Source organism: Ruegeria sp. HKCCA5463 (assembly GCF_013034175.1).
Taxonomy (GTDB): domain Bacteria; phylum Pseudomonadota; class Alphaproteobacteria; order Rhodobacterales; family Rhodobacteraceae; genus Ruegeria.
In genome coordinates this window covers 56779-113890 of sequence record NZ_WQFL01000002.1, presented here as the reverse complement: position 1 = coordinate 113890, position 57112 = coordinate 56779, and the positions used below count along the sequence as shown (strand labels likewise).

At 58.0% G+C, this 57112-nt stretch carries 54 protein-coding genes and 1 pseudogene (2 of these 55 running past the window's edge); 22 read left to right on the top strand and 33 right to left on the bottom strand.

The features are described 5' to 3' along the window. Positions 1 to 1084: the 3' portion of a beta-1,6-N-acetylglucosaminyltransferase gene (locus tag GOW09_RS06600; protein ID WP_171116746.1), read on the top strand. 617 nt of this gene lie to the left of the window's left edge; the window shows 1084 of its 1701 coding nt (coding positions 618–1701); the start codon falls outside the window, past its left edge; it ends in the stop codon at positions 1082 to 1084. 6 nt (positions 1085 to 1090) lie between these two features. Next, positions 1091 to 2530 carry a nodulation protein NodH gene (locus GOW09_RS06595; protein ID WP_171116744.1) on the top strand — a complete coding sequence of 480 codons (1440 nt, stop codon included), beginning with the start codon at positions 1091 to 1093 and terminating at the stop codon, positions 2528 to 2530. On the opposite strand, the gene GOW09_RS06590 is transcribed toward GOW09_RS06595, so the two are convergent. The 8 genes from GOW09_RS06590 to GOW09_RS06555 all read right to left on the bottom strand — a co-directional run bounded on the left by GOW09_RS06590 (position 2527) and on the right by GOW09_RS06555 (position 11766). Next, positions 2527 to 3045 (bottom strand): murein L,D-transpeptidase family protein, encoded by a 519-nt coding sequence (locus GOW09_RS06590; RefSeq protein WP_171116742.1) that lies wholly within the window; start codon positions 3043 to 3045, stop codon positions 2527 to 2529. The two genes, GOW09_RS06595 and GOW09_RS06590, sit on opposite strands and share 4 nt — an antisense overlap. Positions 3046 to 3104: 59 nt before the next feature. Further along, entirely contained in the window at positions 3105 to 3890 is a 786-nt protein-coding gene (locus GOW09_RS06585; protein ID WP_171116739.1) for an ion transporter, read from the bottom strand. 21 nt (positions 3891 to 3911) lie between these two features. After that, the gene (locus GOW09_RS06580; RefSeq protein WP_171116736.1) at positions 3912 to 5141 is read right to left on the bottom strand and encodes a class I SAM-dependent RNA methyltransferase; all 1230 of its coding nucleotides are present in this window, start codon (positions 5139 to 5141) and stop codon (positions 3912 to 3914) included. A 39-nt stretch (positions 5142 to 5180) separates the two neighbouring features. Beyond that, the gene (locus GOW09_RS06575; RefSeq protein ID WP_171116734.1) at positions 5181 to 7013 is read right to left on the bottom strand and encodes an ABC transporter ATP-binding protein; all 1833 of its coding nucleotides are present in this window, start codon (positions 7011 to 7013) and stop codon (positions 5181 to 5183) included. Continuing rightward, positions 7010 to 8848 (bottom strand): ABC transporter ATP-binding protein, encoded by a 1839-nt coding sequence (locus GOW09_RS06570; protein ID WP_171116732.1) that lies wholly within the window; start codon positions 8846 to 8848, stop codon positions 7010 to 7012. Before GOW09_RS06570 ends, GOW09_RS06575 begins: the two co-directional genes overlap by 4 nt. Before the next feature lie 191 nt (positions 8849 to 9039). Then, entirely contained in the window at positions 9040 to 10194 is a 1155-nt protein-coding gene (locus tag GOW09_RS06565) for a CCA tRNA nucleotidyltransferase (RefSeq protein WP_171116730.1), read from the bottom strand. Next, complete coding sequence (locus GOW09_RS06560) at positions 10191 to 10805, bottom strand: CoA pyrophosphatase (protein ID WP_152459591.1); 615 nt, start codon at positions 10803 to 10805, stop codon at positions 10191 to 10193. The genes GOW09_RS06565 and GOW09_RS06560 overlap by 4 nt, the downstream gene beginning before the upstream one ends. Continuing rightward, positions 10780 to 11766, bottom strand: coding sequence for an Hsp33 family molecular chaperone HslO (locus GOW09_RS06555; protein WP_152459592.1), 987 nt, complete (start codon positions 11764 to 11766; stop codon positions 10780 to 10782). Before GOW09_RS06555 ends, GOW09_RS06560 begins: the two co-directional genes overlap by 26 nt. 76 nt (positions 11767 to 11842) lie before the next feature. Between GOW09_RS06555 and GOW09_RS06550 the strand changes: the two genes are divergently transcribed. After that, a complete protein-coding gene (locus tag GOW09_RS06550) occupies positions 11843 to 12286 on the top strand; it encodes an NUDIX hydrolase (protein WP_152459593.1) in 444 nt (147 codons plus the stop codon). Here GOW09_RS06550 and GOW09_RS06545 read toward each other — a convergent pair. Further along, a complete protein-coding gene (locus tag GOW09_RS06545; protein WP_171116728.1) occupies positions 12283 to 13557 on the bottom strand; it encodes a PP2C family protein-serine/threonine phosphatase in 1275 nt (424 codons plus the stop codon). The two genes, GOW09_RS06550 and GOW09_RS06545, sit on opposite strands and share 4 nt — an antisense overlap. 163 nt (positions 13558 to 13720) lie before the next feature. Here GOW09_RS06545 and GOW09_RS06540 point away from each other — a divergent pair, with 163 nt between their 5' ends. Next, a complete protein-coding gene (locus GOW09_RS06540) occupies positions 13721 to 14050 on the top strand; it encodes an Hpt domain-containing protein (protein WP_170345824.1) in 330 nt (109 codons plus the stop codon). Here the strand turns inward: GOW09_RS06540 and ilvA are convergent. Next, a complete protein-coding gene (ilvA, locus tag GOW09_RS06535; protein ID WP_152459596.1) occupies positions 14047 to 15273 on the bottom strand; it encodes a threonine ammonia-lyase IlvA in 1227 nt (408 codons plus the stop codon). The two genes, GOW09_RS06540 and ilvA, sit on opposite strands and share 4 nt — an antisense overlap. A 58-nt stretch (positions 15274 to 15331) precedes the next feature. Beyond that, positions 15332 to 16063: a hypothetical protein gene (locus GOW09_RS06530; RefSeq protein ID WP_253284190.1), complete on the bottom strand. Its 732-nt coding sequence runs from the start codon at positions 16061 to 16063 to the stop codon at positions 15332 to 15334. A gap of 177 nt (positions 16064 to 16240) precedes the next feature. Here GOW09_RS06530 and GOW09_RS06525 point away from each other — a divergent pair, with 177 nt between their 5' ends. The 4 genes from GOW09_RS06525 (at position 16241) to msrA (ending at position 19127) form a co-directional block, all read left to right on the top strand. Next, positions 16241 to 17467, top strand: coding sequence for an argininosuccinate synthase (locus GOW09_RS06525; protein WP_152459598.1), 1227 nt, complete (start codon positions 16241 to 16243; stop codon positions 17465 to 17467). A gap of 32 nt (positions 17468 to 17499) precedes the next feature. Continuing rightward, entirely contained in the window at positions 17500 to 17904 is a 405-nt protein-coding gene (locus GOW09_RS06520; protein WP_171117259.1) for a DUF1810 domain-containing protein, read from the top strand. 79 nt (positions 17905 to 17983) lie between these two features. Beyond that, entirely contained in the window at positions 17984 to 18265 is a 282-nt protein-coding gene (locus GOW09_RS06515; RefSeq protein WP_152459599.1) for an SCP2 sterol-binding domain-containing protein, read from the top strand. Positions 18266 to 18455: 190 nt separating this feature from the next. Then, entirely contained in the window at positions 18456 to 19127 is a 672-nt protein-coding gene (gene msrA / locus GOW09_RS06510; RefSeq protein ID WP_171116724.1) for a peptide-methionine (S)-S-oxide reductase MsrA, read from the top strand. Here msrA and GOW09_RS06505 read toward each other — a convergent pair. Beyond that, complete coding sequence (locus GOW09_RS06505; RefSeq protein WP_171116723.1) at positions 19124 to 19996, bottom strand: ribokinase; 873 nt, start codon at positions 19994 to 19996, stop codon at positions 19124 to 19126. The two genes, msrA and GOW09_RS06505, sit on opposite strands and share 4 nt — an antisense overlap. 3 nt (positions 19997 to 19999) lie before the next feature. Beyond that, entirely contained in the window at positions 20000 to 22255 is a 2256-nt protein-coding gene (locus GOW09_RS06500; protein ID WP_171116721.1) for an NADP-dependent malic enzyme, read from the bottom strand. Between the two features lie 161 nt (positions 22256 to 22416). Here GOW09_RS06500 and mutS point away from each other — a divergent pair, with 161 nt between their 5' ends. Beyond that, positions 22417 to 25029 (top strand): DNA mismatch repair protein MutS, encoded by a 2613-nt coding sequence (gene mutS, locus GOW09_RS06495; RefSeq protein WP_171117257.1) that lies wholly within the window; start codon positions 22417 to 22419, stop codon positions 25027 to 25029. A 57-nt stretch (positions 25030 to 25086) separates the two neighbouring features. Here mutS and GOW09_RS06490 read toward each other — a convergent pair whose 3' ends face one another. Together GOW09_RS06490 and hrcA are read right to left on the bottom strand one after the other, a co-directional pair. After that, positions 25087 to 25650: a nucleotide exchange factor GrpE gene (locus GOW09_RS06490; protein WP_171116719.1), complete on the bottom strand. Its 564-nt coding sequence runs from the start codon at positions 25648 to 25650 to the stop codon at positions 25087 to 25089. A gap of 10 nt (positions 25651 to 25660) precedes the next feature. Continuing rightward, entirely contained in the window at positions 25661 to 26725 is a 1065-nt protein-coding gene (gene hrcA, locus GOW09_RS06485; protein ID WP_152459604.1) for a heat-inducible transcriptional repressor HrcA, read from the bottom strand. 112 nt (positions 26726 to 26837) lie between these two features. Between hrcA and rph the strand changes: the two genes are divergently transcribed. Genes rph through GOW09_RS06465 form a run of 4 tightly spaced genes read left to right on the top strand, consistent with a single transcriptional unit; the run spans position 26838 to position 29662 of the window. Beyond that, entirely contained in the window at positions 26838 to 27551 is a 714-nt protein-coding gene (gene rph / locus GOW09_RS06480) for a ribonuclease PH (protein ID WP_171116717.1), read from the top strand. Beyond that, positions 27548 to 28162: an RdgB/HAM1 family non-canonical purine NTP pyrophosphatase gene (gene rdgB / locus GOW09_RS06475; RefSeq protein WP_171116715.1), complete on the top strand. Its 615-nt coding sequence runs from the start codon at positions 27548 to 27550 to the stop codon at positions 28160 to 28162. Before rph ends, rdgB begins: the two co-directional genes overlap by 4 nt. Further along, on the top strand, positions 28152 to 29306 hold the full coding sequence (hemW, locus tag GOW09_RS06470) for a radical SAM family heme chaperone HemW (RefSeq protein WP_171116713.1): 1155 nt from the start codon (positions 28152 to 28154) through the stop codon (positions 29304 to 29306). The genes rdgB and hemW overlap by 11 nt, the downstream gene beginning before the upstream one ends. Positions 29307 to 29308: 2 nt before the next feature. Continuing rightward, entirely contained in the window at positions 29309 to 29662 is a 354-nt protein-coding gene (locus GOW09_RS06465) for a YbaN family protein (RefSeq protein ID WP_152459608.1), read from the top strand. Here GOW09_RS06465 and GOW09_RS06460 read toward each other — a convergent pair. The 7 genes from GOW09_RS06460 to GOW09_RS06430 form a co-directional block, all read right to left on the bottom strand. After that, entirely contained in the window at positions 29652 to 30548 is an 897-nt protein-coding gene (locus tag GOW09_RS06460; protein WP_171116711.1) for a ParB/RepB/Spo0J family partition protein, read from the bottom strand. The two genes, GOW09_RS06465 and GOW09_RS06460, sit on opposite strands and share 11 nt — an antisense overlap. A gap of 20 nt (positions 30549 to 30568) precedes the next feature. Beyond that, the gene (locus GOW09_RS06455) at positions 30569 to 31372 is read right to left on the bottom strand and encodes a ParA family protein (RefSeq protein WP_152459610.1); all 804 of its coding nucleotides are present in this window, start codon (positions 31370 to 31372) and stop codon (positions 30569 to 30571) included. Then, positions 31365 to 31985, bottom strand: coding sequence for a 16S rRNA (guanine(527)-N(7))-methyltransferase RsmG (rsmG, locus tag GOW09_RS06450; protein WP_171116706.1), 621 nt, complete (start codon positions 31983 to 31985; stop codon positions 31365 to 31367). The genes GOW09_RS06455 and rsmG overlap by 8 nt, the downstream gene beginning before the upstream one ends. Beyond that, positions 31982 to 33850 (bottom strand): tRNA uridine-5-carboxymethylaminomethyl(34) synthesis enzyme MnmG, encoded by a 1869-nt coding sequence (gene mnmG / locus GOW09_RS06445; RefSeq protein WP_171116704.1) that lies wholly within the window; start codon positions 33848 to 33850, stop codon positions 31982 to 31984. Before mnmG ends, rsmG begins: the two co-directional genes overlap by 4 nt. Before the next feature lie 12 nt (positions 33851 to 33862). Continuing rightward, positions 33863 to 35149: a tRNA uridine-5-carboxymethylaminomethyl(34) synthesis GTPase MnmE gene (gene mnmE / locus GOW09_RS06440; protein ID WP_171116702.1), complete on the bottom strand. Its 1287-nt coding sequence runs from the start codon at positions 35147 to 35149 to the stop codon at positions 33863 to 33865. Between the two features lie 31 nt (positions 35150 to 35180). Then, the gene (gene rho / locus GOW09_RS06435) at positions 35181 to 36452 is read right to left on the bottom strand and encodes a transcription termination factor Rho (protein ID WP_152459614.1); all 1272 of its coding nucleotides are present in this window, start codon (positions 36450 to 36452) and stop codon (positions 35181 to 35183) included. Positions 36453 to 36574: 122 nt separating this feature from the next. Next, positions 36575 to 37024: a CopD family protein gene (locus GOW09_RS06430; RefSeq protein WP_171116700.1), complete on the bottom strand. Its 450-nt coding sequence runs from the start codon at positions 37022 to 37024 to the stop codon at positions 36575 to 36577. Positions 37025 to 37428: 404 nt separating this feature from the next. Here GOW09_RS06430 and GOW09_RS06425 point away from each other — a divergent pair, with 404 nt between their 5' ends. Genes GOW09_RS06425 through dnaQ form a run of 4 tightly spaced genes read left to right on the top strand, consistent with a single transcriptional unit; the run spans position 37429 to position 40163 of the window. Continuing rightward, positions 37429 to 38028 carry a nucleoside triphosphate pyrophosphatase gene (locus GOW09_RS06425; RefSeq protein ID WP_171116698.1) on the top strand — a complete coding sequence of 200 codons (600 nt, stop codon included), beginning with the start codon at positions 37429 to 37431 and terminating at the stop codon, positions 38026 to 38028. Then, on the top strand, positions 38025 to 38858 hold the full coding sequence (locus tag GOW09_RS06420) for a shikimate dehydrogenase (protein ID WP_171116696.1): 834 nt from the start codon (positions 38025 to 38027) through the stop codon (positions 38856 to 38858). Before GOW09_RS06425 ends, GOW09_RS06420 begins: the two co-directional genes overlap by 4 nt. After that, complete coding sequence (gene coaE / locus GOW09_RS06415) at positions 38855 to 39448, top strand: dephospho-CoA kinase (protein ID WP_171116693.1); 594 nt, start codon at positions 38855 to 38857, stop codon at positions 39446 to 39448. Before GOW09_RS06420 ends, coaE begins: the two co-directional genes overlap by 4 nt. After that, entirely contained in the window at positions 39441 to 40163 is a 723-nt protein-coding gene (gene dnaQ / locus GOW09_RS06410) for a DNA polymerase III subunit epsilon (RefSeq protein ID WP_152459619.1), read from the top strand. Before coaE ends, dnaQ begins: the two co-directional genes overlap by 8 nt. 24 nt (positions 40164 to 40187) lie before the next feature. Here dnaQ and secB read toward each other — a convergent pair whose 3' ends face one another. Both secB and GOW09_RS06400 read right to left on the bottom strand, forming a co-directional pair. Further along, positions 40188 to 40688: a protein-export chaperone SecB gene (gene secB, locus GOW09_RS06405; protein ID WP_152459620.1), complete on the bottom strand. Its 501-nt coding sequence runs from the start codon at positions 40686 to 40688 to the stop codon at positions 40188 to 40190. Between the two features lie 54 nt (positions 40689 to 40742). After that, positions 40743 to 41243 (bottom strand): FxsA family protein, encoded by a 501-nt coding sequence (locus GOW09_RS06400; protein WP_171116691.1) that lies wholly within the window; start codon positions 41241 to 41243, stop codon positions 40743 to 40745. 108 nt (positions 41244 to 41351) lie between these two features. On the opposite strand from GOW09_RS06400, the gene GOW09_RS06395 reads away from it, so the two are divergent. Genes GOW09_RS06395 through GOW09_RS06385 form a run of 3 tightly spaced genes read left to right on the top strand, consistent with a single transcriptional unit; the run spans position 41352 to position 43629 of the window. Beyond that, positions 41352 to 42011 (top strand): Tim44/TimA family putative adaptor protein, encoded by a 660-nt coding sequence (locus GOW09_RS06395; RefSeq protein ID WP_152459622.1) that lies wholly within the window; start codon positions 41352 to 41354, stop codon positions 42009 to 42011. Then, positions 42008 to 43048 (top strand): murein transglycosylase A, encoded by a 1041-nt coding sequence (locus GOW09_RS06390; protein WP_171116688.1) that lies wholly within the window; start codon positions 42008 to 42010, stop codon positions 43046 to 43048. Before GOW09_RS06395 ends, GOW09_RS06390 begins: the two co-directional genes overlap by 4 nt. Beyond that, positions 43048 to 43629 (top strand): Smr/MutS family protein, encoded by a 582-nt coding sequence (locus GOW09_RS06385; protein WP_171116686.1) that lies wholly within the window; start codon positions 43048 to 43050, stop codon positions 43627 to 43629. Before GOW09_RS06390 ends, GOW09_RS06385 begins: the two co-directional genes overlap by 1 nt. On the opposite strand, the gene GOW09_RS06380 is transcribed toward GOW09_RS06385, so the two are convergent. The 3 genes from GOW09_RS06380 to hslU all read right to left on the bottom strand — a co-directional run bounded on the left by GOW09_RS06380 (position 43626) and on the right by hslU (position 47349). Continuing rightward, complete coding sequence (locus GOW09_RS06380) at positions 43626 to 44846, bottom strand: MFS transporter (protein ID WP_171116684.1); 1221 nt, start codon at positions 44844 to 44846, stop codon at positions 43626 to 43628. The two genes, GOW09_RS06385 and GOW09_RS06380, sit on opposite strands and share 4 nt — an antisense overlap. Continuing rightward, the gene (locus GOW09_RS06375; protein ID WP_371808025.1) at positions 44843 to 45973 is read right to left on the bottom strand and encodes an alpha/beta hydrolase; all 1131 of its coding nucleotides are present in this window, start codon (positions 45971 to 45973) and stop codon (positions 44843 to 44845) included. The genes GOW09_RS06380 and GOW09_RS06375 overlap by 4 nt, the downstream gene beginning before the upstream one ends. Before the next feature lie 68 nt (positions 45974 to 46041). Continuing rightward, positions 46042 to 47349: an ATP-dependent protease ATPase subunit HslU gene (gene hslU, locus GOW09_RS06370; protein ID WP_171116680.1), complete on the bottom strand. Its 1308-nt coding sequence runs from the start codon at positions 47347 to 47349 to the stop codon at positions 46042 to 46044. 192 nt (positions 47350 to 47541) lie between these two features. Here hslU and GOW09_RS06365 point away from each other — a divergent pair, with 192 nt between their 5' ends. Beyond that, positions 47542 to 48783: an MFS transporter gene (locus GOW09_RS06365; RefSeq protein WP_171116678.1), complete on the top strand. Its 1242-nt coding sequence runs from the start codon at positions 47542 to 47544 to the stop codon at positions 48781 to 48783. Here GOW09_RS06365 and hslV read toward each other — a convergent pair. Beyond that, a complete protein-coding gene (gene hslV / locus GOW09_RS06360; RefSeq protein WP_171116676.1) occupies positions 48775 to 49332 on the bottom strand; it encodes an ATP-dependent protease subunit HslV in 558 nt (185 codons plus the stop codon). The genes GOW09_RS06365 and hslV overlap by 9 nt on opposite strands. Positions 49333 to 49529: 197 nt before the next feature. Between hslV and GOW09_RS06355 the strand changes: the two genes are divergently transcribed. Next, complete coding sequence (locus GOW09_RS06355) at positions 49530 to 49724, top strand: DUF1127 domain-containing protein (RefSeq protein WP_171116674.1); 195 nt, start codon at positions 49530 to 49532, stop codon at positions 49722 to 49724. Positions 49725 to 49786: 62 nt separating this feature from the next. Here the strand turns inward: GOW09_RS06355 and GOW09_RS06350 are convergent, their stop codons facing one another. The 5 genes and pseudogenes from GOW09_RS06350 to addB all read right to left on the bottom strand — a co-directional run. After that, positions 49787 to 50149, bottom strand: coding sequence for a Lin0512 family protein (locus tag GOW09_RS06350; RefSeq protein ID WP_171116672.1), 363 nt, complete (start codon positions 50147 to 50149; stop codon positions 49787 to 49789). Next, the gene (locus tag GOW09_RS06345) at positions 50146 to 50496 is read right to left on the bottom strand and encodes a Lin0512 family protein (RefSeq protein ID WP_171116670.1); all 351 of its coding nucleotides are present in this window, start codon (positions 50494 to 50496) and stop codon (positions 50146 to 50148) included. The genes GOW09_RS06350 and GOW09_RS06345 overlap by 4 nt, the downstream gene beginning before the upstream one ends. Positions 50497 to 50570: 74 nt before the next feature. Then, positions 50571 to 50900 (bottom strand): annotated as a pseudogene (gene trxA / locus GOW09_RS06340) (thioredoxin); the annotation flags it as partial. 51 nt (positions 50901 to 50951) lie between these two features. Then, positions 50952 to 54308 carry a double-strand break repair helicase AddA gene (addA, locus tag GOW09_RS06335; protein ID WP_171116668.1) on the bottom strand — a complete coding sequence of 1119 codons (3357 nt, stop codon included), beginning with the start codon at positions 54306 to 54308 and terminating at the stop codon, positions 50952 to 50954. After that, positions 54305 to 57112 carry the 3' portion of a double-strand break repair protein AddB gene (gene addB, locus GOW09_RS06330; protein ID WP_171116666.1) on the bottom strand. 117 nt of this gene lie beyond the right edge of the window, so only the last 2808 of its 2925 coding nucleotides appear in the window; the start codon falls outside the window, past its right edge — the gene reads right to left on this strand; it ends in the stop codon at positions 54305 to 54307. The genes addA and addB overlap by 4 nt, the downstream gene beginning before the upstream one ends.

Here is a 57112-nt window from a genome sequence, read left to right as displayed (position 1 = left end):
CAAGTATTTCCGTCATGTCTGGATTCCGGATGAAAGCTATTTCCAGACGCTGGCACGCTTGTATTCCACGCATATTGAAAGCAGGTCCCTGACCCTATCCAAATTCGATTACCAGGGCCGCCCGCACATCTTCTATGACGATCATCTGCAATTGCTGCGCCGATCGGATTGTTTTGTCGCCCGAAAAATCTGGCCCCGCGCAGAGCGATTGTACCAGGCATTCCTGACAGATCAGGCCGGGGCGATGAAACCGGCGGAACCCAATCCGGGCAAGATAGATCGCGTATTTTCCAAAGCGGTGGAACGGCGAACTCGTGGGCGCGACGGGCTGTATATGCAAAGCCGTTTTCCCCGCCATGGCAGTGAAAACGGTCTGACATCGTCACAATATTCCGTATTCCAAGGTTTTTCGGAATTGTTCGAGGATTTCGAACCTTGGTTGGCCGCAACCACCGGAGCCAGAGTCCACGGGCATCTATTCGGGCCGGAACGCGCCGAATTTTCGCAAGGAGAAGCCATAACAAATGGTGCCCTCAGCGACAGTGCGGCGCTGCGGGACTATAACCCGACCGCCTTTCTGTCGAACCTGATCTGGAATACGCGCGGTGAACGCCAGTGTTTCCAGTTCAGCCCGCGGGACACTCAGGAAATCAACTGGTTTCTGGCGCGGGACAAGAACGCTCAGATTTCGGTCATCACCGGCGCTTGGGCGATCCCACTGTTCCGATCCAATATGAACTTCTCGGAAATCCGGAGTGAGGCGGCGCGCCTGCAACAAATTGAAACCAAGCAGCTGGAGGTGCTAACATCGGTCTGGACCAAGGCGCGGATGCGCAGTTGGACGCTGGCCGACTTCATTGAATCTCCGATGGATGCCTTGCAGGGTATTCTAGAAGAAATCGGCATGCAACAGACCAGCCATCTGACCGAAGTGCCAACCATGGTCGATCTGTCCGGATTCGGGAAGTTCCTGCAAAACCTCAAGAATCAGGGAATGCACCCATATCTGCTGGGTGATTTCCCGGCGGACGATGTGTTCGGCCGCCAGGAAAAACCATACCGAAAACCGTATCTGGTGCAGTGATTGCCCATGTCAGCCCATTTTGATTACTTCGTGATTCTGGCCGCCATGCGCACAGGTTCGAACCTGCTTGAGGCCAACCTGAACGCGCTGGAAGGGGTCACCTGTCACGGAGAGGCGTTCAATCCGCATTTTGCGGGCAGCCTGAAATCCGATCGTCTGCTTGGCCTTTCGCTGGAAGACCGGGATGCGGACCCCATGAGAATGCTCAAAGCGATCAAATCAGCACCGGGTGACATCAATGGCTTCCGATATTTCGAAGACCATGACCCACGTATCCTGAAACCCATGCTGAACGACCCGCGCTGTGCCAAGATCATTCTGACCCGCAACCCATTGGACAGTTACCTGTCGCTGAAAATAGCACAGAAAACGCAGCAGTGGCTGCTGAAGAATGTGAAACGCCGCGTCGACGCGCAGGTTGACTTCGACGCCGACGAATTTTCGGATTACCTGAACCAGCTGCAAGACCATCAGCTTATGGTGCAACGGCACCTGCAAAAGACAGGCCAAACCGGGTTCTTCATTCACTATGACGACCTGACCGAGCTGGAGGTCATAAACGGGCTGGCTGTATGGCTGGGGGTTGAGGGGCGGCTGACCCGACTGGATGATACCCTGAAACCGCAAAACCCGGCGCCGGCATTGTCGAAGGTCACCAATCCTGATGAAATGAAGCAAGCCCTGTGCGATCAGGATCGGTTCGGATTGCATCGGTCAACAAGCTTTGAGCCGCAGCGCGGCGCGGCTGTACCGCTTTATGTTGCCGCTGCAAGGTCTACTTTGATGTATTTGCCCATTCGGGGCGGAATAGAGCCTGTTATCGTGCAATGGCTCGCTGATCTGGACGGATGTCAGACCGACAAGCTGATCACGGATCGAAACCGCAAACAGGTCCGCTCATGGAAACAGGGCCATCCCGGACATCGGCAATTCACTGTTCTGCGTCACCCTCTGGCCCGGGCACATACGGCATTTTGCAGTCATATTCTGAATACGGGGCCGGGCAGCTATAAGATGGTGCGGAATTACCTTCGCAACCGGCTCAAGCTGCCGATCCCGGGGCAAGTGCGGGACAACAATTATTCTGTCGAACAACACCGCGAAGCTTTTTCGGGCTTTCTGGACTTTCTACGCCTCAACCTCAACGGGCAGACACCGGTCCGTGTGGACGGCACGTGGTGCAGCCAGTCCAGGACGTTGGAGGGAATCGCATCCTTCACGATGCCCGATCTGATTCTGAGAGAAGAGGATCTGATGACGGCCTTGCCGGATCTGGCGCGTAGCATGGGGCATTCAAACCCGCCTAAGCCTGGCTCCTGCGCACCGGATGAACCATACGCTTTGGACCAGATCTACGACGAAAACCTCAAAGCGCTGGCGGTTGAAGCCTATCAGCGCGACTATGAAGCATTCGGATTCAGTGACTGGGCGCCAGGATCGGCCTAAGGGCGCAGGGTTATCAGCGTACCTTTGTTGACCATCGCATAAATCTCTTCGATTTCGTCATTCTTGACTGCGATGCATCCAGCTGTCCAATCCCGCTTCTTTTTTGCGCGTCTCCGCTCAGAACGCAGATTGGGTTCACCGTGGATGAAGATATCCCCACCCGGATCAACGCCCGCAGCCTTGGCTTTGGCGACATCCTGCGAGTTGGGATAAGAAATGCCCAGGGATAGGTGGTACCGGCTTCTGGGGTTGCGACGGTCAATCAGATAGGTGCCCTCGGGCGTTCTGCCGTCACCGCGCTGGTTCTTTGTTCCATTCGGCGCAAACCCCAAATCGACGTCATATTCCCTGAGGATCTTTTCGTTGTGCAACAAGTAAAGTTTGCGCGTGCCCTTGTTGACCACCAAAGAGGTCACCTCGGGTCCGTTATAAGTCAGAAATCTTGGGCCGCTAGAGGCACAAGCCGAAAGGCTCAGCGTTGCCAGCGCGCCTAAACCGAATACTCGACGATCCATGTTTCACTGCCTGCTCTGCTTTTTTTCGATCATTATGCCAAAAATGGGAAAAACTGAAATCACTTTTTGATGTTTGACTGCTCGGCCAGTCGACGTTCGATGCTTTCCAGCCGTTCCAGAACCTCATCGCGATAGGCATCGGTTTTAACCTCATCCTCGGCATGATGGGCATCCTGCATCGAATTGACGATCAGACCCACCAACAGGTTCACCACCGCAAAGGTCGTGACCATGATGAAGGGAACAAAGAAGACCCAGGCATAGGGATAGACCTCCATCACCGGGCGCACGATGCCCATCGACCAGCTTTCCAACGTCATGATCTGGAACAGCGTATAAGCAGACAGGCCCAGATCGCCGAACCAATCCGGGAACGATGCCGAAAACAGCTTGGTCGAGATTACCGCACCGATATAGAACAGAATTGCCATCAGCAGAAACACGCTGGCCATGCCGGGAAGGGCCGAGATGAACCCTTCGACCACGCGACGCAGACGAGGCGCCACGGAAATCACGCGCAACACCCGCAGAATTCGCAGGGCGCGCAGCACCGACAGACCTCCGGCGCTGGGAACCAGGGCAATTCCAACGATCAGGAAATCGAATATGTTCCAGCCATTTGTGAAGAACCTGCGCCCGGTGGCAATCAGTTTCATGGAAATTTCAGCCACAAAGATCGCCAGGCAAAGCCTGTCCAGCGCCACGATCAAGGGGCCGGCCAGTTCCATCAGGGTCGGCGATGTCTCCATCCCTAAAAGAATGGCATTGAAGATGATCACGGCCGTAATGAACCGCCCGAAAACGGGCGCTTCGATAAAATTCAGCAAACGCTGTTTGGACCCCATGTGTCAGTTTCCCCGGTAAGATCAAGATGCTGCGTTCAGAACAAACCGCGCAGCAAGTTCCGTGTGTGTTGACCATCGAAATTGGTCAACGACCTGTACCCATTCAAGGGTGTAATCCGCGTTAACCAGCGTTTTCGCATCACGCGCAAAGGTGACGGGATTGCACGAGACATAGGCGATCACCGGGCGTTGCGCCTGTGCAATCTCATCTACCTGAGCTTCGGCACCGGCACGAGGCGGATCCAGAACAATGGCGTCGAAAGATTTCAGCTCGTCCGGCATCAGCGGGCGGCGGAACAGGTCACGGGCCTCGGTCGTTACGCGTTTCAGCCCTTGTGCCCTGCGCCAGCCCTGATCCAGCGCCTCGATCATGGCGGCCTCGCCTTCAACCGCGTGAACTTCGGCGCTTTCCGCCAACGGCAAAGAGAACGTTCCGCTGCCCGCAAACAGGTCAACGATACGTTTCGCACCCCGTGTAGCCTCGGAAACTGCCTTTAACAGAGCCTTTTCTCCGTCCTTTGTTGCTTGCAAGAAAGCTCCGGGGGGTGGCGTGACTCCGGCTGCTCCAAAGCGCTGAACCGGCGCATGCCGCATGGCAATAACCTCATCATCCCAACTGAGCCGGGCCAGCCCATGTTTCTCGGTCGCCTGCGCCAACGCCAGTTCCAAGGGGCCGTCTAGCGGTTTGCCACCTGTTACGGCCACATCCAGACCAGCTTCGGACAGTGTAAGCGTGACAGCCAGAACACCCTTGCGACTTGCGCCCAGGGTGGCCAACGCCTCGGCCACGGGAATGGCCGCGATCAAGGCCGGGTCAAGCAAGCGGCAAGCGGGTATCTCGGTGATCGTGCCGGATGCACGACCGTGAAACCCCGCCAACGTGCCCTTTTTCGTGCGCCTTACGGCAATCGTAGCCCGCCGACGTGACTGTTCGGGCGATGTGTGTATCGGGCGCAGTGGAGCTTTGAGATCCTGCGCCATCAGCGCCTTGCGGACGACTTGCAATTTCCAGTCGGTCACAAATGCATCGGATGCGTGCTGCAACTGGCAGCCACCGCACGCTTTGTAGTGGCGGCAAGGCGCTTTGACACGGTGTTCGGACGGTGTCTCGACCCGGATATCGGTCACTTGCTGACCGACAAGGGTGCCGCTGACGATCTCGCCGGGAAGGGTACGAGGGGCGTAAACAGGGCCATCGGCAATACCGTCGCCCTGATGTCCAAGCCGTGTGATTGTGAATTGCTGCGTCATGAGAGGCCTGATAGCCGGGCTTTCGCAGCAAAAAAACCCTTATTCCGCAGCTTCCGCCTGAATGAACCCGCCCGACTGGCGGTGCCAGAACCGCGCATACAGGCCGCCCAGGTCCAGCAGCGCCTCATGCGTTCCGGTTTCGACGATCCGGCCCTCGTCCAAAACAACAATCCGGTCCATTTCGCTGAGTGTCGACAGCCGGTGCGCGATGGCCAGCACCGTTTTGCCCTGCATCAACCGATGCAGCGCGGTCTGAATCGAAGCTTCAACCTCGGAATCCAGCGCCGATGTCGCTTCGTCGAGAACCAGAATTGGAGCATCTTTCAGAATGGCGCGCGCCAGAGCGATTCGCTGTCGTTGCCCGCCGCTGAGTTTCACGCCCCGTTCACCCAGATGAGCATCATAGCCTTTTCGACCATGAGCATCTTCAAGACTCAGGATGAAATCATGCGCTTCGGCCTTTTTTGCGGCCTCGATCATCTCGGCCTCTGAGGCGTCCGGCCGGCCATACAGAATGTTCTCACGAGCAGACCGGTTGAACATCGCCGTTTCCTGCGTGACCATTCCTATCTGTCGGCGCAGGCTGTCCTGCGTTACCTGTGACACGTCCTGGCCATCGATACAAATGGCGCCACTTTCCCTGTCATAGAGCCTGAGCAACAGTGAGACGAGCGTGGATTTCCCCGCCCCGGATGCACCGACAATGCCCAGCTTTTCGCTCGGGTTGACGGTCAGGCTCAAATCCGTGACGCCACCGATATCGCGCCCGTAAGCAAAGCTGACGCCTTCGAAGGAAATCGACCCTTCGGTCACATCAAGGTCCGTCGCCCCGCGCATATCTTCGACCCGGTCACGCTTGGTCAGCGTTTTCATCCCGTTTTCGATTTCACCGACATTGGCATACAGCCCCATCAAGGTGAAACTGACCCAACCGGTCATCTGAGCAATACGGATCGAAACCGCCCCGGCAGCCACGATATCCCCGGCGGTCGCCATGCCGCCCTTCCACAGCCACAAGGTCGCGCCCAGCAGCAAGACAGGCAGGACACCGGCCAGCGTCATAAGGATGAACCGGAAACTTGCCGACAACTTGCCGAAATCCAGCGATTTTTCACGCAGATCCACCATCGATTCACGCGCCGCCTGATCTTCGAATTCTGAGTGGGCGAACAGCTTCACGGTTTTGATGTTGGTGATCGTATCGACCACCTGCCCGGACACCATCGCCCGCGCCCCGGCCCGCGCGGCGGAACGTTTGCGGATGCGCGGCAGATACCAGCGCACCAGCATGAAATACACCGCCAGCCATGCCGCGAAGGGCAGCATCACCAAAGGATGAATAGACCCTAACAAAAACAAAGACCCCACCAGAGACGCCAGGGCAAACACAATCGCGCTGATCGTTTCCGACACGACCGAAGCCATGGCGTTCGATGTCTGCATCTGCTTTTGCGCGATCCGACCGGCAAAATCATCGTCGAAATAGGTCACCGACTGACCCAAGGTCCAACGGTTCAGCTTGGCCAGAACCAAAGGTGTGATGTTTGGCATGACAATGTAGTTGTTCGACAAGGATGACAGGCCAAACAGGATCGGGCGAAGCAACATGAAGAAGGCGGCCGCACCGAGGATCATCCACATATTTGCAGCGGTCAGAAAATTCTCGGGCCCGCTGGCGGTCGCCACATCAATCACGCGGCCCAGCATCCATGCCGTGACCGCCTCCATCGCGCCTGCAATGGCCGAGAAGAACGCCGCAACAAACAGCATCGGCCACGCCCCGGACAGGCTCCAGCGGATGAACGCCCCCAACGTCTGCGGTGGGGGCGTTTCGATGTTCCTGAACGGATAGATGAGGTCGGCAATCCTCATTCAGCAGCCTCCGGGTTCATGAAACCACCAGATTGCCGCGCCCAGAATTGGGCGTAAAGGCCACCTTGCGCCAGAAGATCGGAATGCGTGCCTTCCTCGACGATACGGCCTGCATCCATCACCAGAATGCGATCCATCTGCGCGATGGTACTGAGCCTGTGGGCAATGGCGATTACGGTTTTTCCTTGCATCATGCCGTAGAGGGTTTCCTGAATTGACGCTTCGACCTCAGAATCTAGGGCGGATGTCGCCTCATCCAACAACAAGATCGGCGCATCCTTCAAGATCACCCGCGCCAGCGTCACACGCTGCCGCTGGCCACCTGACAGCTTCACCCCCCGTTCACCGACATGCGCGTCGTACCCGGTCCGACCCTGCGGATCTTGCAAATCGAGGATGAACTCATGTGCTTCGGCCTGTTTGGCGGCGGCGATCATCTGCGCCTCGGACGCATCTGGCCGGCCATAAAGGATGTTGTCGCGGACCGAGCGATGCAGCAAGGCGCTGTCTTGTTGAACCATACCGATATGGCTGCGCAGGCTGTCCTGGGTGACATGCGCAATGTTCTGACCGTCAATATAAATCGCACCGCGTTCGACGTCGTAGAACCGCAACAGCAGCTTTACCAGGGTCGATTTGCCAGCACCGGAACGACCGATCAAACCAATCTTTTCGCCGGGCTGGACGGTCAGGTTTATATGGTCCAAACCGCCCGCCTCGCGACCATAGTGATGCGAGAGGTCGCGGATCTGGATTTCACCCTTGCCAAGTCGCAAGGGTTTCGCGTCAGGCGCATCAAGCAAATCGATGGGCTGGGCAATGGTCTCCATCCCCTCGGACACGATACCAAGTTGGCGGAAAAAGCTGGTCAGGGCCCACATGATCCATCCGGTCATGGCATTCAGGCGCAGGGTCAAGGCCGTAGCCGCCGCAACAACACCGACCGAAGCGCTGCCTTGCATCCACAAGGCAATCGCCCAGCCGACAATACCCACGATCAGCATACCGTTCAACGTGACCAGAACGGCATCCATAATAGTGAAAATCCGCATTTCGATCTGAAATGTCCGACGGGTTTCCTCGATCGCCTCGCGGGCATAGTCCAGCTCTTGCGGGCCATGGGCAAACATTTTGACCGAATGGATGTTGGTATAGCTGTCCACCACCCGCCCCGTGACCGTCGAACGCGCATCCGAGGCCGCTTTTGACGCCGGACCAACACGCTGAACGGTCCAGCGCACCAGCATGGCGTAGAATCCGAACCAGATCAGCAGCGGGATCAACAAACGCGGATCCGCCGCATACAGCAGAATCGCCGCACCGATCAAATAGGCCAACGAAAAGGAAATCGCGTCAAAAACCTGAAAGACCACTTCACCCGCCGCTGGAGGTGTCTGCATGATCCGGTTTGCAATCCGCCCGGCAAAGTCGTTTTCGAACCAGCCAACCGACTGACGCAACACGTGTTTGTGCGCACGCCAACGGATCAGCGTACCAAAGTTCGGCAAAATCGTATTGTTCAGCAGAAGTACGTCGACCAAATGCAGAAGCGGACGCAACAGCAACACAAAGGCTGCCATCAACAACAATTCCGTTCCGTGATTTTGCCAGACCTCTGCCGGCGTGCCGCCCAACAGATCCACTACGCGACCCATGTAGTAGATCAGCCCGATTTCAACACCCGCGACGATTATGGAAACCAGCGCCGCCCAGAAAAATACCCGGAAAAAGGGCCGCGAATAATCCAGCATGAAGGGCCACAACCGCGTCGGCGGTGCGTCAGCCTCACGGTAGGCAACAAAAGGGTCAACAAGGTTTTCGAAATAGCGAAACATGGAAAGTGCTCCGATTGAGCAGGAAAACAGACGTGCGAAGAAAGATGGCGCCTGAACACCACCCTTTACGGGGCAGGTGTCCCGGCTTTAGCCGAACCAGATCCCGTAATACATTCGCATTCCTCCATCCATGTGACAGGCGCAACTAAGCACAAAGGATCCGAGATGTCATCCCCTTTTGAGACTTCGCGCTAATGTGCCAACAACTCTTCGCGTGACAGCGAAAAACCGGATGCGATCCAGCGTTTTTCCAGCTCGGCCAGCTTCTTGCCCAGCGCCGGGCCGGTGAAGTTGGGGATCAGATCTCTGGCCTGGACAGGGAAACGCGCTGCTGCGCCTGCATGCAGATCGCGCCGCAAATCTTCGGACCAGGGTTGTTCCAGAAAGGCGCAGCGCAAAAGCGTCTCGTGCAATCCCCCTTCATCGCCATAGCGGTATCCCAGTTCAGCAATACTGGTTGTGGACTGTGCTTCTTCACGCATCCTGATCAGGCGTTGCAACTGCGAACGGCTCAACCGCAATGTCGCGGCATCATCGGGCGAGGCAATGGCTGCCAGACGACGCACCGGATCGGGATCGGCACCAGCCGCCTGTTCCAGCGCGATCAAAGGGGCCAAAGACCGATCGTCCGCCCCCGGCAACACCCGGGCCAAAACACCGGTACTGCGCATGGTCGCAACGGCAGGGGCCGGATCAGGCGATGCCAGCAATTTCAGCAGCTCTGCCCCGATCCGCTCGCGCGACAATGACTCCAGCCCGTCAAGATTGGCGCCGATGGCGGCCAGGGCATCGGGGTCGAAACCGCCATCCGGATCCCCGTACCAGGCGTGAAAACGGAAGTAGCGAAGCGAGCGGAGATAGTCTTCGCGAATGCGGTTCTCGGCGGTTCCAATGAACCGCACCAACCGGGCCTCGAGGTCGGGAAGACCACCCAGAGGGTCCAGCACGGTGCCATCGGGTTGGGCATAGAGCGCGTTCATGGTGAAATCCCGTCGCGCCGCGTCTTCTTCGACATGATCGGAAAATGCCACCACCGCGCGGCGGCCATCGGTTTCCACGTCACGGCGGAAGGTGGTGACCTCGTGCGGGATGCCCGCGCTGACCACCGTGATCGTACCATGCTCGATGCCGGTCGGAATGGCCCTGAGCCCGGCGGCCTGCGCCAGCTCGACGATCTGCCCGGGCCTTGCATCGGTGGCGATGTCGATATCCGACACTGGAGCACCAAGCAGCGCGTTGCGCACGCATCCACCCACGAAAAGCGCCTGAGCCCCGGATGAGGTCAGGGCCGAACAGACCTTTTGCGTCGCTGGTTCACTGATCCAAGCTTCGTCAATCAGCATCATTCATTCACCCGTGCAGCAAGCCCGCGCAATATGCGGGCGGTCGCGCCCCAAATGTAATAGGGGCCGTACGGAACTGCGTAGTATCTGCGTCTCTGGCCGCGCCATCGGCGCGACTCGACCAGATAATTCTCAGGATTCAAAAGATGGGCAAGGGGGGTCGAGAAAACTTCGTCCACTTCGCCGGGTTCAGGCACGGGTTGGAACCTGTCCCGCAAAACTGCGACAACCGGTGTTACTGTGAACGAGGTCACGGTCTCATGCGTCGGCAGAAATCCCAGGATCTCGGGCATTTCAGGGGGCAGGCCGATCTCTTCCTCAGCTTCCCGCAGAGCCGCAGCCGTAACATCAGCATCGGTTTCGTCCTGTTTGCCACCGGGAAAGGCGATCTGGCCCGGGTGATGCTTCAACGCGGATGAGCGTTTGGTCAGGATGACCTGCGGTGTGTCATCAGCCAGGGAAATGGCCACCAGAACACCGGCGGGTCGCAACCGTCGTCCGGGCGGCAGAACGGTATCCGGGTTCAAGTCAAAGTCGCTGGACCCGTGACCGGGGCGGCGCAGGGCCGCCCGGATCTTTTCAACCGGGTCATGCACCTTTGGGGTCTTCGGCATCGAATCCGACAGTTGCCGGGTCCAACACATAATGAGCCCCGCAGAACTGACAATCCGCGGTGACTTCGCCCTCGGGCGTGGTCATCTTTTCGATATCCTTGGCCGAATAGATCGACAGGCTCTGTCGCACACGATCCTCGGAACAGGTGCAGCCAAATTGCACGGACTGCGCATCATAGACACGCGGCTGTTCCTCGTGAAACAGGCGAACCAGAAGGTCGGTCGGCGCAACAGAGGGGCCGATCATCTCCAAATCCTCGACGGTATCCAGCAGGATATTGACGCGACCCCAGTTTTCACCTTCTTCGCCATCGACCAGATCGGCAGCGGTCAGGATGTCACCGGTTCCTTCACCCGACGCGGCAAAGGGCGACGCTTTGGGCATGTGTTGCAGCATGATGCCGCCTGCACGCCAATGCTCGCCCACGCCCGGCTCGGTCGATTTGCCGAAGCTCAGCGAAAACCGCGTCGGCAGCTGTTCGGATTGCGCAAAATACGACTCGGCGCAGGCGCTCAGCGATCCACCGGCCAGCGGAGTGATGCCCTGATACGGCTGCGTGCCCTCTCCCTGATCGATCATGATGGCAAAATACCCTTCGCCCACCTGATCGAAAGGCGCAGAATTGGAAAGCCGGTCCCGGTCAAAGCTGGCATAAGCCCGTATCTGGGCGGGCTGGCCCTCTTCCTGCGGCGCATAATAGTCGGTTGCGATCATGCGCACCGCCCCTTTGGACTGTACCTGCAACGACAGTTTCCAGCGCAACGCAACCGTTTGGCCGATCAACGCGGTCAGCAAGGCCATCTCGGCCACAAGCGCCTCGACCTGCTCGGGATAGTCATGCTGTTTCAGGATACCATCCAGCACGCCATCCAGACGGGCCACGCGGCCGCGCATGTCGGATGCATCAAGTTGAAAGGGCAGGACGGTATCGTCCCACGCGATTTTTGTTCCAAGAGACATGGGGTTTCCTTACACGCCACGGGTTGGCATACCGGCACCATATAGGTCGTACAGATCGGGTTGAAAGGGGCCATACATGATCAGGCGGTTCGGTGAAACCCCCGAGACGGGGCGGAAATACACCCGAAGGGTTGGCGTATATGCCCTTTTGCCACGTGGCGGCCAATTGCTGTTGACCTGTCAGACCGAACCGGGCCCGGATCTGCAATTGCCGGGTGGAGGCATCGATCCGGGCGAATCACCGATTTCGGCCTTGCATCGCGAAGTCTATGAAGAAACCGGGTGGCACGTTGCCAACCCGCGTCGGATCGGCGCTTTTCGCCGGTTCACCTATATGCCCGAATACGATCTGTGGGCCGAAAAAGTCTGCCTGATCTACCGCGCCCGTCCCGTACGCCGCAAAGGCCCGCCGAGTGAGGCATTCCACGAAGCACTGTGGATGGAAGCCGCCGATGCCGTTGAATTGCTGGGCAATGACGGTGACCGGCACTTTGCGGAAATGCATCTCAGTTCGCTTTAAGGCCCGTTATATTCAAAGAAAACGGCGGATACGTCATCCCCAATGCCATCTTTGGGCGAAATCTCCTGGGTCAATCGCCAGAACATGTCGTCCAGAAACTCCGACCCGCCCTTTTCAGAAATGCACTGCTGGGCCATCTGTCGCAAACCGTCTTCCTCCAGCAAACCGCCTTCGGCAAGCTGACATTCGGTAAATCCGTCCGAATACACCAACAGTTTGTCGCCGGGTTTCATGTGAATCTCGATTTGCTGAAAACTCGCATCTTCGATCAGCCCGATCGGCAACCCGCCATCGCCCAGAAATTCAGTGCTGCCATCCTGCCGCAGCAGAAGCGGATACGGATGCCCGGCCTGCACCATCTTGAGATGCCCGTTTCGAAGATCCACAATGGCGTAGACCATCGTGAAATATTCCTCGATCCCTTCATCCGCCATCAATCGGGAATTGAGCATGCTTGCGACGTCTTCCGGAGGCAGCAGTGCATAGAATTTGTTGAACCTCCTCTCCATTGCGACATTTTGATCGAAATGCTTGCTGGAAAGATAACCGCCCAGACGCGCCGTCATCATGGCCGAGGTGATGCCATGTCCGGATACATCGATGCTGTAGAACCCCAGCCGATTGACCCCGGGCGAAAACATGCCAACAAGGTCTCCTCCGATATGGCCACAGGGTTTCAACAACAGGCTGACCCGGGATTTTCCAAAGCTCCGCGTAAATTCCGGGACCAGCGATTCCTGGATTTTTCGGGCCTGAATGAGGTCCTTGTCGATCGCGTCATGCGCCAGCCTGAGTTCTTCCAGCGCGGATTCGATCAGGCGGTTTTTCTGTGAAAGCTCGCGCTGCATGTCCAGAATGCGCGCGCCTGCGGATATGCGCGCCCGCAATTCATCCGCCTCAAGGGGTTTGATCAGAAAATCGTCTGCCCCGGCATCCAGTCCGCGCGCAACCTCCTGCTTTTCACTTTTGGAAGTCAGAAGGATGAAATAACAATATTGATCGGTATCCAGGGCGCGAAACGCATTGCAGAACTCAAGCCCGCTCATCCCCGGCATGACCCAATCGCTGAGAACAAGATCGGGCGGATCGTCCAGACAATGCGCCAGGGCGGCATCGCCCGTATCGGCCTCAACCACCTCAAAGCCCCATTTTCTGAGCGATGCGACCAAGATGCGCCGCTGCAGACGGCTGTCATCAACCACCAGCACCTTACGGATCGCGCCGAAATCCAGATCTGATCTGGTTTCCTTAAGACTCGCCCTTGGTACCATTTACCCTCTGACCTGATGCGTTCATTCACACAGGGCGATCCTAGTAGCGACGGTTTTAACATCCGGTGAAGACCGAAGGCCGCAATCCCGCTGGGCTGTTAACCCGGTTTTTACTGGTGTTGCCTATTCCTGAAAACGCATGTTCAACGGCAGGTGACGCAGTATGATCCACTGGGGCAGAGTCCGACAATTGCGGGACGAGGTTGGCCCGGATGAGTTTGATGAGGTGGTCGACATCTTTCTGGAAGAAGTGCAGGAGGTCATCGCCCGCTTGCATCAGGATACAAGCCGGTCCGAACTGGAACAGAATCTGCATTTCCTGAAGGGCAGCGCGCTCAGTCTTGGATTCGACCAGTTCTCGAAACTCTGTCAGGACGGCGAACGGCAGGCGGCCGCGGGTCAGGGCGAGGATGTCGATCTGCCCGCTATTCTGGCCGTATTTGACAGCTCGAAACAGAAATTCGAGGCTGAGCTGCGCCAGAATCTGGATTAAATCACGAACTGCGCCAGAGTTTCGTCTTCGGTTATATCGGTGTAGGTGAACCCTGCCTCATCCAGATGCGCAAACAGACGCATGAAGTTTTCAGGCTTGCGGGTTTCAATCCCGATCAGGACCGAACCGAAATTGCGGGCCGATTTTTTCATGTATTCAAAGCGGGCGATATCGTCCTCGGGGCCGAGAATACCCAGAAACTCTTTCAACGCGCCGGGGCGCTGCGGCAGGCGCAGGATGAAATACTTCTTCACTCCGGAATAGCGTTGGGCGCGTTCTTTGACCTCGGGCAGGCGTTCGAAATCGAAATTGCCACCGGATGTCACGCAGACTACGGTCTTGCCCCGCACAAAGCTTTGAATATCGCCCACCGCTTCGATCGCCAGCGCGCCAGCGGGCTCCAGAACGATGCCTTCGACATTCAGCATCTCGATCATGGTGGTGCAGATTCGGTCCTCGGACAGAACCAGCACATCCGACAGGTGGCGAGACTTCAGCAATTCAAACGGTTTCTCGCCGATCCGTCCAACCGCAGCGCCATCGACGAAGGTATCCACATGATCCAGCGACACAGGATGCCCCGCAGCCAGTGCAGCGCGCAAACAGGCACCACCAGCCGGTTCGACAAACAGACAATGGCTGCGATCCCCGAACCATGTCGCCACGCCCGAGGACATGCCGCCGCCGCCAACCGGCAAAACGACGTGATCCGGCACACCGCCCATTTGCTCTTCGATCTCGACCGCCAGTGAGGCCTGGCCTTCAATGACATCAGCGTCATCGAAGGGTGACAGGAAATACCCGCCCTGCTGCGCGCACCATGCTTGCGCGGCGGCCAAAGTATCGTCGAAATAGTCGCCAGTCAGGTGGATCTCGATATTGTCGCCGCCGAAAATGCGGGTCTTTTGAATTTTCTGCTGCGGCGTCGTCACCGGCATGAAGATCACTCCGCGCACGTCCAGATGCTTGCACATGAACGCCACGCCCTGCGCGTGGTTGCCAGCACTGGCACAGACGAACAGGTCCTGCCCCTGCTGCTTGCGCATGGCATTGAACGCACCACGGATCTTGTAGGAGCGCACCGGGCTGAGGTCTTCGCGCTTAAGCCAGATATCGGCCCCATAACGGTCAGACAAATGGGCATTCCGTTGCAACGGTGTTGCCGGAAACACGGTGCGCATCGCCTGTTCGGCAGCGCGGGCGCAGGTCATGAAATCAGTCATGTCGATTTCCCTGCCCCATCATCGCGATAAGGGCAAGGAATACATATGTGTACGCCGCTCAGGACAGTTCGCGTTTTTCGATGAAGATTCCGTACATCGTGGTCAGGATACTGACATTGATCATCGGCAGAATGAGCGTGCCAAAGAACGCGGTCAGCAATACGCCCAGCACCGGTATTATTGCCAGAAGGGTGAAAGCCAGCTGCACCAGAATCTGGAACAGGAGGGCGACGAGTAGCAGCAACAAGATTGCACCGCTGACCCCGGACGTGTTGTTCCATGCCTCACCGATCGATATGGGATTTCCTATCGCCGCTGCGGGCAGAATAATTGACAGGCGATAGAAGCACACGACCAGAAAAACGGTGTAAACAATCACCAGAATGGTCGAAATCACCGCAAGGCTTTCACCTAGTGCAGCAGCGACCAGACCCATGGGGATATACGCGATCACCATCAAAATCCCCAACATCAGAAAACGACCGAAATAGGCAAGAATCCTGTCGAAGCGGAATGTCGGGAGTATTCCCGTGGGATACTCTTCCATCAGGATGAAGCGGTGCCATGACACCGCAATCCAGAACATCGTGACGGACATTACCGCCAGCAAAACGACCACAAAAACAAAGGCTGAACCTGCAGTTGCACCTGACGGCAACGCGCCTGCATTGTCTTCAAGCGCCTCAAGCGGAATACCAAGCGCCAAGAACACGCCCACGATGATGATCGTCGCAATAAGAGCAGGGCCAACCGTAATCTGCAGCACCTGCTTGATGTTCCCGAATACCATCCGCACAGAATGCAAGAAAATCTGCCATCCCAACATTTGAAACCGCCCCTTCAACCAATGCTTGTTTTTCTCTGCACCCGTTTCACCCCAATTCAGGTACTGCGTCAATCCTCACAACTTGCCCCCGCGCGCAAAACCCGCTAGGGGCCAATCGTTCTACGCATAAAGGGAAGTCAGATGTCCGCGCCCAAGAAAGTTGTTCTGGCCTATTCCGGTGGCCTTGATACCTCGATCATCCTAAAATGGCTGCAGACCGAGTATGGTTGTGAGGTCGTCACCTTCACCGCCGATCTGGGTCAGGGTGAAGAGCTGGAGCCCGCCCGCAAAAAGGCCGAGCTGCTGGGGATCAAGCCCGAGAACATCTATATCGAGGATATCCGCGAAGAATTCGTGCGCGACTTTGTCTTCCCGATGTTCCGCGCCAATGCGCAGTACGAAGGGCTGTACCTTCTGGGCACGTCCATCGCGCGCCCCCTGATTTCGAAACGTCTGGTCGAAATCGCCGAAGCCACCGGCGCTGACGCCGTGGCACATGGTGCGACCGGCAAGGGCAACGATCAGGTTCGGTTCGAACTGGCGGCCTATGCGCTGAACCCCGACATCAAGGTGATCGCACCCTGGCGCGAGTGGGATCTGACCAGCCGCACCAAGCTGCTGGAATTCGCCGAACAGAACCAGATCCCGATTGCCAAGGACAAGCGCGGCGAGGCCCCCTTCTCGGTCGATGCCAACCTGTTGCACACCTCGTCCGAGGGCAAGGTTCTGGAAGACCCCGCCGATATGGCGCCCGACTATGTCTATCAGCGCACCGTCCACCCCGAGGACGCGCCCGATCAGCCGGAATTCATCGAGATCGGCTTTGAAAAAGGCGACGCGGTCAGCATCAATGGCGAGGCGATGAGCCCCGCGACCATCCTGACCAAGCTGAACGAATATGGCGGCAAGCACGGCATCGGCCGTCTGGATCTGGTCGAAGGCCGGTTCGTTGGCATGAAATCGCGCGGCATCTATGAAACACCCGGCGGCACCATCCTGCTTGAGGCGCATCGCGGCATCGAATCCATCACCATGGACCGCGGCGCGATGCACTTGAAAGACCAGCTGATGCCGCAATATGCGGAACTGATCTACAACGGCTTCTGGTACTCGCCCGAACGCGAAATGCTACAAGCCGCGATCGACAAGAGCCAGGAACACGTCACCGGCACCGTCCGCGTGAAGCTGTACAAGGGTCTGGCCTCAACCGTGGGCCGCTGGTCGGATCACTCGCTGTATTCCGAAGCGCATGTGACCTTCGAAGAAGACGCGGGTGCCTATGATCAGAAAGACGCCGCGGGCTTCATCCAACTGAACGCGCTGCGGCTGAAACTGCTGGCCGCGCGCGACAAGCGGTTGTCCAAGTGACCGAAGATGACGGTCTGAACGACGAACTGGAAATGTTCATCGAAGCGCAGGACACGGTCTGGGCCGATGTCCTGCGTGAACTGGAACAGGGGCAGAAGACCAGCCACTGGATGTGGTTCGTGTTTCCGCAACTGGCCGAGCTGGGCCAGTCCCATATGGCGCAGCTTTACGGCATCGAAGATCTGGATGAAGCCACGCGCTATCTGAACCACCCGGTACTGCGCCACCGTCTGACGCAAGCGGCCTCGTTGATGTTGCTGCATCAGGGGCGCGCCGCCAGCGACATTCTGGGTGGGGTTGACGCGAAAAAGCTTCGCTCTTCGATGACATTGTTTTCCTTGGTGGCAGATGCTCCGGCCGAGTTTCAGGCAATTCTTGACGCTTTCTACGATGGCGAGCCTTGCGCGCGAACCGTTCAGAGCCTTGGCGCATCGTGATCGGAAGTTCCAGTCGGGTCAGCCTTGCCTGTTCGATACCTGACGTTTTACGCATTCGGAAACTGCGAAAGGAACCCGGATGCTTCAGCATATCGCCGACGAAATTCAAAAAGGCCTGAACGGCAAAACCTTTGACGGCTCATTGAAATTCGATTGTGGCGAGGACGGCGTGATTGTTCTGGCCGACAGTCAGGCATCGACACAGGACCAGGAAACGGATTGCACGATCCGCATCTCGCAGGACAACCTGACCAAGCTTCTGACCGGAAAACTGAACCCGATGACAGGTGTCGCTTTGGGCAAGCTCAAAATCTCGGGCAATATGGGCGTTGCGATGAAACTGGGGCAGTTGCTGGGTTAAGCCGAAGGCAGGTTCACCGCGGAATTCCACCTCGCCGGGGCTCCCTGTCCCACCGCCAAGACGGCCTGCGCAAGCTGTTCCACTGACATCCGCCGCCGATAAACTTGCCTCACCAGCCCGTGACATCAGATGTCAGGCAATTGAATGTCCTTCGGGTTCGGGTCACCTTGGTGCCGAAAGGAGACCCGACATGTCACGAACCGCTTATCTGGAAGCTTTCAAACCGGCCATTCTTTTCACCCTGATCACGTTGGCTGCGATGTTGCGCGCCCTGCCCGCCCCCGCGGCAGGGGCCGAAACGCTGACAGTTGCGGGGGGCTGTTTCTGGTGTGTCGAGTCCGATTTTGAATCGGTACCGGGCGTTGTCGGGGCCGTGTCGGGCTATACCGGCGGCAAATCGGCCAACCCCACCTATGATCAGGTCTCCAAAGGTGGAACCGGCCATTATGAAGCGGTTCAGATCACTTTCGATCCGGCCCGGGTGTCACGTGAAACGCTTCTGAACATGTTCTTCCGCTCGGTTGACCCCACGGATGCCGGTGGTCAGTTCTGTGACCGGGGCGACAGCTATCGAACCGCAATTTTCGTCTCTAACGCGGGCGAAAAGGCGTTGGCAGAACAGGCAAAGAAAGACGCAGAGCGGGCATTGGGCCAAAAGGTGGTCACCCCGATCCTGAACGCGGGCACGTTTTACCCTGCCGAGGCCTATCATCAGGATTATTACAAAGGGAACAAGCTGATCTTTACCCGCTTTGGGCCCAAACGTCAGCAAAACGCCTATAAAGCATATCGCAAAGCCTGTGGCCGTGACGCGCGTGTCAAACAGCTTTGGGGTTCAGATGCACCTTTTGCCGGTTCTTAATCGAAGGTCGCGTCGCGCACTTCTCTCAGATCGGGAATGACATCCGCAGTCCCGTGCCGCGTGACCATCAGGGCAGCGGCGCGGTTCGCTTGCAGAATGGCCTGTTCCATCGGCATTCCCCGATCCATTCCAGCCAGTACGTAGCCGGTAAAAGTATCACCTGCCCCGGTGGTATCCACGGCCTGCACCTTGTGGGCCGAAAATTCCACCGGGTCATTGCCCTGCTGCAAATACCGTGCCCCTTTTGCGCCCAGCGTGACAATGACATGCCGCACGGGCAGGTCAGCCGCACCCATCCCGGTTTCCTGCCGCAACTGTTCGGCCTCGATCTCGTTCAGGATCAGGAAATCCAGATAGGGCAGAACCGCCTGAACCGCCTGTGCCTGAAACGGCGCGGCGGCATAACACACGGTCAATCCAAGTTTGCGCCCGAATTGCGCGGCTTCGACCTGTGCGTTGGTTTCATTCTGCAAGATCAGCAGATCACCGGTGCTTGCCGATGACAGGGCCTGCCCAAGATGGCTGATATCCAAGGCATGGTTGGCCCCCGGATAGAGGATGATCAGATTCTCGCCCTCGGCGTCCACCGCAATGATCGCGTGCCCCGTCGGCAGGTCCACCTCCGAGATATAGCGTGTGTCCACGCCATATTCCGTCAGTCGGTCCTTCGCCCAGCGGCCATCATGCCCGACGGCACCGATATGGCTGACGCGCGATCCGGCCCGCGCAGCCGCCACTGACATATTGGCACCTTTTCCGCCAAGGAACCGATCCAGCCCGTGGGCGGCCAGAGTTTCCCCCGGCGCAGGCAGATGCGGCAGGTCATAGACCATATCCGCGTTGATCGAGCCGAGGTTCCAGATCGTCATGGTTTATCCGATGTCGCACGAGGCCAGAATGGCCATGTTCAGAATATCGTTCGCGGTTGAGACGGTCGAGCAAATCTGAATCGGCTTGTCGACGCCCGACAGGATCGGCCCGATCACGGTGGCACCGCCCATTTCCTGCATCAGCTTGGTCGAAATCGACGCTGAGTGTCGTGCGGGGACGATCAGGATGTTCGCAGGCCCAGTCAGGCGTGAAAACGGATAAGCCGCTTGCTGATCCACGTTCAGGGCAACATCCACTGTCATTTCGCCCTCATACTCGAAATCGACACCGCGCTGGTCCAGAACCGCCGGCGCTCGGTGCATCTTCTCGGCACGTTCCGAAACCGGGTATCCAAATGTCGAGAAGCTGACAAAAGCAACCCGGGGCTCCAGACCCATATGTCGGGCCACTGCTGCGGAACGCTCGGCAATGTTGGCCAAATCGTTTTCATCCGGCCATTCATGCACCAGTGTATCACCGATCAGAACGATCCGGCCTTTATGCAGAAGTGCCGTCACACCGGCAGCACCATGGGCGGCATCGGCATCGAACACATGATTGATACGATCAATTACGTGTGCCGATTTTCGTGTTGCACCTGTGACCAACCCGTCTCCGTGGCCATGGGCAAGCATCAGGGATGAGAACACATGGCGGTCCCGCGCGGCCAGTCGGTGAATATCCTTGCGGTCAAAGCCTTTACGCTGCAAACGCTCATAGAGGAAATTCGAATACGTCTCGAGATGCGCGGTGTTGGCAGCGTTCACAACCTCGATTTCCCGCACAGCATCGCCAAGACCAGTGGCTTCCAGTTTGTCTTTAACATCATCTGCCCGACCGACCACGAGCGCCTTACCAAAGCCTGAACGTTGGTACATGACGGCGGCACGCAGCACGCGGGGATCATCGCCCTCGGCAAAAATCATGCGGCTTTGCGCCTGTCGCGCCCGGGCGTTCAGCCCGCGCAGGATGCTTGCGGTCGGGTCCATCCGGGACTTCAGGCTCAGCTCATACGCATCCATGTCGATGATCGGACGGCGGGCTGCGCCGGTATTCATCCCCGCCTTGGCAACAGCGGGCGGAATACGGTGGATCAGGCGCGGATCAAACGGCGTGGGAATGATGTAGTCGCGCCCGAAGGTCAGCGATTTGCCATAAGCCATCGCGACCTCATCCGGCACGTCTTCGCGCGCCAGATTGGCCAGTGCATGGGCACAGGCGATCTTCATCTCGTCATTGATGGCGCGGGCGTGAATGTCCAGCGCGCCGCGGAACAAATAGGGAAAGCCCAGAACGTTGTTGACCTGGTTCGGATAATCGCTGCGCCCGGTCGCCACGATGGCGTCCACGCGCACTTCGTGCGCCTCTTCCGGGGTGATTTCCGGATCGGGGTTGGCCATGGCGAAGATCACCGGATTATCGGCCATGCTTGCGACCATCTCCTGCGTGACCGCGCCCTTGACCGAAACACCAAGAAAGACGTCCGCGCCCTTCATGGCTTCTTCCAGAGTACGCAGATCCGTGGTGATCGCATGGGCCGACTTCCACTGGTTCATGCCCTCGGTACGGCCCTGATAGATCACACCCTTTGTGTCGCAGACGATGCAGTTTTCGTGCCGCGCGCCCATCGCCTTGAGCAATTCGATACAGGCGATCCCCGCCGCCCCGGCCCCGTTCAGAACGATCTTCACATCCTCGATCTTCTTGCCCGAGATATGCAGCGCATTGATCAAACCGGCCGCGCAAATCACGGCCGTGCCGTGCTGGTCGTCGTGAAAGACGGGGATGTCCATCTCTTCTTTCAGGCGCTGTTCGATGATGAAACACTCGGGCGCCTTGATGTCTTCCAGGTTGATACCGCCAAAGGTCGGCCCCATCAGTCGCACCGCCCGGCAGAATTCATCCGGGTCTTCGGTGTCCAGCTCGATATCGATCGAGTTCACGTCGGCGAACCGCTTGAATAGAACGGATTTCCCCTCCATCACCGGTTTCGAGCCCAGCGCGCCAAGGTTGCCAAGACCCAGAACCGCCGTTCCGTTCGAGATCACAGCGACAAGATTGCCCTTGTTGGTATAGTCATACGCGGTTTCCGGCGCCTCGGCGATGGCTTCACATGGGACGGCCACACCCGGGCTGTAGGCCAATGACAGATCTCGCTGCGTGGTCATCGGGACGGTGGCCTGCACCTCCCACTTGCCGGGGGTCGGGTCGAGGTGAAAGGCCAGCGCCTCTTCTTTGGTGATCTTCGCTTTGGGCATCGGATATGTCGTTTCTTTACATCTGTTGGGCTTTTGCCTCATAGCGCAGGCAAAGGCGCGTCTCAACGACAATACGTTTTCACCTTTCGTCGCAGGGGCCGGGTTTGTAAGGTCGCGCCGGAATACGCCAGAGGGGAGCAGCCTTGTCCAACGTCACGCCGATGATGGCGCAATACCTGGAAATCAAAGAGGCCCACGCGGATGCCCTGCTGTTTTACCGCATGGGCGATTTCTACGAGATGTTCTTTGAAGACGCCGTGAACGCCGCCGAGGCGCTGGACATCGCCCTGACCAAGCGCGGCAAGCACAATGGCGAAGACATCCCCATGTGCGGCGTGCCGGTGCATTCGGCCGAAGGCTATCTGCTGACGTTGATCCGCAAGGGCTTTCGCGTCGCCGTCTGCGAACAGATGGAAAGCCCGGCCGAGGCCAAGAAAAGAGGCTCTAAATCGGTGGTAAAGCGCGATGTGGTGCGCCTTGTCACCCCCGGCACCCTGACCGAGGACGCGCTGTTGGAGGCGCGCCGCCACAACTTTCTGGCCGCCTATGCCGAGGTGCGCGACGAGGCCGCACTGGCCTGGGCGGACATATCGACCGGGGCGTTTCACGTGATGCCGCTGACCTCGGTCCGGCTGAGCCCCGAGCTGGCCCGGCTGGCCCCGTCGGAACTGATCGTGGCAGACAGCGTGCAGGAAAAACTGAATGAGCCGGTCAGCGATTTGGGTATTTCTCTCACCCCTGTCGGACGGGCCAGTTTTGACAGCACGGCGGCTGAAAAACGCATCTGCGGGTTGTTTCACGTGGGCGCGCTGGACGCGTTCGGCAGCTTTGGACGCGCCGAAGTGTCCGCGATGGGCGCGCTGATCGACTATCTGGAGATCACACAGAAGGGCAAATTGCCCCTGTTGCAAACGCCGCTGAAAGAATCCGAAGATCGCGTCGTGCAGATCGACGCGGCCACCCGCCGCAACCTGGAACTGACGCGCTCATTGTCCGGCGGGCGGGCCGGATCGCTGCTGTCGGTGGTGGACCGCACGGTGACCCCGGGCGGCGCACGCCTGTTGGAACAACGTCTGTCCAGCCCCTCGCGCAATCTGGATGTCATCCACGCGCGGCTGGACGCGGTCGATTTTGCCGCCCAGGACAGCCTGATCACCGCCGATCTGCGCGAAGCCTTGCGCAAGACGCCCGATCTAGACCGCGCCCTGTCGCGCCTGTCGCTGGACAGAGGCGGCCCGCGCGACTTGGCCGCCATCCGCAACGGGCTGTCGCAGGCGCAGGCAATTGCCGAAATCTGCGCAGATCAGGACCTGCCGGTGCTGCTGGCGACAGCGGTGCAGAACCTTGTGGGATTCGACGATCTGCTCGACCTGCTGGATCAGGCGCTGGTCGCCGACCCGCCACTGCTGGCGCGCGATGGCGGCTTCATCGCGCCGGGCTTTGACGCCGAACTGGACGAGGCCCGCACCCTGCGGGACGAAGGCCGCTCGGTCATTGCCGGGTTTCAGCAGAAATACGCGGAACATACCGGCATCGCCTCGTTGAAGATCAAGCACAACAACGTGCTGGGCTATTTCATCGAAACCACAGCCACCCATGCCGAGAAGATGCTGAACCCGCCGTTCAGCGAGACCTATATCCACCGCCAGACCACCGCCAACCAGGTGCGGTTCACCACGGTTGAACTTAGCGAGATCGAAACCCGCATCCTGAACGCCGGCAACCTGGCTCTTGAAATCGAAAAAAGGCTCTATCAAAGGCTTTCTGATGAAATTTTGAGCTTCGCTGCGCGACTTAATCAAGCCGCCCGAGGGCTGGCCGAACTGGATCAGACCACCGCGCTGGCAGATCTGGCCCGCGGAGAAAACTGGTGCAGACCACAGGTAGACGCCTCCCGGGCGTTCAGCGTTCAGGGCGGTCGGCATCCGGTGGTAGAGCACGCGCTGCGCCAGCAAAACGGTAATGCCTTCATCGCCAATGACTGCGACCTCAGCACCGAGGACGGCGCCGCCATCTGGTTGCTGACCGGCCCCAACATGGCCGGTAAGTCGACCTTCCTGCGCCAGAATGCGCTGATCGCCCTGTTGGCCCAGATGGGCAGCTACGTCCCGGCCGAGCAAGCTCATATCGGCGTGGTCAGCCAGCTTTTCAGCCGCGTGGGCGCCTCTGACGATCTGGCAAGGGGCCGGTCGACATTCATGGTCGAGATGGTGGAAACCGCGGCCATCCTCAACCAGGCCGATGACCGGGCGCTGGTGATCCTCGACGAAATCGGGCGTGGCACCGCCACCTATGACGGCCTGTCCATCGCCTGGGCCACGCTGGAACATCTGCACGCCGCCAACCGCTGCCGCGCGCTGTTTGCCACGCATTACCACGAGCTGACCGCGCTGGCCGGCAAGCTGGAAGGCGTCGAAAACGCCACCGTCGCGGTCAAGGAATGGGACGGCGAGGTGATCTTCCTGCACGAGGTCCACAAGGGCGCCGCCGACCGCTCCTATGGCGTGCAGGTCGCGCAATTGGCCGGGCTGCCCGCATCCGTGGTCGAACGCGCCCGCGTGGTTCTGGACCAGTTGGAGAAAACGGAACGTGAGGGCGGCAAGCAGAAGGCGCTGATCGACGATCTGCCGCTGTTTTCCGCCGCACCGCCCCCGCCGCCGGTCCCGAAAGCGTCGCCCGTCACCGATATGCTGGACCAGATCCTGCCGGACGAGCTGACCCCGCGCGAAGCCCTCGATCTGATCTACAAACTGAAAGAGGCGGCCAGATCCTGACCGCCCCTTCATCTTTTCCCAAATACTCTCGCCGAAGGCCGTGCCCTTGGGCGCGTATCAGCTGGCCGGGGTTGACGACACGCCCACCTGTGCCGGGCGCAGCAGGCGATCGTGCAACATAAACCCTTCGGCGGACACCTGAATGATGTCTCCTGCCTTGGTTCCGGGAACAGGCGCCTCGAACATGGCCTCATGCACGTTCGGATCAAACCGGTCGCCCACTTCGGGTGTGATCACTTCGATTCCGTGCTTCTGGAACACATCCTTCAAAGCGCGCATGGTCAATTCGACGCCTTCCAGCAAACCAGCAGCCACTTCTTTCTGCTCATCCGTCGCAGCTTCAAGGGCGCGTTTCATGTTGTCATAGACGGGCAGCATATCGCGGGCCAGCTTGGACCCGCCATACTGTTCCGCATCGCGGCGCGCCTTGTCGCTGCGCTTGCGCATGTTTTCGGCATCCGCCAGCGCGCGCATGAACTTGTCTTTATAGTCATCCCGTTCGGCCCGCAGCGCGTCCAGTTCCAGTTCTTCTTCGCTGATATCCATCAGCTCTTCGGCCAGCTCTTCGGCCTCGGCGGTTGCGATATCGTCCAGAAAATCTTCGTTCTTCGGCTCTGCCATCTTTTACCCTCTAGCTCCGGTCGGATATCAGCTTGCCGACCAGTTGCGCCGTATAATCCACGATCGGTACGATCCGCCCATAATTCAGACGTGTGGGTCCGATAACCCCCACCGCACCGATTATCTTTCGATCAGCGTTCATATAAGGAGACACCACCAAAGAGGAACCCGAAAGTGAGAAAAGTTTGTTCTCAGACCCGATAAAAATGCGCACACCCTCGCCTTCTTCGGTCAATTCAAGGAATTCGGCGATGTCTCGCTTGCGCTCAAGGTCATCGAACAGGGTGCGGATGCGGTCAAGTTCCTCGGCCTGACCGGGTTCGTTCAAAAGATTCGCGCGCCCGCGCACGATCAAACGGGCCGAGTCGCTTCCGTCTCCGTCCCAAACGGCCATTCCGCTTTCGACCATCTCACGCGCCAGAGTGTCGATTTCCTGCTTGCGCGCATCGATCTGCGTCTGCATTTGCCGCCGCACTTCGCTGAGTGTCCGCCCCTCGATGAGTGCGTTCAGGAAATTCGCGGCCTCGCGCATGGAACTGGGCGTTTGCCCAGGTGGCGGCGTGAACAGCCGGTTTTCTACATGTCCGTCCGAGAAAACCAAAACCACCAAAGCCCGATCATGGCCCAGAGAAACAAATTCGATATGTTTGATTTCCGATTCATGCTTGGGCGTCAGAACCAGCGAGGCCCCTTGTGTCACGTTCGACAAGGCAGAGCCGACACGGTCCAGCATTCCACCGACATCACCCGTGTTAGAGCCTAATGTCTGCTCCAGTTTCTGCCGGTCATCGGCACCCAGGTCGCCAACCTCAAGCAATCCGTCCACAAACATTCGCAGGCCTTGCTGCGTCGGGATTCGGCCGGCGCTGACATGGGGGCTATCCAGAAGGCCCAGAAACTCCAGATCCTGCATCACATTGCGGACAGTTGCAGCACTGACTTTTTCTGACAACGTACGCGTCAAAGTACGGCTGCCGACGGGCTCTCCGCTTTCCAGATAGCTCTCGACAATCAGCCGGAACACTTCGCGTGACCGGTCGTTCATCTCGTCCAGAATCTTGCTCGCTTCGCTCATCCGTGTTCCCCTGCTCGTTTGTCATTAAATAGCAGGCAAATGAAAGGTCAATCGGGGTTGCATCGTAACGCTGCGGGGCGTTATCCCCAACCCAGCAAACAAAGGAATTCCGATGCGACCCTCTGGAAGAGATTTAAGTGAAATGCGCGCCGTTTCAATCGAGACGGGAGTCACGAAACATGCCGAAGGTTCCTGCCTGATCAGAATGGGCGACACGCATGTTCTGTGCACCGCTACGATCGAAGATCGCGTGCCGCCGTTTATCAAGGGCTCGGGCCTGGGATGGGTCACAGCCGAATACGGCATGCTGCCCCGCGCCACCAATACGCGGATGCGGCGGGAGGCGGCCGCGGGCAAACAAGGGGGCCGCACGGTCGAAATCCAGCGCCTGATCGGCCGCGCCCTGCGCGCCGGCGTTGATCGGGTTGCTCTGGGTGAGCGTCAGATCACCGTGGACTGTGATGTGATCCAGGCCGATGGCGGCACCCGCTGCGCCTCGATCACCGGCGGCTGGGTCGCGCTGCGGCTGGCGGTGAACAAGCTGATGAAGGCCGGCGACGTGATCTCGGACCCGTTGGTTGATCCGGTCGCGGCTGTGTCCTGTGGCATTTATGCGGGTCAGCCGGTGCTGGACCTTGATTACCCCGAAGACAGCGAAGCGGGCGTAGATGGCAACTTCATCATCACCGGATCCGGCAAACTGATCGAAGTGCAGATGAGCGCCGAAGGCTCGGTCTTCAGCCGCGCCCAAATGGATCAACTGATGGATCTGGCGGAAAAAGGCGTGTCCGAACTGGCGGCCGCGCAAAGGGCCGCCACCGCATGACCCGCAAGTTCGACGGCGACAGGTTGCTGGTCGCCACCCACAACAAAGGCAAGCTCGAAGAGATGGCGCATCTGCTCGAGCCCTTTGGCGTGACGGTCGTGGGCGCGGCCCAGATGGACCTGCCCGAGCCGGAAGAGACCGAGGACACATTTGTCGGCAACGCCCGGATAAAGGCTCACGCCGCCGCACAGGCCACCGGACTGCCCGCCCTGTCCGACGATTCCGGGATCACCATCGACGCGCTGAACGGAGCGCCGGGCGTGTACACGGCTGATTGGGCCGAAACCGGAAATGGCCGCGATTTTCTGATGGCCATGACCCGCGCCCATGATGAGCTCGAAGCAAAAAACGCACCGCACCCCCGCACGGCCCAATTCCGCTGCACATTGGTTCTGGCCTGGCCCGACGGGCACGACGAGGTGTTCGAAGGCGTCGCGCCCGGTCATCTGGTCTGGCCGATCCGCGGCAAGGATGGGTTCGGCTATGACCCGATGTTTGTCCCCGACGGCTACGACATTACCTTTGCCGAGATGGATCGCTGGGAAAAGAACAAGATCAGCCATCGCGGTCGCGCGGTGGAAATGTTCGTGAAAGGCTGCTTTGGCGGATGATTGGCGCAACGGGGGCTTTGGCCTGTACGTGCATTGGCCCTTTTGCGAGGCCAAATGCCCCTATTGCGACTTCAACAGCCACGTTTCCAGAAATATTGATCAAAACCAATGGCTTAACGCCTATCTGTCCGAGCTTCACCGATCCGCTGCCGAAACGCCCGATCGGGTTCTGAACACGATCTTCTTTGGCGGCGGCACCCCGTCGCTGATGGCGCCCGAAACCGTGGCCGCCGTGATCGACACCGCCCGCGCCCTGTGGCGGCCCGCCAATGACATGGAAATCACGCTCGAGGCCAATCCCGGTTCGGTCGAGGCCGGGCGGTTCGCTGCCTATCGCGATGCAGGCGTGAACCGGGTTTCGATGGGCATTCAGGCGATGAATGACGAAGACCTGAGGCGGCTGGGCCGCATCCACACCGTGGCAGAGGCCCGCGCCGCCTTTGACATCGCCCGAAACTGTTTCAACCGGGTCAGCTTTGACCTGATCTATGCGCGCCAACACCAGACGCTGGACGCCTGGCAAAAGGAACTGACCCAAGCGCTATCGATGGCCATCGACCACCTGTCGCTCTATCAATTGACGATCGAAGACGGGACGGCCTTTGGGGATCGATACGCCGTCGGTAAGTTACGCGGCTTGCCCGAAGATGACAGTGCCGCCGACATGTATCTGGCCACGCAGGAAATCTGCGAAGCACATGGCTTGCCGGCCTATGAGGTTTCGAACCATGCCCGACCGGGCGCAGAATCGCAGCACAACCTGATTTACTGGCGGTATGGCGACTATGTGGGCATCGGCCCCGGCGCCCATGGGAGGATTACCCTGAATGGTCAGAAATACGCGACCGAAACCTATCTGAACCCCCAGCGTTGGCTTGATGCCGCCAATCAAGGCTGTGGTGAAAAGAACCGCAGCGCGTTGCCCCTTGAAGATCAGGCAAATGAATACCTTATGATGGGTATGAGAATTACTGAGGGACTAGATATGGACAGGTGGCAAACTTTGTCTGGCCGCTCTCTTCCCTCTGAAACCATAGATCATCTGACCGACATCAACATGGTTCGGCGCAGCAACGGGCGCCTCATCGCCACATCAGATGGGCGCGCCGTATTGAACGCAGTCATCCGGGAGCTGTTGGACTGAGCATGCAGTATCTTTGGGCCGGACTGGGATTGCTTTGTGTTGCCATGGCGGCTGTTGGGGTTGTCCTGCCCCTTCTTCCTACGGTGCCTTTTCTTCTGCTTGCCGCGTTTTTCTTCGCCCGCTCATCCTCCCGGCTGCACAACTGGCTTGTGACCCATAACCTTTTTGGGCCACTGATTCTTGATTGGCAAAGCTCCGGCGCCATTCGACCAGCCGCAAAAAAGGCGGCAACCGTCTCGATCGCCGCCGTTTTCGGACTCTCTGTTTTGCTGTCAGCACCGCTTTTCGTGTTGATCATTCAGGCGGTTGTGTTGGGCGGTGTCATGATCTTTATCTGGTCACGTCCTAACGGCTGAGCTTGGCGCACAAGTCGTCCAGCTGATCCAGGTTTTCGTAGGTCAGAACAACTTGTCCCGTTTCCGTTCCGGCCTTGTGATTGATTGACACTTTCATCGCCAGGATCGCGGACAGGTCTTTTTCCAAGGCACGTGTGTCTGCATCCTTTCCGGCATCCAGATTTCTGGAGCGGGGTGCGGAACGTTCGGCACTGCCTTGCTCCTGTTTTTTGACCAAAGCCTCGGTTGCGCGCACCGACAAGCCATCCTTGACGATCTGTTTCGCAAGTTCCGACGGATTTTCCGCCGTAATCAGTGCCCTGGCGTGCCCCGCAGACAATTTACCTTCAATAACAAGAGTTTGCACATCCAACGGCAAGGACAGAAGCCGCAAAAGATTTGCGATGTGGCTGCGGCTTTTGCCCAGGGCCTCGGCAAGCTTTTCCTGCGTGTGACCAAACCGGTCCATCAACTGCTTGTAGCCGGCGGCCTCTTCCACCGCGTTCAGATCCGCGCGTTGGATGTTTTCGATAATCGCAACTTCCAACACTTCCGTATCATCGAAATCACGTACAATAACCGGGATATCATGCAGCTGCGCCATCTGCGCCGCGCGCCAACGGCGTTCCCCCGCGACGATTTCGTATTCATCGGGCCCCGTCGCGCGAACGATCAACGGCTGAATGATACCTTTTTCCTTGACCGACGCTGCCAGTTCGTCCAACTGCTCGGGCATGAATGTCCGGCGCGGCTGATTGGGGTTGGCTTTCAGCTTTTCAATCGGGACTTTCAGATCCGGTCTGCGTGCATCCGTTGAAATCCGGCCTTCTGATTCAGGATTCACATCCGCCATAAGGGCAGACAACCCCCGCCCCAAACCTCTGGACTTTGCTTTCTTGGCGCTCATGTCGCCCTCCTCGTTCCCGCTCAGGCAGCGGTCTTATTGTTCTTGTGCAAGATCTCACGAGCAAGATGCCGGTAGGCCATGGCCCCAAGCGATCCCGAGTCATATTGCAAAACAGGCAGCGCATATGACGGCGCTTCGCTGACCCGCACATTTCTGGGTATTTTCGTTTTAAAGACCATCTCACCCAGATTGTCACGCGCGTCCTTTTCAACCTGACGGGACAAGTTGTTGCGGTTGTCATACATGGTCAACACAATACCTTCGATTCTCAGATCCGGGTTAGCCGTTTGGCGGACCTCTCGAATCGTGAGCATCAGTTGTGAAAGCCCTTCAAGGGCAAAGAACTCGCTCTGCAGCGGCACCAGCACCGAATGCGAAGCAACCATAGCATTCACGGTCAGCAAGTTTAAGGACGGCGGGCAGTCGATAAGCACAAAATCCAGTTCAAACGCATCTATGGCTGGCTGCCTCAAAGCATCATGCAAAAGATAGCTGCGTTTTTCGTTGGAGATCAGTTCAATATCGGCGGAACTCAGATCAACGGTCGCCGGAACAACGAAAAGACCTTCGATTTCCGTCTCCTGAACGACGGCCTCCAATGGTGCGTCGTCAAGGATCAGATCATAAGTTGTCCAGTCTCGATCTTCGACACCCAAACCCGTAGAAGCGTTCCCCTGCGGGTCAAGGTCAACCACTAGGACCCGACACCCGGATTCAGCCAAACCCGCTGCAAGGTTGATTGCTGTGGTTGTTTTTCCGACCCCGCCCTTCTGATTGGCAACAGCAATTATCCGAGGCCCTGAAGGTCGAGACAAATCAACCACGTGATACTCCATTTATCTTAAGGATAACGGCTTGAGGTTCAGTTAAACTTGTAATCGCCTCAGCTTCGAAATTCCATTCCTCACGTGCGTCGTCCAGCTCTTTTTTCCAATTTGCGCCTTTGGGCAACAACGCTGTCCCGCTGGTGTGTAAATGCCTGTCACAAAAGGACAACAGGGTGCGCAAGTCAGCCAGCGCTCGAGCGGAAATAATGCTTGCAGCCAAAGGATCAACCGATTCAATCCTTTTTGAAATCACCGTACAATTTATGCCGCATTCCCGCGCAACGCTACGTAAGAAAACCGATTTCCGCTGGTCGCTCTCGATCATATTGAATGCGGCGCCTGGGTTTTCTTCCGCAGCGATGATGGCGCAGACCATACCAGGGAATCCGCCTCCGCTTCCAAGGTCCACCCAAGTATCAAACCTGTCAGCGCACCGATAGACTTGCACGGAATCAAGAATATGCCGGTCCCAGATATGCTCCAAACTGTTCTTAGACACGAGGTTGATCTTAGAATTCCAACGCTTCACCAGATCAACATAGGTCACGAGGCGCTCGAATGTTTCACGTGAAACATTCAGGTCTTCAAACTTCGAAAAATCAACCTTCATGCCTGACGAGCTCTTTGATCCCGGCGTAGTTTTGCCAGAACAAGCGTCAGCGCTGCCGGAGTAACGCCCTCGACACGGCTTGCCTGAGCGATATTGGCTGGCTTCGCTTGCGACAGCTTCTGTTTCATCTCCGACGACAGGCCGTCCAAGGCAAAATAGTCGAACTCAAGCGGGATGACATAGGATTCATCCCGCTTCATTGCTTCGACATCCCGCTTTTGTCTGGCAATGTAGTTGGCATACAAGGCGTCCCGCTCGATCTGGAGCCTGATTTTTGGGTCGACGTCCTGCAAATCAGGAACGAGAGGCAACAAATCTTCAAACGAGGTATCAGGGAATGCCAGAATTGCCATCCCATCTCTACGGTTTCCGTCCTGATTAACGTTTATACCGGCAGCGAGAACTTCCTTGGGTGTGTAAGTGCGTTCCGTCAGCTTTAACTTCACACTCTCAAGTTGGTTCATTTTATCTTCGAACTGAATCTTGCGCCCTTCTCCGACGCACCCCAGCTCCAAACCAAGCGGTGTCAACCGTTGATCAGCATTGTCGGCACGCAGAGATAGCCGGAATTCCGCGCGTGACGTGAACATGCGGTAAGGTTCGGCAACTCCTCGAGTTGTCAAATCATCGATCATCACGCCAATATAACTGTCGGATCGCGTAAAATGGATGGGTTCCCGCCCTTGGGTCTCCAACGCCGCATTGAGGCCGGCCACCATGCCCTGAGCCGCGGCTTCCTCATATCCTGTGGTTCCATTTATCTGACCCGCTAGATATAGTCCGGGAACAGCTGGCAAGGACAAAGAAGCGCTCAGGACGCGCGGATCAACATAGTCGTATTCGATCGCATATCCCGGTTGCAGAATCTCTGCATTCTCCAGACCCTTAATCGATCGCACATAGTCCAGCTGAACGTCTTGCGGCAATGACGTCGATATACCGTTCGGATAGATCGTGTGATCATTGACCCCTTCGGGCTCGAGGAAGATTTGATGCGATTCCTTGTCGGCGAAGCGTACGATCTTGTCTTCGATCGAGGGGCAATAACGCGGGCCTACCCCATCGATGTGACCACCATACATGGCAGATTTCGAAAGATTCGCCGCAATGATCTCATGTGTTCGCGCATTTGTATGCGTAATTCCGCAAGAAATCTGGGGCGCGACAACGGTTTTCGACATGAAAGAAAACAGGGTTGGCTCATCGTCGCCGTCCTGCCTTTCAAGATCGGACCAATCAATGCTTCGTCCATCCAGACGCGGCGGTGTGCCGGTTTTCAATCGCCCCATGGGAAGATCGTATCCATCCAACCGCTCGGCCAGCTTGATGGAAGGCCGATCCCCCATTCTCCCACCTGGGCGAGACACGTCACCGATATGGATGACGCCCCTTAGAAACGTACCAGACGTCAGGATAACGGCGCGCGCTGAAATTTCTGATCCATCGGAAAGAACAACACCTGCAACCTTTTCGCCGTTCATCAGGAAATCGACAACCTCTCCGACAACGACGGACAGGTTATCCTGTTTCTCCGTTACCTGTTGCATGGCATGACGATAAAGGGCGCGATCCGCCTGCGCTCTCGGCCCCTGAACGGCGGGCCCTTTTCGACGGTTCAACAAACGAAACTGAATGCCCGCCTGATCCGCCACGCGCCCCATGACGCCATCCAAAGCGTCAATCTCACGCACAAGATGGCCTTTCCCCAAACCGCCAATCGCTGGATTGCAGGACATGACGCCAATGTCCGTTGCAGACAGCGTCACCAACGCCGTTGTAGCGCCCATTCTGGCTGATGCATGAGCGGCCTCGGTTCCGGCATGACCTGCGCCGATGACGATGACATCAAACTTCGAATGTTTCACGTGAAACACTCCTTATTTTCCCAAACAGAAGTTGGAGAAGATTTCATCCAACAGAGTTTCCACGTCTATTCTGCCCACCAGGGATTCAAGGGCGCGAATGGCGGTTCTCAGCTCCTCTGCTGCGATATCATACAGGTCTGGGCCTGATTCCAGAACCGAGATTGCAGATGTAAGTGAGTCCAATGCTCTGGTGATTGCAATGCGGTGTCGTTCCCGAGTTGCAATACCATGGGTAGTGGTTCGCTGGCGCAAAATACACGATATCTGGTCTACTAACGCATCTATTCCCTGGCCTGTTTTCCCTGACACACCCTTTCCCCCGATCCCCCGAAGGTCTGCTTTGGGGAAAACATGTATATCATCTTCCCGCATCTCCACCCCCAGGTCCTTCGGTGTTTCAGACAGGAAAACGCGAAGATCGGCGGCCTCCGCTCTGCTGCGCGCAAGCTCGATACCCAGGTTTTCGACATGATCTTCGGTCTCTCGCAGCCCTGCCGTATCCAGCAAGGTCACCGGTAAACCAGCCAGATCCATTCGAACTTCGATCACATCGCGCGTGGTCCCGGCATATTCCGAAGTAATGGCCGCCTCACGGCCTGCCAAGGCATTCAAAAGGGTGGATTTTCCCGCATTTGGAAGGCCGACGATCGCAACCTCGAACCCTGTACGAATTCGCTCGGCAATCTTGACGCCATCTGCTTCACGATGAAGGTCTGACATGACGCCTTGGACCAACTCGCGCACTTCCGGCGTCACATCGGTTGGAACTTCTTCATCAGCAAAATCGATGACAGCCTCCAACAGGGACGCAGCGCGTATCAAATCCCGACGCCACCGTTCGGCCAATGTGCCCAGCTCGCCCGCCAGAATGGTCTGCGCCTGCTTGCGTTGTGCTTCCGTTTCTGCATCAATTAGATCGGCCAGGCCTTCAACCTGAGTCAGGTCCATCTTGCCGTTTTCCAGCGCTCGGCGTGTGAACTCACCCGGTTCAGCGATGCGCAACCCTTCTGTATCCGACAGGCAGCGCAGAACGGCGTTGACAGAGGCGGTGCTTCCATGAATCTGAAGCTCGGCCACGTCCTCACCGGTAAAACTGGCCGGAGCCTGGAAGGTCAAGACCAATCCGTCGTCCAAACGTGCTCCGCCATGATCAGTCAGAGTACGCAGGACCATGCCACGCTTTGGCAGCGCACCACCCGTCAGGCGCGCTGCTGCTGAATGGGAGTCCGGACCCGAGAGGCGGATGACCGCCACCCCGGCTTTGCCCTGCGCGCTGGCCAAGGCGAATATCGTATCCATTCGAAGGCCTCGCTAGAGTTAAAGACCAGTGTCAGGTGTTCATGGAATCGAAGAATTCGCTGTTTGTCTTTGTCTGCTTCAACTTGGACAACAAGAACTCGATTGCATCGGTCGTGCCCATCGGGTTGAGGATACGCCGCAGAACGAAGGTCTTGGCCAGATCGCCCTTGTCGACCAAAAGATCCTCTTTCCGGGTGCCGGATTTGAGGATGTCGATGGCCGGGAACACTCGCTTGTCCGCGATCTTGCGATCCAGAACGATTTCCGAGTTGCCTGTACCTTTGAATTCTTCAAAGATGACCTCGTCCATCCGGCTGCCGGTATCAATCAGTGCGGTCGCGATGATGGTCAGCGAACCACCCTCTTCAATGTTCCGCGCCGCGCCAAAGAAACGCTTGGGCCGTTGCAGGGCGTTTGCGTCCACACCACCGGTCAGAACTTTACCCGAGGATGGGACCACTGTGTTAAATGCCCTACCAAGTCTTGTGATCGAATCAAGAAGAATAACAACATCTCGTTTATGCTCGACCAAACGCTTGGCTTTTTCGATGACCATTTCCGACACGGCCACGTGGCGCGTCGCGGGTTCATCAAAGGTCGAGGATACCACCTCGCCCTTCACTGAACGCTGCATGTCAGTGACTTCTTCCGGGCGTTCGTCGATCAGCAGGACGATCAGGTAGCATTCCGGGTGGTTGCGCTCGATCGAATGCGCGATATTTTGCAGGATCACCGTCTTACCGGTGCGCGGCGGCGCCACGATCAACGACCGCTGGCCCTTGCCGATCGGCGCGACCAGGTCGATCACGCGGGCGGACTTGTCCTTGATGGTCGGATCCTCGATTTCCATCTTCAGCCGCTCATCCGGATAAAGCGGCGTCAGGTTGTCGAACAGGATCTTGTGCTTGGCCTTTTCCGGGTCTTCGAAGTTGATCTTGGTCACCTTCGTCAGCGCGAAATAACGCTCATTCTCATCCGGGGCTTTGATCTCGCCTTCCACGGTATCCCCTGTCCGCAATGAGTGCTGGCGGATCATCTCGGGTGAGACATAGATGTCATCCGGGCCGGGCAGATAGTTCGCCTCGGGCGAGCGCAGGAAGCCGAAACCGTCCTGAAGCACTTCAAGCACGCCATCGCCACCGACGGTCCAGCCTTCATCTGCGCGTTCGCGCAGGATCTGGAACATCATCTCGCCCTTGCGCATGGTCGAGGCGTTTTCGATCTCCAGCTCTTCGGCCATCGCCAGAAGATCTTTGGGGCTTTTGGCTTTCAGATCAGCAAGATTCAGGGATTCGGTTGTCATGATATATACCTTCACCGCTCACAGCGCGGCACGAAGTGGAATTTCAGTATGGAAGATACGCCGCCCGGACGGGCGTGTTGATCCCTACATAAGCGCAGTGCGGTGCGGAGTCAAACAGGCCCTCAGAACTTCAGAACGACCGCCAGAACGATGGCAACCATCAAAACGGTCGGGACCTCGTTCATCATGCGAAACTGCCGCCCACTGAGCGTGTTTCGCCCTTCCAGGAAATCCTTGCGTCGCGCCATCAACCAGTGATGAAACCATGTCATGCCGATCACGGCGGCGCCCTTGACCCAGGGCCAGCTCCAGTCCCATCCCACGATGCCCGGCGTAAACACCATGATCAAACCACAAACCCAGGCAACGATCATCGCCGGTCTCATGATCACACGCAGCAGCTTTTCTTCCATTTCAAAGAAAATGTCCTGTGCGCCTTCTACGGCCTGTGCCTTTTCGACGTGATAGACAAACAACCTGGGCAGATAGAACAGGCCCGCCATCCACGAAATCACCGCCATGATATGGAGCGATTTCACCCATGGGTACAAAGTGAACAGAAGATTGGTCATTTCGGCTCCGGGCGTTGTTCGGGACCCTCCCTAATAAAAAAATAAGAAAAGAAAAAGGATGATGGTTTTGTAGGGTGAGTAAAATCCGTGGATTACTTTTTTACACAAGTGTTTTCCCCAGGTGGACAGAACACGGATTTTTTCATGTGATTCTGTTGGTGGATATTTTTATCATTTAAAATCAATTATTTATTATCAGTATTCCTTGTTCCACTTGGGGATAACTGGTAGGAGAATTTGGGATATCGGGCTTTTCCAGAGAAACTGACTTATCCTTGTCCGGACGGGATGGGATTTGAGCGACTCGGGGATCTCTGGCGCGAAATCCCCGGGGTTGCGTGTCAACTGGAAAACCATACAAAGCACCCCTGAACTCTCAATGATTTGCACACGGGGTTTTCCACATGTCTGTCCCCATTCTTCTTGCTTCCGGGTCCGCCATTCGCGCGCAGATGCTTGAAAATGCAGGCGTACCGTTTGTGGTTCAAACCGCGCGCGTGGATGAAGAGACGGCCAAACGCGCCCTGCTGGCTGAAAACGCATCTCCACGGGACATTGCCGATACACTCGCAGAAATGAAGGCGCGGAAAGTCAGCGACAAATACCCCGGTGCCATGGTCCTGGGATGTGATCAGGTTCTGGATTTTGACGGTCAACTGATGTCAAAGCCGGAAACCCCCGAACAGGCGTTGGCCCAGCTGAAAGCCATGCGTGGCAAGCGGCATATGCTTTTGTCCGCAGCGGTGATCTATCAGAATGCAGAGCCGGTCTGGCGGCATGTGGGGCAGGTACGATTGCGGATGCGGGCCAGTTCCGACGCCTATCTGAAAGATTACGTCGCGCGAAACTGGGACAGTATCCGCCACGCCGTCGGAGGCTACAAGCTGGAGGAAGAAGGTGTCCGCCTGTTCGCCACCATTGACGGCGACTATTTTAACGTTTTGGGTATGCCCCTGTTGGAGCTGCTCAACTTTCTGGCTGTCAAAGGGGTAATCGATCAATGACGGACTATCGGGTTCCTTTGGCCGGTGTGATTGGACATCCCATTGGTCACTCACGATCCCCCAAACTGCATGGTCATTGGCTGAAGACATACGGTCTCGCCGGTCATTACATCCCGATGGATGTGGCACTCGCCGACCTGGAAACTGTGTTGCGCACCCTGCCCAAGGCGGGTTTTGTCGGCGCCAATGTGACCGTTCCCCACAAGGAAGCCGCCTTGAAGATCGCGGATCATGCGTCTGACCGCGCAACGGTGATAGGTGCGGTGAACACTCTGGTGTTTCGTGAAGATGGCTCGATCCACGCGGATAACACTGACGGGTACGGGTTCATGGAGAATCTTCGCACCGGTGCGCCGGACTGGAATGCAAAGGACGGACCGGCTGTTGTCTTCGGGGCCGGAGGGGCCGCGCGCGCCGTGTTGCAGGCATTATCTGACGCGGGTGTTCCGGAAATCCTGCTGACCAACCGAACCCGCGCCCGTGCGGATCATCTGAAAGAGGAATTCGGTCAACGTATCCACGTGGTGGATTGGGTTCAGGCCGGAAATGTCATCGAAAACGCAGAACTCGTGGTGAACACCACTTCGTTGGGCATGCAGGGCCAACCGGAATTGCGGGTTCCGCTTGACGGGTTGCAGCCCGGTGCCGTGGTGACGGATCTGGTTTATGCGCCATTGAAAACCCGCCTGTTGCAAACCGCTGAACAGGCTGGATGCACCGCAGTCGATGGGCTGGGCATGTTGTTGCATCAGGCAGTGCCCGGTTTTGAACGCTGGTTCGGCGTGCGCCCCGAAGTTGATGCTGATGCACGTGCGGCGGCCATGGCATGAATTTTGCGCTTGGCCTGACCGGTTCCATCGGCATGGGGAAAAGCACAACGGCGCAGATGTTCGTCGAAGAAGGTTGTGCCTTGTGGGATGCGGATGCGGCGGTGCATCGCCTGTATTCCAGGGGGGGCGCGGCCGTTGGCCCCATGGAACGATTGTTTCCGTCGGCCATTCAGGACGGTGCGGTCAACCGGGAGGCGCTGAAACAGATAATTGCCGCCGATCCTGCTACGCTGAAGGCCATCGAAGCCATCGTCCACCCTCTGGTCGCTGCTGACCGCATAGCATTTCGTGAAGCCGCGACAAACGACATCTTGGTGTTCGACATTCCGCTTTTGTTTGAAACGGACGGTGACGTGGCGATGGACGCGGTGGCTTGTGTTTCGATCCCGGCCGACGAGCAAAAGCGGCGTGTCATGGAACGGGGTACAATGACCGAGGCGCAGTTCGAGCAAATCCGAGCCAAGCAGATGCCGAATGAAGAAAAATGCGCGCGGTCGGATTACGTCATCGTGACGGACACTCTGGACCACGCCCGCGCGCAGGTGCAGGATGTGGTCAGGCAAATACGGGCGGGGATGGCAGATGCGTGAAATTGTACTCGACACCGAAACCACGGGTTTCGATCCCGAAAGCGGTGATCGGATCGTGGAAATCGGCGCCGTTGAACTGTGGAACCACGTCGCAACGGGTGAGACGTATCACGTCTATATCAACCCCGAACGTTCGATGCCGGAAGAGGCATTTGGCGTGCATGGCATCGGCCCGGACCTGTTGGAAAACCCACGCCCGCCCGAAAAGGGTGAAGTGACGCTGAAAGACAAACCGGTTTTTGCCAAGATCGGTCACGCTTTTCGCGAATTCGTCGGCGATGCGCGGCTGGTGATCCACAATGCATCTTTCGACATGAAGTTCCTGAATGCCGAACTGAAATGGATGGGTGCCCCGCTCATCCCGATGGAACAGGCGCTGGATACGCTGGCGATTGCGCGCAAACGGTTTCCCGGTTCGCCGGCCTCACTGGATGCGCTTTGCCGTCGCTTCAATATCGACAACTCGAACCGTGTACTGCACGGCGCGTTGCTCGACTCTGAAATCCTGGCCGAGGTTTATCTTGAGCTGATCGGAGGACGACAGCCCGATTTTGGACTGTCAACATCTGCATCATCCGTGGCAGGCGGCGGCGATGATTGGCGACCGGCACCACGAGCAACGCCACTGCCGTCTCGTATTACCGAGGATGAACGCGCGGCACATGATGCATTCATAGAAAAACTGGGCGACAATGCCCTATGGACCCGCACCTGACCCTGTCAGGCACGGGCCAAACCCTCAGGCATCTGTCTTCTGGGACTGTTCGGCCTGACGACGCATCAGTTCGTTGCGGTACAGGGCGACGAAATCGATATTGTCCAGATTCACCGGTGGGAAACCGCCGTCGCGGGTGATGTCGCTGACGATGCGGCGCAGGAACGGGAACAGCATCCGCGGGCATTCGATCATCAGGAACGGGTGCAACTGGTCTTCCGGCACACCTTCCACGTGGAACAGGCCGCAATAGTCCAGTTCACACAGGAACAGAACATCTTCCAAGCCTTTGGCTTTGGATGTCAGGTTCAGCTTGATCGACACTTCGAACTGGTGGTCAGCCGGGCGCTTCTTGGCGTCAAGATTCACCTGAACCGCGATTTCGGGCTGTACGTCACCGGAAACACCCTTCTGGGCCATCACGTTCTCAAAGGACATGTCGCGGATGAACTGCCCCAGAACACGCATCTGAACTTGCGGGGCGGCTTTGGCCGCAGTGTTTTCTGCAGCTTTTTCTTCGGCCATGGATCTACTCCAAAAATGAAATTCGCCACTGCTTATCAAGTTGGGCGCGGCACCTCAATGCCGGTGGGGGCCTTCCACCCATTTAGACGGCTTTGACGGATCATTTTTCGGGCGGACCTCGGTAAAGTCACCATCTATGATGTCACCCTGATCGAACGGATTTCCCCGAGACTGAAAATCGGGGCCTTGGCCCATCTGAAACTGGGTAACGGTGACTTTCGATCTGAGATACCTGAAAACCGCAACCCGCACGCCGGGAACAAGCAACGCAAATCCAATGGCATCAGTAAAGAATCCCGGTGTAAGCAACAAAGCGCCCGACAACAGGATCATCGCACCATGAGCCAGCGGCTCGGTCGGGTCGTCCAGTTCGGCAAACGACCGTTGCAGGTTTCCCAACGCCATGCGACCTTGTGTCCGCACCAAAACAGTGCCCAAAACCGCCGTCAGCACTACGATGGCAAGGGTTGGCCACAAGCCGATCAACCCGCCAACCTGAATAAACAGCGCGATCTCGATGATGGGCACCAACAAAAATGCCAAGAACAGATACATTTGCGTTATCCTTTCCCTTAGGCCGGGCTGTGGACTTGCCACCTACGGTCACCTACATAGTGGCATGAGGCCGCGTATACAAAGCCGCGGTTCTGAAAAGAGGATGAAATGAACGAACCCATGATCCAGTTGCTGGTCCTGGCCGGAATTGCCGTTTTCCTGATCCTGCGCCTCAAGAGCGTGTTGGGCACGCGTGAAGGTTTTGAGAAACCGCCTGTGCAGCAGCAGCCCGAAGCGCATAAGTCGCGCCGCGATTTCGAAGTGATCGAAGGCGGCCCGGATCATGACATCACAGACCATGTCCCGGAAGACAGCGAGCTGGCACAGACGCTGGCGGCGATGAAACGCGTTGAACCCGGTTTTTCCGTCACCGAGTTTGTTCAGGGTGCGCGCGGTGCCTATGAAATGATCGTGATGGGGTTTGAGAAGGGAAACCTGGACGAGATCCAGCCATTCCTGTCGGAAGAAGTTTTTGAATCCTTCGTTGCGGGCGTCGCCGCACGAGAAGATCAGGGCCTGACGATCGAGGCCGAGTTCATCGGCGTCCGAGAGACGACCCTGACGGATGTGAAATTCGACAAGGATACCAATCAGGCCGAGATCACCATGAAATTCGTGGGTGAACTGACATCGGTCGTGCGGGATCGCGGTGGCGATATCGTCGAAGGCAGCCCCAACACCGTGAAACGCCAAAAGGACAGCTGGACCTTTGCCCGTGTGATGGGCAAGGACGATCCGAACTGGCTGCTTGTTGCCACGGACGCATGATTGCCACGCTCCGGTCGCTTTTACTGGTGGGTGCAATGACCACTGCCAGCGCTGCCGGGGCCGAGGCAACGCGATCCATTCTGTCGTTCGATGATCTGCGTGGCTGGGCCGAGGATGACCACGGTGCAGCCCTGTCAGTTTTTCTGAACACCTGCGGGGATCTGAAGGATCCCGATTGGCGGGCCCTGTGCGGTGTGGCAAGAACCTATGATGCCGAAGCGGCACGGTCGTTCTTTGAGCTCTTTTTTCGACCTGTTCTGGTCGAGGATGGTGAGGATGCCCTGTTCACGGGGTATTTCGAACCCGAACTTGATGGTGCGCGTACCCGGACGGATCGTTTCAAGTATCCCATCTACAAAATGCCGCCCGAGGCCCGCGCTGAGGGGCCCTGGCTGAGCCGGCGAGAAATCCTGACCAGTGATGTCATGCAGGGCCGCGGGCTTGAGATTGCCTGGGTCGATGACCCCGTAGAGTTGTTTTTTCTGCAAATCCAGGGTTCGGGCCGCGTTCGATTGCCGGATGGCGGCGCTTTGCGCGTCGGGTATGGCGGTGCGAACGGGCATCCCTACAGGTCAATTGGCGTGGAACTGGTGCGGCGCGGCATTCTTGGCGCGCATGAGGTCAGCGCCCAGATGATCCGCGCCTGGGTGCGCAAGAACCCCGAGGCTGGCGCGGAATTGCTGTTCCACAACCCATCATACGTGTTTTTCCGCGAAGTTTCACGTGTCGCGCCCGAGCTTGGGCCGTTGGGCGCCATGAACCGATCTGTCACGACGATGCGCAGCATTGCGGCTGATCCCGCCTATACCCCATTGGGTGCGCCGGTGTGGGTGGAAAAGGACGGCAAGGAACCGATCCGCCGCCTGATGATCGCGCAGGATACAGGTGCGGCCATCAAAGGCGCGCAGCGGGCCGATATCTTTTTCGGAACGGGGGACGAAGCCGGTCAGGCCGCGGGCAAGCTGAAGGATCCCGGTCGGATGGTGCTGTTGCTGCCCATCCAGCGTGCCTATGCCCTGCTGCCGGATGAATTCTGATGACCCGGCGCAAACTGACAAGCGAAGAGATCGAGCTGTGGCGCAAGGTCGCCAAACAGGCCGAGAGGCTGCACCCGGAAATCCCGCAGACGATCCATCCGACCTCTTTGCCGAAACCCAAGCCCAAGAAAACCCCGAAACCCCGTTTTCAGGCATTCGAACTTGGACAGGCCCATCAGTCGAAACCGAACGACCTGAAGCCTACGGTGACGGATGCGTTGCGCAATGCACCGGTTCAGATGGACAACAAGGCCTTTGGCCGGATGAAGCGCGGCAAGCTGAAACCCGAAGGCAAGCTGGATCTGCACGGTATGCGGGTGGCTTCGGCCCATCCCGCGCTGATCCGATTCATCCTGAGCGCGCAAGCACAGGGTAAGCGTCTGGTTTTGGTCGTGACCGGCAAAGGCAAGGATCGGGACGAGCCCGGTCCGATTCCGACGCCGCGTGGTGTTCTGCGAAATCAGGTTCCTCACTGGTTGTCGATCCCACCGCTGGCCCAGGCGGTGTTGCAGGTCACGCCGGCTCATATAAGCCACGGCGGAGACGGGGCGTATTACGTGTATCTCAGGCGGGTGCGTTAAAGGTCGCGACGGGCGCGGGAAATACCGACCCAAACAAGGCTGCATACCAGCACGAAGAACAGGCCAATCCAAAAAAACTGAATGCTCAGCGGGATACCAAGGTCAATCAGAACGCCGGTCAGACCGGGGCCGATGGCTGACCCCAGTACCATGACAGCCGCAGCCATCGCCTTGATGGCCCCGATATGCCGGGTCCCATAGAATTCTGCCCAGAACGCGCTGGGCAACGTGCTGTTCGCTCCGACCGTCAGGCCAAGAAACACCAACCCAATCGTCGCGCCGCTGATTGATTCAGTCATGCCCAAAACCACAAACCCAACCGCCATCGGAAGCTGATAGAATGGCATGATGCGCGCAGTGCCCCATTTGTCCAATGCCCAGCCCGCAGCAAACATCGACAGCAGTGATACTCCGGTAAAGATCGGGAACAGAGCGACCAGTTGGATATGCTGCCAGCCTTTGACCTCGGCGAAATAGACCTGATGGAAGAAAAACGCGGTTATGAATGCCGATGGCGCAAGCACGGCGGGCACCATGAACCAGAACAAGGGGTTAAACAGCGCGTCGCGACGGCTCCAGTGGCGACCCTGCATCCCAATGGCAGAGGATTCGCTGGCAAGGCTTTGCGGTGTTCGTTCCTCCCGCAACAGCCGCATCAACACAGGAATTCCCAAGGCAGTCATCCCTGCCGCGACGACCCACAGCCAACGCCAGTCCAGGTAAACCATGGCCGCAACGAAGATCAGGGGCAGCAGGGCCTCACCGATGGCATAGCCGATGGATGCAATGGAAAGCGCCTTGCCCCGCGTGACCGTAAACCACCGCGCCATGGCGACCGCGGCCAGATGTGTGCTCATCCCCTGACCCAGCAGGCGCAACAGAAAAATCACCACCGGCAACAGCAGAAGCCAGGTATTCAGCGCCATGGCAAGGGCGGCCAGGGCCAACCCAGCCAGAACCGCCGGACCCAGCACCCGGACGCGAAAGATGTCCGTCAGCCCTCCGGCCCAGATCATCACGATGGCCGACAGGGTTGTGCCCAATGTATATAGCCCACCCCACGCACCGTGGCCGAGGCCGAATTCCGCGCGGATTTCACCGGCAAAGATCGAGATGAAGAATGTCTGCCCGAAGCTGGATAAAAACGTCAGAAGAACGCCGGCGCCAAGCCAGGTGGCATTGTCCAGAAGATACCGACGCAGCTTGAACCGCGTCACGGAGTGGTAACCTGTGCCTGCCCAGTTTCCGTCAGAACAATTTCAGTGGCCCCGTCTGGATTGCGCTCGTTGGGTGGCACCAGAATATCAATGGTCGGTCGATCTTCCCGCCCGAAGGTATTGTTGACACGCCGCAACGAGTTGAGGATCGACAATAAAGCCGGAGAGGTCGCGGCAACGAAATGCGAGGATGCCGCGTCACTGTTGAAAGCAGTCGTGTCGATCACGCTGATCGGGAATTCCTCGAGCGAGTCAACCGAACTGATGTTCCCCAACCGCTGGCCCTCATCCGTGCCACGCAAGCGGCCCGAGATGTTCAGGATCTTGTCCTTTTGCGACACCATTACGATGAACGGATCGGGGGGGTTGTCGATACGTTTCATCTGCGAGCGAAACAGATCAAGATCAAGATCAGGCGAGATCAGAACGACCCCTTCGATGTTTCGCTTGGCCCAGCCGGGTTCCTGCAATTCGGTTTGCCGCATCATCTCCATCGTCAACGCACCGCCCATGGAATGCGCGACCAGAATAACGCGTTTGACACCCATGGCTTTCAGTTCGCGGATGGTCTGTTCCAACCCGTCGCGGGCGAACAGCATACTGTCCAGATCATAGGCGTATCCATAGCCCGTCGCGCGGCTGGGCCAGGAATACACCAGCGTTGATCCGGGGAGGCCGATGTCATGTGTTAGCTGCGCCGCGCGGAAGATCGTTTCGGTCTGAGTCGAATTGTAGCCGTGCACAAAGATAGTGACGTCATCCTGTCCTCGCAGGTGTTTGCGCAGCCCCTGCGGTCCATCCAACTCGGTCACGTCTGCCAGAACGAATTCTTTCCGCGGATTCGGGTTCGCGTAGGAGAAGCGGAGCGTACCCGGAGTATGCGTGGGTGGAATAGAAACCGTCGTTTCCAGGAACCTGAGCGTTTCGCCGCGTCGGAATCCATAGGATCCATCAGCCTCACGCGCGCGGGTCGTGCTTGCGAAGATGGTTTCAGGTGTTCCGATGTTCACGGCACCGGGCACGACCTCGGACACCGTCCGGTCGACACAGGCGTTGAGCGAAAGGGATATGAACAGAATGACGAAGTATCGCAGCACGGGCCAGACCTCGGGGTGACTTGTGCACACGCTAGCCTATTCCTGCGCGACGTCCAGCATGGCAAGACCAAAACAACGGCAAAAAACGGCTGGCCGTGTTACAAAACGTAACGGCTCAGATCAGAGGACTTGGTCAATTCACCAAGATTGTCGCTGACGAACTGTGCATCAACGGTGATCTCTGAACCGGCTTTGTCCGGTGCAGCGAAAGACAGTTCTTCGAAAACCCGCTCCATGACGGTATAGAGCCGCCGCGCGCCGATGTTTTCGATGCTCTGGTTCACGTCAGCCGCAATCTTCGCCAACGCCGCGATGCCGTCCTCGGTAAAGCTGACGGTCACGTCCTCGGTGCCCATCAACGCCGTGTATTGCAAGGTCAGGGCATTGTCGGTTTCGGTCAGGATGCGCACGAAGTCTTCTTCGGTCAGGGCGCGCAGTTCGACGCGGATCGGCAGGCGCCCTTGCAATTCCGGCAACAGATCCGACGGTTTGGCGATATGAAACGCACCCGAGGCGATGAACAGGATATGATCCGTTTTGACCGGGCCATGCTTGGTGCTGACGGTGGTTCCCTCGATCAAGGGCAGAAGGTCGCGCTGCACGCCTTCGCGGCTGACATCGCCGCCGCGTGCGTCAGAGCGGGCGCAGACCTTGTCGATCTCATCCAGAAATACGATGCCATTCTGTTCGACGGAGTCCAGCGCGGTTCGGGTGACGGTTTCATCATCCAGCAGCTTGTCGGCCTCTTCCCCGATCAGCGCATCATAGCTTTCGGCGACGGTCATGCGTTTCTTTACCGTCCGTCCGCCAAAGGCCTTGCCGAAAATGTCGCCCAGATTCATCATGCCCATCTGACCGCCCGGCTGCCCCGGAATGTCGAACATCGGCATCGGGTTCGAGGTGTCGGACAGTTCCAGTTCGATCACCGTGTCGTCCAGTTCGCCGGCTTTCAGCTTTTTGCGGAACATCTCGCGCGTGCCTTCGCGCGCATCCGCGCCTGCTATGGCTTCGATCACCCGATCTTCGGCAGCCTGATGTGCCTTGGCCTTGACGTCTTCGCGCATGAACTCGCGGGTTTGCAGGATGGCCGCATCTGCCAGATCGCGCACGATCTGTTCCACATCACGACCGACATATCCGACCTCGGTGAACTTGGTGGCCTCGACCTTGATAAACGGTGCGCGGGCCAGTTTGGCCAGACGGCGACTGATTTCGGTCTTGCCGACGCCGGTGGGGCCGATCATCAGGATGTTCTTGGGATAGACTTCTTCCCGGATGTCGTCCGGCAATTGCTTGCGGCGCCAGCGATTGCGCAGGGCGACGGCCACGGCGCGCTTGGCGTCCTTCTGCCCGATGATGAAGCGATCCAGTTCCGAGACAATCTCGCGCGGGGTCAGGTCGGTCAAAGGGCAGTCCTTTCGGTCGGCATTTGTGTCATGCGGCTTAGGTAATCACCGCGCGGGCGAAAACAACCAAGCCTGTATTCATGGCCGCGTTGGTTAGCAATGCCGGCTCAGGTTTGCAAATGCTTTGCTTGGGGAATGCGCGAACCCTCTGCTACAGTGATTTCAAGGGTTTGAGGGTCAGGAGCGTAAGACATGACAAATATTGCCAAGATTACCCTTCTGTTTGTGGTGTTTGTGGATCTGATCGGACAGGGGCTGGTCTTTCCGATCATCAACTCGCTGATCATGGAAACGAAATCCGGGTTTCTGCCCGAAAACACGCCCGAGGGGCGCAGGCATTTCTATTACGGCCTCGTGATCGGGTGCTTTTTCCTGTCCTGGTTTTTGGGCGTTGTCTATGTTTCGAAAGTATCGGATTCGATCGGGCGCAAGAACGCTTTGCTGGTGTGCCTGGGCGGTGCTCTGGCCGGGTATGCCCTGACCATTGCCGCGCTTTATCTCAACAGCCTTCTTCTGCTGATCGTCGGGCGTTCGATCACCGGATTTACTGCGGGCAACCAACCCATTGCGCAAGCGGCGATGATCGACGGCAGCACCGACGCGACAGACCGGGACCGGAACATGGGTTATATCGTGACGGGCGTCAGCTTTGGCCTTGTGGGCGGGCCGATCATCGGCGCGGTCTTGTCTGACGCCGCCCTGCTGGGCGGTTTCGCCACGCTGAGAACGCCTTTTTACGGCGCATTTGTCCTTGTGCTGATTGCAATCTTTCTGGTCCTGTTTTTCTTCCAGGATACCCGAACGGATCGCGCGCCCTTTGTCTTCCGTCCCCGTGACATAACAGACAGCCTGATGGCGGTGCGTGGTCATCCGATGGTGTTGAAGATCCTGCCGGTCTATTCGTTCTTCATGATCGCCAATGTCACCTTCTACGTCTTTGTCGACAATTTCCTGACCAGCGCCTTCGGATACGGAGTCATCGGCGGCAGTATGGCGATGGTTGTCATCGGTGTGGCGCTGGCCTTCTCCAGCACGTTCCTGGTGAAACCCGCGCAAGAGAAATTCAGCAAACATGCGATAATCCACACGTCACTCATCGTCATGGTGATCTGCGGTTTCGCGTTCGCCTTCAGCCCAAGCGGCGTGTTCAGTTATGTGCCGGTCTTTTTCTTCTATTTCCTGTTCGGAATCGCCTACCCCACCATGCTTGGGCTGTTCTCTTCCAGCGTCAGCGAAGCGGATCAGGGCTGGGTCATGGGTGTGACCACTGCCGTGTTCTGCCTTGCGGGCGGGATCATGTCGCTGATCGGGGGCGGATTGATGAGCATCGATATCCGCGTGCCCTACTACATCGTGATCATCGCAGCGATCATTGGCCTGATCGGCATGCATCGCCGCTGGAAAGGCAAGGAGATCTCGGCGCTGTTAGCCTGAGATCGTCTCAACCGTCAGATTACCATTGGTATAGACACAGATATCGGCCGCGATGGCCATTGCCTGACGCACGACCTCTTCCGCCGACTTGTCACTGTCCATCATCGCGCGGGCAGCGGCCAGGGCAAAATTGCCCCCGGACCCGATGGCAGCCACGTTGTGTTCAGGTTCCAGCACGTCACCCGCCCCGGTGATCACGAACATGTCCTTGCCGTCCGTGACGATCAGCATCGCCTCGAGCTTTTGCAGGTATTTGTCGGTACGCCAGTCTTTGGCCAATTCCACAGAAGCACGGGCAAGTTGGCCCGGTGTCGCCTCGAGCTTGGCCTCCAGCCGCTCCAGCAACGTGAAGGCATCGGCCGTCGAACCGGCAAAGCCAGCGACAACTTCGGACCCTCCGGGGGACAGGCGGCGCACCTTGCGCGCCGTGCCCTTGATCACGGTCTGACCCAGGCTGACCTGCCCATCACCGGCTATGACGATCTGACCGCCCTTCTTGACGCCAATGATCGTCGTGCCGTGCCAACCGGGAAAGTCGTTGTCTGCCATGATCGTCTCCGTTTTCGCTGGCGGTATATATGGGCTGGGTCGCAGGTTGGCGCAACCCGTTCTTCAATTGCCCAAAAGATATGCAAAAAACGCAATCCGGGGTTACCGGACCAGCAATTGTGAGTCCGGGCCCGTGGGACTACATGAGGCTCACAACCGACAACGGGTCGGCTGTTTCATCACAAAGGACTGCGCACATGGCAACCACAGCTAACATTCATGCGCCGCTCGGAGCAGCTACCATCCTGCACGTAGTGGACGCGTTCACCAATGTCTTCAACACCGTTGTCGAATGGAAAGAATCCCGCAAAACCCGCAAACTCCTGTCGGAACTCAGCGACGCTCAGCTGGACGATATCGGTCTGAGCCGCGCAGATATCGCCGATATCTGATCGTTCCAACAGACCGCCCAATCGAGACAGCCGCCCGGTTTTCCGAGCGGCTTTTTCTTTGTTCAGCTTCGAACGTATTTTCCGGAAAGACCGGGCAGAAAAGCCTCGATCGCCGCGGTTGCAACCACGTGCCGCGTACCCGCTTCTTCATCGACAACCTCAAGCCCACCTTTGACTGCGCGAACCTCGGCCCTGCCCCGCGGCAGGTCAGAAGCTACCAGGCCGCAATCTACCTGTTCAGGATCCTGCACGCCGATCGTGACGCTGACCCGCATTTCGGAATGATCAATCCCCAGTTTCGAAAACAACGTGATGGATGAATGGTGCAAGGCATCCTGCACCGCGCGGCGGGCTGCCTTGGTATAGTCCTGGCCGTACAGGTCGTTACCCGTTCCCATCTCCAGAATGATGCGTTTTTCACTCATTGTGCGGGCTCCATGTCGAAGGAAACGATCAGGGCGGCGTTGGCAATGACCGTGTGTCCGTCACCGTGGGGCTTTGCGATGTCCAGCCCGCCTTTGGTGACAGTGATGTTTGGCTGACCGTAGGGGAAGACAGCCTTCAGCGCGTCGATGTCCACCTGATCCGGTTGCTGAACCCCAATTTCGGCATCAATGATCATCGCCCCTTTCGGGAACCCGAACAGCTCCGCCATGTTGACAGAGTTATGCCAAAGCGCATCCTTGATCGCCCGCAGTGACGCCTGGGTATAGTCCATCCGGCGCAGGGACGTGCCCATTCCGAATTCCACAAGGACTCGTGTTTTTGCCATAGGATTCCCCGATTTCTTCAATAAAAAAGGCGCCCCGATCTGAGGCGCCTTCGAGATAATCTGTTAGGACCAGATCAGATGGATTCGTCGATCCAGCTTTGCAGGGCGGCTTTGGGGGCCGCGCCCGCGCGGTTCGAAACAACCTGACCGTCCTTGAAGATGAACAGCGCCGGAATGCCGCGCACGCCCATCGCGGCCGCCGCGTTTGGGTTGCTGTCCACATCGACCTTGGCGATCTTTACCTTGTCGCCATACTCGGCTGCCAGTTCTTCCAGCGCGGGGCCAATTTGCTTGCAGGGGCCACACCATTCGGCCCAGAAATCCACGACCACGGGAACGGTCGAATTCTTGACTTCGGCGTCAAAGGTGTCGTCGGTAACGGCTACGGTCGACATATTCTGTCTCCTGAATGGGGTAAACTTGGGAACAGAACGTAGGTGCCACTTCGGGTAAGGTCAAGATATCTGGGTGCGGGCCAGTGTATCTGTCACAAGATCGTGTGGCAACCACATCAGGCGTGCCGTGCGAGTCCACAGAATGGCGGTTCGAATGCTGCGGCCCGGATAGATCTGAGCCAGCGCATAAGCATATGCCCCCATCTGTCGCAACAGCCCTTCGGGGCACTCTTCCGCGCGCTTCGGAACGATGGCATTTGATTTGAAATCAATCACATGCACTTCGGTATCCGATACGATCAGACGGTCGACAACCCCATGCATCCGCTGTCCGTTCAGATCGGCAGTTATTGGCACTTCGGCAAGCGTGCCAGGCGCGAATACGGGCTGTAGGTTTTCCGCTGTCAGTACACATGCAGCTTCGTTCAAAATCTCTTGCCGGTCCGTTTCCTGCATATCGGGTAGCAACCGGGCGCAAAGCTTTGGCCAGAGGTCTTTCTCTGCCACGGGAAGGTGTTCCAGCAGAAGGTGGAGGTAGGTTCCACGCAGTTTGGCCGTCTCTTCATCCAGGCCGGCATCACCGGGTAATGCCTTTGGGCCGCCCAGGTCCGAAGGGCTGAACGCGCTTGCAGGCGCAACCGGGTCCGGAGCCGGATGGTGAAACATGTCCGGCAAATCGACTGGCCCAACGTCAGTGTTCGGTTGATCGACCAAGGGCAGCGCGTCCCAATCCCCGTGGGACAGGCGGCGGATATCGGAACCCGGCACCTGCGCGGCCCCGGCCCGATCCATTGCCGCCTCGACCATCTGATACCAGCTGTTGCCGTCTTTCCCCAAATCGCCTGCCGCCGCTACGATCAACCACTTTTCCGCCCGTGTCAGAGCCACATACAGCAACCGAAGCCGTTCGTTTTCCTCGCGGCTGCGCGCCTCTTCCCGCGCCTGCGAGATCAGGTTTGGTGATGCGTCCGCCGACACTTTCCACAACGGCGTGCCGCTGGCCAGCATGATCTCGGCGTCACGCGGAGGCTGGCGTTTGCCGGTGTCCGGCAGGATGACGATCGGCGCCTCCAACCCTTTTGAGCCATGAACGGTCATCACCCGGATCCTGTTGCCGACGCCGCTCATCTGTCGTTTGATTTCCAGATCGTCGGTCTGCATCCAGACCAGAAACCCCGTCAGGCTGGGGATATCCGTTCGCTCATAGGCCAGTGCCTGGGACAACAGCGCGTTGATGCCATCTTCGGCTTCTGCCCCCAACCGCCCCAACAGCTTGCGCCGCCCGTCATGGCGGGTCAGGATACGTTCGATCAGATCATAGGGGCGCAAAAAGTCGATCTGGCTGCGCAGTTCATTCAGCACGGACAGTGTTTCCGGAAACTCTTCGGCGCGGTTGCGCAGTGCGGCCCAAAGGAACTGTTCCTTCCGACGGTGCGCCAGATCGAAAAGCTGCTGTTCGGACCAACCGAACAAGGGGGATTTGAGAACCGTCGCCAGGGACAGGCTGTCTTCGGGCGTGGCCAGAAAGCTGAGCAAGGCCGCAAGATCCTTGACCGCCAGTTCAGCGCCCACTTTCAGCCGATCTGCTCCGGCGATAGGCAGGTGCAGCGCCTTGCAGGCACGGATGATCTCGGCAAACAGGTCCGAGCGGCGTTGCACAAGGATCAGAAAATCCCCCGGCTGCACTTTTCGACGAACGAATTGGCCGGATTTGTCATCTTCCGGGATCGTCTCGCCCCGTTCGATCATGTCTTTGATCGACTGTGCGACATTCTCGGCCAGAATGACGGTGTGATGCCGTGCGCCGGGACGATCGACCGGATCGGTCCAATCCCCGACTTCGGCATCCGCTACTTTTTCGACAACGGGCCAAAGATCAACACGACCCGGCAGATCGGCCTTGAAAGCACGGTGCAGACTGTCCTTGTGAAACCCCGCACCAGAGCGGTTTTCAAACAGGATATCGACCAGAGTCAGGATCGCGCTGGAGGATCGGAACGAGTATTCCAACGTCGAATCCCACAGTTTAGAGCCTGATTCAGCCAATTTCCGGCCAAACTCTTCCTGCATTCTGTCAAAGGCCTGTGGATCGGCGCCCTGAAAGGAATAGATCGATTGTTTCTTGTCGCCGACGACGAATATCGTGCGCTCGACCCCGGATCGGGCCCCTTCCCCGCTGGTGAATTCCTGTGCCAGTTTCTCGATCACGTCCCATTGATCGGGGCTGGTGTCTTGCGCTTCGTCCACAAGAATATGATCGATGCCACCGTCCAGTCGGTACAGCACCCATTCGGCCACTGCTGGATCGTTCAACACCTGCCGTGCGCGCAGGATCAGGTCGTCGAAATCCAGCCAGCCGCGCAACTGCTTGCGCCGTTCATATTCCGGCAGGAAGGCTGCGGCAAAGCGGTGCAGAACCGCGGTTTTCTGCGCTGCGACCAGCGCCAGGCGTTGTTCACGCGCGGTTTCGATCCGCTGCATGAAGGCCTCGATCTGCGGCATCCGGTCGGCCAGCGCACCTTCGCGCAGGGGTTTGGTGGGAAAAGCGTTGAGTTTGGCTGTGAAGGGTTCCTTTGCGCCCTTCCCCGTCAGAAACACGCTTTCCAACATGGGTAGATGTATCAATCTGGCTTCGTTGAACGCGGCCAGTTTTGCGGCGGCCTTGGCATTGTTGCCTCCGCTTTCGGTCAAAGCGGGCAGTATGGACTGGATGAGTTCGACTTCGCCACCAAGAAAAACCCGCGCAAGCAGCGCTGTTTCGTCAAAGCCGGCGGGCAGATCGAAGCGTTGCAGCAGATCGGACCATTCGAGCGGCTGCGCAAAAAGACTGCGTTTTTGCGTGATCGCAGCGGTCAGTTTATCAAACCCCGTGTCCGTGACGAACCGGGCCACATCTTCAATCAACCCGGCCTGCGGGCCTGCGGCGAAATCTTCGACAATTTCCTCTCGCAACAAGGCTGCTGCGCGGTCTTCCATTTCGGTGAACTGCGGGCTAACGCCAGCCTCCAGCGGAAAGCGTCGCAACAATGACGCGCAGAACGAGTGGATGGTCTGGATTTTCAGACCACCCGGCGTTTCGATGGCGCGGGCAAACAGGGTGCGTGCTTGCGCCAACCGGTCCAAACCGATTTCGCCGGGCACACCCAGATCGGTCAGCTCCTCCAACAAGGGGGTATCATCCAGCATGGCCCATTCGCCAAGGCGCTTGAACAACCTGTTCTGCATCTCGCTGGCGGCGGCCTTGGTGTAGGTCAGGCACAGAATATGCTGAGGCTGGACCCCGCCCAGCAGCAGACGCGCCACACGGTCGGTCAGAACCCGGGTTTTGCCGGACCCGGCATTGGCCGCCAGCCAGGTCGAGGCATCGGGGCGCGCGGCCTGTACCTGCCGTTCAGTTGCGTCGTTGCGCGGGCTCATGTCAGATCCTCGGGGTAGGTTTCCGCTGTCCGGTCCCATTCGCCGAACCGCGCCAGGTGATCATAATCACCGATATCTGAATCCTTGTGCAGCATACGACGGGACGAAAACCCCTGATCAGGCTCTAAATAAGCGGAAATCAACTCTTTCAGCTCGGCAAGAACCTTGTCGGTCGGTTCTTTGTCCAAAGGCGCCGCAACCTCCTTATAGCTGCCACCCATACCGATGAAGATGGCTTGGGCCACGCTTGTCGGGTCAAGGCCCTCAATCCCGCCCTGCTCGGCTATGGCCACCTCGATCAGCAACTGCTTGTCAAATTTGGATTGCTGGCTTTCCGTCGGTGGTGCGCCGGTTTTATAGTCGATGATGCGCAACGCGCCCCGGCTGTTGCAATCGATTCTGTCCGCGCGCCCGACAATGGTGAAATCCAGGGGGCGCAGCGCCAGTTTCATCGCTGCCTCAAATGCCACGGGGCCACCATCCTTCCGGCGCGCGAGCTCTGCCCCAAGGAAATCATCCGCGATCCGCTCAAGCCGGGCCAGCCACAGTTTGCGGGCCGTCGGCCAGGCGACGTGTTGATCCAACAGAGCATGCGCCCGTTTCAGGAAATTGTCCCGCGTCAGCAAAGCGCTGTCGAGGACGCTGTCCTTGATGAAATGCTCGAGGATTTCGTGAATCACAATTCCTCTCAGCAAGGCATCGGGGGCCTGTACAAGCGGATCTAGCGGTTTCAGCCGAAGCACATGTTTGGCGTAAATCGCGTATGGATCGCGGATCAGCCTCTTTATCTCGGTCACAGACAGACGGCGCGGACGCGCGGCGGCCGGTGGGCGCGGAGAAGGACGCGGTGCGGGGTCGATCCGCGGCGCATCTTCCAGTGCCTCGGACCAGTTCAACCATTTTTCGCCATGAGCGCGCATTTTGGTCAGAGCTTCGGGGCCACCCTGACCCGACAAACCCTGCAACAGGTTGGTCAGTCGGTTCAGCCAGCGCGACGGAACCGTCTCGGCATCATCCGAGCGGGTCGCGCGGGTCAACCACACTTCGGGTGCGCCGATGGCCTGCTGGAAGTCATGCGCAGACAGGCCGATCCGGCGTTCGGGCAGCAACAAGCCGGCTTCGTCACGCATCTGCCGGTTCAACCAGGGATCGGGTGTTGGCGCCTCTGGCCAACTTCCTTCATTCAACCCGCCAAGGATCAGCAGGTCGGCGCCCTGCACCCGTGCCTCGAGCGTGCCCCAGATCATGATGTGCGGATGCGGCGCATCCCGGTCACGAACCTCTTCACCCGCAAGCAGAGCGCCCAGCAGATCGGCAAAGTCATGGGCTGTCATCAGGCCGCCATGCTGCGCCTCTGCGCTGAGAGAATTCAGCACCCCCAGCGCCTTTTGGCCTGCGTTTTTGTCCCACAGAGTGCCCGTTTCACCCGTGCTGCCGGCCGAGATCGCCTCGGCCAGTTTCATCAAACGCTCCACCCAGTCCGCGAGGTGCAGTTCACTGGTGACCTGCTGGTCGCAGAAATGCTGCACGACCCATTTCACCCAGCTTTCCTGGGCCTCTTTGCGCACTGCAAAAGCCGCAAGGCTTGCACTGTCAGGAAAGGGCGGGCCGTGACGGCGCAGGTCAAGTTCCAGGTCACGCGTGTGCAGCAAATGAATTCCGCGGTCACCGCCATCATGACATAGCGGGTGCTTCAAAAGGGTCAGCAGCGCCTCGCCTTCCAGACGGCGTGTGAACAGGTTGGCCACATGGCGCAGAAAACGTCCCGGCGGGGAAAGTTGCAGCGGCAGGCCCGCACTGTCGTCCGGCACGATGTTCCACCGATCCAGCGCGGCGCTGACCTGGCGGGTCAACATGCGATCCGGCGTGATCAGAGCGGCGGTCTGTCCTGTTTCCGCCGCCTGCCGCAGGCGCAGGGCGATGGCCAATGCCTCGGCGCGAGGCGATTGAGCCTCGACCAGCGTCAGACCGTCGGTTGCGCCTTTTATATCGGACAGTCTGGGGCCTTCGGTCATCCAGGCGTCAGTGACGGGTGCCGGACGTAAAGCTAGGGATATCAATCTGTTACGCGAGGGTGAGGGGGCTGATAAGTCCGTCCATGGGGTGATCTGACCCGGTGCAAGTTCCAGCGCGCGCATCAACTTGCGGAAACGGTATTGTGGGTGATCTTCAGACGTCAACGCATCATCCAGCCCCTGCCAAACGTGATCCGGCTGGTCGAAATCAAATCCGGGCAGCACCAATGCCCCTTGCGGCAGGCGCGCGATGGCTTCCATCAACATCAGGGTGGTGCCACGGGACCCCGTAGAGCCCGCCAGAATGACCGGGTGTTGCGGGGGGGCAATCTGCCATCGCGCGATCAGGTTTTCGACCACGCGGCGCTGGCGGGCCTGTGCATCCATCGTCTGTCCGCCGGTGTCGATGAATTGATCCGCGATGCCGATAAAGGCTTGTGCCCGCGACCAGTGTCCGGACATGTCGCTGACGTCCAGCTGCCGGATCGCTTCGGGCGACACGCCTTCGCCCTGCATTTCGTCAATCAGCGCGGCAAGACTGTCGGACAGGTCAAAGATCGATGACCGGGCGGCAAGGTCCGGCTGTTGTTCCAGCAGTTTGGATACAAGCTGAGTCAACTCAAGACGCCGCCGCAGAGGCGGGATAGCAGGCGGGATCCGCGCCAGATCAACCCTTTCACCCAGGTCCGTCACCAACGAGAGACGGGGTAGAAGGCAAGGTGGCCCCTGATTGAACAGATCGCGGACGCGCCGTTCCATGCGTCGTGTGTTCAGGATCAACTCTACCCG

Excerpts from the sequence above, each read along its gene's own strand:
- GOW09_RS06595 (WP_171116744.1), top strand. The coding sequence starts at position 1,091 with ATGTCAGCCCATTTTGATTACTTCGTGATTCTGGCCGCCATGCGCACA.
- GOW09_RS06590 (WP_171116742.1), bottom strand. The coding sequence starts at position 3,045 with ATGGATCGTCGAGTATTCGGTTTAGGCGCGCTGGCAACGCTGAGCCTT.
- GOW09_RS06585 (WP_171116739.1), bottom strand. The coding sequence starts at position 3,890 with ATGGGGTCCAAACAGCGTTTGCTGAATTTTATCGAAGCGCCCGTTTTC.
- GOW09_RS06580 (WP_171116736.1), bottom strand. The coding sequence starts at position 5,141 with ATGACGCAGCAATTCACAATCACACGGCTTGGACATCAGGGCGACGGT.
- GOW09_RS06575 (WP_171116734.1), bottom strand. The coding sequence starts at position 7,013 with ATGAGGATTGCCGACCTCATCTATCCGTTCAGGAACATCGAAACGCCC.
- GOW09_RS06570 (WP_171116732.1), bottom strand. The coding sequence starts at position 8,848 with ATGTTTCGCTATTTCGAAAACCTTGTTGACCCTTTTGTTGCCTACCGT.
- GOW09_RS06565 (WP_171116730.1), bottom strand. The coding sequence starts at position 10,194 with ATGATGCTGATTGACGAAGCTTGGATCAGTGAACCAGCGACGCAAAAG.
- GOW09_RS06560 (WP_152459591.1), bottom strand. The coding sequence starts at position 10,805 with ATGCCGAAGACCCCAAAGGTGCATGACCCGGTTGAAAAGATCCGGGCG.
- GOW09_RS06555 (WP_152459592.1), bottom strand. The coding sequence starts at position 11,766 with ATGTCTCTTGGAACAAAAATCGCGTGGGACGATACCGTCCTGCCCTTT.
- GOW09_RS06550 (WP_152459593.1), top strand. The coding sequence starts at position 11,843 with ATGATCAGGCGGTTCGGTGAAACCCCCGAGACGGGGCGGAAATACACC.
- GOW09_RS06545 (WP_171116728.1), bottom strand. The coding sequence starts at position 13,557 with ATGGTACCAAGGGCGAGTCTTAAGGAAACCAGATCAGATCTGGATTTC.
- GOW09_RS06540 (WP_170345824.1), top strand. The coding sequence starts at position 13,721 with ATGATCCACTGGGGCAGAGTCCGACAATTGCGGGACGAGGTTGGCCCG.
- ilvA (WP_152459596.1), bottom strand. The coding sequence starts at position 15,273 with ATGACTGATTTCATGACCTGCGCCCGCGCTGCCGAACAGGCGATGCGC.
- GOW09_RS06530 (WP_253284190.1), bottom strand. The coding sequence starts at position 16,063 with ATGGTATTCGGGAACATCAAGCAGGTGCTGCAGATTACGGTTGGCCCT.
- GOW09_RS06525 (WP_152459598.1), top strand. The coding sequence starts at position 16,241 with ATGTCCGCGCCCAAGAAAGTTGTTCTGGCCTATTCCGGTGGCCTTGAT.
- GOW09_RS06520 (WP_171117259.1), top strand. The coding sequence starts at position 17,500 with ATGTTCATCGAAGCGCAGGACACGGTCTGGGCCGATGTCCTGCGTGAA.
- GOW09_RS06515 (WP_152459599.1), top strand. The coding sequence starts at position 17,984 with ATGCTTCAGCATATCGCCGACGAAATTCAAAAAGGCCTGAACGGCAAA.
- msrA (WP_171116724.1), top strand. The coding sequence starts at position 18,456 with ATGTCACGAACCGCTTATCTGGAAGCTTTCAAACCGGCCATTCTTTTC.
- GOW09_RS06505 (WP_171116723.1), bottom strand. The coding sequence starts at position 19,996 with ATGACGATCTGGAACCTCGGCTCGATCAACGCGGATATGGTCTATGAC.
- GOW09_RS06500 (WP_171116721.1), bottom strand. The coding sequence starts at position 22,255 with ATGCCCAAAGCGAAGATCACCAAAGAAGAGGCGCTGGCCTTTCACCTC.
- mutS (WP_171117257.1), top strand. The coding sequence starts at position 22,417 with ATGATGGCGCAATACCTGGAAATCAAAGAGGCCCACGCGGATGCCCTG.
- GOW09_RS06490 (WP_171116719.1), bottom strand. The coding sequence starts at position 25,650 with ATGGCAGAGCCGAAGAACGAAGATTTTCTGGACGATATCGCAACCGCC.
- hrcA (WP_152459604.1), bottom strand. The coding sequence starts at position 26,725 with ATGAGCGAAGCGAGCAAGATTCTGGACGAGATGAACGACCGGTCACGC.
- rph (WP_171116717.1), top strand. The coding sequence starts at position 26,838 with ATGCGACCCTCTGGAAGAGATTTAAGTGAAATGCGCGCCGTTTCAATC.
- rdgB (WP_171116715.1), top strand. The coding sequence starts at position 27,548 with ATGACCCGCAAGTTCGACGGCGACAGGTTGCTGGTCGCCACCCACAAC.
- GOW09_RS06465 (WP_152459608.1), top strand. The coding sequence starts at position 29,309 with ATGCAGTATCTTTGGGCCGGACTGGGATTGCTTTGTGTTGCCATGGCG.
- GOW09_RS06460 (WP_171116711.1), bottom strand. The coding sequence starts at position 30,548 with ATGAGCGCCAAGAAAGCAAAGTCCAGAGGTTTGGGGCGGGGGTTGTCT.
- rsmG (WP_171116706.1), bottom strand. The coding sequence starts at position 31,985 with ATGAAGGTTGATTTTTCGAAGTTTGAAGACCTGAATGTTTCACGTGAA.
- mnmE (WP_171116702.1), bottom strand. The coding sequence starts at position 35,149 with ATGGATACGATATTCGCCTTGGCCAGCGCGCAGGGCAAAGCCGGGGTG.
- rho (WP_152459614.1), bottom strand. The coding sequence starts at position 36,452 with ATGACAACCGAATCCCTGAATCTTGCTGATCTGAAAGCCAAAAGCCCC.
- GOW09_RS06430 (WP_171116700.1), bottom strand. The coding sequence starts at position 37,024 with ATGACCAATCTTCTGTTCACTTTGTACCCATGGGTGAAATCGCTCCAT.
- GOW09_RS06425 (WP_171116698.1), top strand. The coding sequence starts at position 37,429 with ATGTCTGTCCCCATTCTTCTTGCTTCCGGGTCCGCCATTCGCGCGCAG.
- GOW09_RS06420 (WP_171116696.1), top strand. The coding sequence starts at position 38,025 with ATGACGGACTATCGGGTTCCTTTGGCCGGTGTGATTGGACATCCCATT.
- coaE (WP_171116693.1), top strand. The coding sequence starts at position 38,855 with ATGAATTTTGCGCTTGGCCTGACCGGTTCCATCGGCATGGGGAAAAGC.
- dnaQ (WP_152459619.1), top strand. The coding sequence starts at position 39,441 with ATGCGTGAAATTGTACTCGACACCGAAACCACGGGTTTCGATCCCGAA.
- secB (WP_152459620.1), bottom strand. The coding sequence starts at position 40,688 with ATGGCCGAAGAAAAAGCTGCAGAAAACACTGCGGCCAAAGCCGCCCCG.
- GOW09_RS06400 (WP_171116691.1), bottom strand. The coding sequence starts at position 41,243 with ATGTATCTGTTCTTGGCATTTTTGTTGGTGCCCATCATCGAGATCGCG.
- GOW09_RS06395 (WP_152459622.1), top strand. The coding sequence starts at position 41,352 with ATGAACGAACCCATGATCCAGTTGCTGGTCCTGGCCGGAATTGCCGTT.
- GOW09_RS06390 (WP_171116688.1), top strand. The coding sequence starts at position 42,008 with ATGATTGCCACGCTCCGGTCGCTTTTACTGGTGGGTGCAATGACCACT.
- GOW09_RS06385 (WP_171116686.1), top strand. The coding sequence starts at position 43,048 with ATGACCCGGCGCAAACTGACAAGCGAAGAGATCGAGCTGTGGCGCAAG.
- GOW09_RS06365 (WP_171116678.1), top strand. The coding sequence starts at position 47,542 with ATGACAAATATTGCCAAGATTACCCTTCTGTTTGTGGTGTTTGTGGAT.
- hslV (WP_171116676.1), bottom strand. The coding sequence starts at position 49,332 with ATGGCAGACAACGACTTTCCCGGTTGGCACGGCACGACGATCATTGGC.
- GOW09_RS06355 (WP_171116674.1), top strand. The coding sequence starts at position 49,530 with ATGGCAACCACAGCTAACATTCATGCGCCGCTCGGAGCAGCTACCATC.
- GOW09_RS06350 (WP_171116672.1), bottom strand. The coding sequence starts at position 50,149 with ATGAGTGAAAAACGCATCATTCTGGAGATGGGAACGGGTAACGACCTG.
- GOW09_RS06345 (WP_171116670.1), bottom strand. The coding sequence starts at position 50,496 with ATGGCAAAAACACGAGTCCTTGTGGAATTCGGAATGGGCACGTCCCTG.
- addA (WP_171116668.1), bottom strand. The coding sequence starts at position 54,308 with ATGAGCCCGCGCAACGACGCAACTGAACGGCAGGTACAGGCCGCGCGC.